A 57671-nucleotide genomic window follows, 5' to 3' on the forward strand; every position below is an offset into this window, starting at 1 on the left:
TGCTTTCGCCTTTGGCGTTGCGCCAGCTCAGCGGGGAGATGGTCACCGACGGATTGCCCTTAAGCAGGATCGGCAGCGCATTGAACAGGGTTTCGGTAAGCGCCTGCTGGTACAGCTCCGGGTTCTGCGCCAGCTCTGGCTTCGCCAGCAGCGCCTGAGACTGCGCGCTGTACTGCTGGCTGAACTGGTGCCACGCCTGACCGTCGACGTTATCCACTTTCAGCGTCAGTTTGCCGCTGCCCATATCCTGACCCTGCAGCTTAAGGCTGTTGACGGTGTAGTTCACCTGGCTGTTCACGCCTTTGCCGTCCTTGGTCAACGTCGAGCCGCCGTCCAGCGCCATGCCGTCAACCAGCGCCAGCTCTTTGCCTTCGACGCTGATGGCCAGCTTATCGAGGGTCATTTTTTGCTGGCCGATACGCTCGTTGAAGCTGGCCAGCTCGGTGGCGCCGTCGGTGGTCAGGTTGACGAAGCGCAGTTGCACCTTCTGGTTATATTCGTTGAGGGCATCGATCTGACCGCTGCCGGCCTGGCCCTTCAGGCTGATGTTTTTGCCGTCGCGGTCGGCGTCGAGCTGGAACTGGCCGCCGCTGAAGGTGACTTTCTCATCCCCTTTGGCGTAGTCGAGGGCATTGAGAACGATCGCCGACTGGCTGTCGCCGCTGTAGGCGATGCGCGTATCAACGGTGAAGGGGGTAGTGCCTTTGGCTATCTCGAACAATGCCTGGCTGGCGTCGTTTTTCACCAGCGTGGTGTGGACCGAAGCCATCGCCGGAGCCAGATTAAAGGTTTTTAACGAGGCCAGCGGGAAGGGGCCGTGATCGACCACCTCGTCAAGCACCACGCTCTGTCCGGCGGCCAGCCAGCCGTTAGCCTGACCGGCGATGGGCTTCACCACCAGCTGCAGATGGCTGCTGAACAGCCCGCGCTGGTAGTCCTGATAGCTCAGCTCCAGACCTGACTCCGGCGCGCTGCTGCGTAGCTGTGCGTTAGTCTGCTGCACCATATCGGCAATTCGGCCTTCCAGCTGTTTACCGGTGTACCAGGCGCCGCCTGTCCATACCACGCCCAGCGCCACGATGATTCCTGCTGCGACCAGCGATTTTTTCATAGCATTTGTCCATAAATGAAGCCAGGCGGAGAGACCGCCTGGCTGAGTTGTCATAATCAGTAAGCGAGACCTGAAAGGTCAGTCGTTTACTGGAGCTTATTGAACACGCGCGCCACGCGGCCATGGCCGCTGACCTGCACCGGCGATTCATTGGCGGCCACAAAGGCCGATTCGCCCGGCTTGAGGGTCAGGCTCTGGTCGCCTTTGCGCAGCACGGCTTCGCCGTCGACGCAGAAAACGATCGCCGCGCTCGCCTGGGCCAGATCGCTGGCCTCGGTGGAGAGATCGTGCAGCGAGAAGGCAAAATCTTCCACCGGGATCGGGAAGTCCAGTTCCGCGCCGTGGCGCTGCGGCTGGGTCAGCAGCTCACCCGCCGGTTTAGCCTCGAACTTAACGTTGGCCACCAGCTCAGGGATATCAATGTACTTCGGCGTCAGGCCGGCGCGGAGCACGTTATCCGAGTTGGCCATCACCTCCAGCGCTACCCCTTGCAGATAAGCGTGCGGCGTTTCGGCAAACAGGAACATCGCTTCGCCAGGATTCAACTTCACCACGTTCAGCAGCAGTGGGGAGAAGAGGCCGCTGTCGTCGGGATAGAATTCCGCGATCAGGCGGATGGTTTGCCACGGTTCGCCCTGCTCACGGTCCAGCACCTCGCGCAGCGCCTGCAGCGCCTGGGCTTTTTCCTCGCCCTGCATATTCAGCAGGCTGGCAAACAGCTGGCTCAGGCGAGTCGCGTCCGGCTGCTGCAGGAAGGCGCCGATCGCCGGGTGTGCGTTGGCCACCGGCTGCAGCAGGCTGACAATTTCGCTGAACTCGCGAAACGCGTTCATCGCCAGGAACGGGGTCAGGGCGAAAACCAGCTCCGGCTTGTGGTTCGGATCTTTGTAGTTACGTTCGGCGGCGGAGAGGGGGATGCCGGCGGCGTTCTCGCGGGCGAAACCCTCTTCGGAGGCCTGCTTGTTAGGATGGACCTGAATGGAGAGAGGCTGCGCGGCGCACAGCACTTTAAACAGGAACGGCAGCTCACCGAAGCGTTGCGCCACTTTTTCGCCGAGCAGGGCGGCTTTATCCGCGTCAATCACCTCGCGCAGCGAACGCGGCTGGCCATCGGCCGTCAGGACCTGCGAGCTGCTCTTCGGATGCGCCCCCATCCACAGCTCTGCCATCGGCTGGTTGTCCGGGTTGGCGATGCCATACAGTTCAGTTAAGGCGGTGTGGCTTCCCCAGGCATAGTTCTGTACGGCGTTGATCAGCTTTTGCATTCTCATTCCCTGTATCAATCAAATTAAAATTATCGCCCTATTAAACCAGCAAACGCTGGAGAAGCAACTGCTGAAAGAAAAAGTCGTCCCTGTCTCAGTTTTTGTTAAAAAATTGTGTAAGATTGATCGACTCGCTTTTCTACAGGCACATGGAGTCCCTGCCTGAAACATAATCAGCCAAAGCAGTAAGTGAGAGTACAATGTCGAATAAACCGTTTGTTTACCAGGATCCTTTTCCCCTCAAAAAGGATGACACCGAGTATTATCTCCTCAGCAGTGATTACGTCTCCGTCGCCGAATTTGCCGGCCAGGAAGTGCTAAAAGTTGACCCTCAGGCGCTGACCCTTCTGGCGCAACATGCCTTCCACGACGCCTCCTTTATGCTTCGCCCGGCGCATCAGCAGCAGGTGGCGGATATCCTGAACGACCCGGAAGCCAGCGAAAACGACAAATACGTCGCCCTGCAGTTCCTGCGCAACTCCGATATCGCCGCCAAAGGCATTCTGCCCACCTGTCAGGACACCGGCACCGCGATCATCATGGGTAAAAAAGGCCAGCGCGTCTGGACCGGCGGAGGCGATGAGGCCGCCCTGGCGCAGGGGGTGTACAACACCTATATCCAGGACAACCTGCGCTATTCGCAGAACGCCCCGCTGGATATGTATAAAGAGGTTAACACCGGCACCAACCTGCCGGCGCAGATTGACCTCTATGCTACCGATGGCGATGAGTATAAATTCCTCTGCATCGCCAAGGGCGGCGGCTCGGCTAACAAAACCTATCTGTACCAGGAAACCAAAGCGCTGATCACCCCGGCGAAGCTGAAAAACTATCTGGTCGAGAAGATGCGCACCCTGGGGACCGCCGCTTGTCCGCCGTACCATATCGCCTTTGTCATCGGCGGGACTTCGGCGGAAGCGACGCTGAAAACCGTCAAGCTGGCCTCCACCAAATACTACGATGGCCTGCCGACCGAAGGTAACGAACATGGGCAGGCTTTCCGCGACGTGCAACTGGAGCAAGAACTGCTGCTGGAAGCGCAGAACCTCGGCCTCGGCGCGCAGTTCGGCGGCAAATATTTCGCCCACGATATCCGCGTGATCCGTCTGCCGCGTCACGGCGCTTCCTGCCCGGTAGGGATGGGCGTCTCCTGTTCCGCCGACCGCAACATCAAAGCCAAAATCAACCGCGACGGCATCTGGATTGAGAAGCTGGAGAGCAATCCGGGGAAATATATCCCTGAGCATCTGCGCCAGGCTGGGGAAGGCGAAGCGGTGAAAGTGAATCTTAACCAGCCGATGAGCGAGATCCTGGCGCTGCTGTCGCAGTACCCGGTGTCCACGCGTCTGTCGCTGAGCGGCACTATTATCGTGGCCCGCGATATCGCCCACGCCAAGCTGAAAGAGCTTATTGATAATGGCGAAGCCCTGCCGCAGTACGTCAAAGATCACCCGATCTACTACGCCGGCCCGGCCAAGACGCCGGACGGTTACGCCTCCGGCTCCCTCGGCCCGACTACCGCAGGGCGCATGGACTCTTACGTCGATCTGCTGCAGTCGCACGGCGCGAGCAAGATCATGCTGGCGAAAGGCAACCGCAGCCAGCAGGTCACCGACGCCTGCCACAAGCACGGCGGCTTCTACCTCGGCAGCATCGGCGGCCCGGCGGCGGTACTGGCTCAGCAGAGCATCCGCAGCCTTGAGTGCGTGGCGTATCCGGAACTGGGGATGGAGGCTATCTGGAAAATCGACGTGGAAGACTTCCCGGCGTTTATTCTCGTCGATGATAAAGGCAACGACTTCTTCCAGCAGATCCAGACATCGCAGTGCGCCCGCTGCGTGAAGTAAACCTGGCCGCCCTTCGGGGCGGCTATGGCCGATGACAAACCGGTTTTCGTTATTGTGATCGCCTTTCTGCCGGGTGGCGGCTTCCGCCTTACCCGGCCTACGAAAAACAGCAATATTAAACAGTTAGGCAATTCTCTGTAGGCCCGTGCAAGCGCAGCGCCGCCGGGCAATCCCGACGATTACATTTTGTCAGCGGTCTGGGCCGCCCTTCGGGGCGGTTTTTTTATGCCGCTCCGCGGCACGAACCACCAAAACAACTTTTCAATCTGGCCAATACTTACTCTTTTAAGCAGGTGAGCTTTGTCGCTATGACGCACTTTTCATCCAAGGAGAAAGTAATGACAACGCATCGCAGTGAAAAAGACTCGATGGGCGCCATCGACGTCCCGGCCGATAAACTCTGGGGCGCCCAGACCCAGCGTTCTCTGGAGCATTTCCGCATCTCGACCGAAAAAATGCCCGGAGAACTGATATACGCCCTCGCGCTGACCAAGCGGGCGGCGGCGAAGGTCAATCAGGATCTTGGCCTGCTGACGCCGGAGAAAGCCGGGGCGATCGTCGCCGCCGCTGACGAAGTGCTGGCCGGAAAACACCCCCAGGAGTTCCCGCTGGCTATCTGGCAGACCGGTTCCGGCACCCAGAGCAATATGAATATGAACGAGGTGCTGGCCAACCGCGCCAGTGAACTGCTCGGCGGTGAGCGGGGGATGGCGCGAAAAATCCACCCCAATGACGATGTCAATAAAAGCCAAAGCTCGAATGATGTGTTCCCCACCGCCATGCACGTCGCGGCGCTGATTGCCCTGCGGGAAAAATTGCTCCCGCCGCTGCAGGCGCTGCGGGCCACGCTCAACGAAAAAGCGGTGGCCTTCAGGGATATCGTTAAGATCGGTCGCACCCATCTGCAGGACGCCACGCCGCTCACCTTAGGCCAGGAAATCTCCGGTTGGGTGGCGATGCTGGACCATAACCTGAAGCATCTTGACGCCAGCCAGCCGCATCTCGCCGAGCTGGCGCTGGGCGGGACGGCGGTGGGTACCGGGCTGAATACCCATCCGGAATATGCCGTGCGGGTGGCGGCCGAACTGGCCTCGCTCAGCGGACAGCCGTTTGTCACCGCGCCGAACAAATTCGAAGCGCTGGCCACCGTCGATGCCCTGGTCCATGCCCACGGCGCGCTGAAAGGTCTGGCGGCCTCGCTGATGAAAATCGCTAACGATGTCCGCTGGCTGGCCTCCGGGCCGCGCTGCGGGATTGGGGAAATCGCCATCCCGGAAAACGAGCCCGGGTCATCGATTATGCCCGGCAAGGTCAACCCGACGCAGTGCGAAGCCCTGACCATGGTCTGCTGCCAGGTGATGGGTAACGATGTGGCAGTGAATATCGGCGGCGCCTCGGGTAACTTCGAGCTCAACGTCTATCGGCCGATGGTCATTCACAACTTCCTGCAGTCGGTGCGTCTGCTGGCGGACGGCATGGCGAGCTTTAACGAGCACTGTGCGGTGGGGATTGAGCCGAATCGCGAGCGGATCAACCAGCTGCTCAACGAGTCGCTGATGCTGGTGACCGCGCTGAATACCCATATCGGCTATGATAAAGCGGCGGAGATCGCCAAAAAAGCGCACCATGAGGGGCTGACCCTGAAGGCCTCGGCGCTGGCGCTGGGCTACCTGACGGAAGCCGAATTCGACAGCTGGGTGCGCCCGGAGCTGATGGTCGGCAGCCTGGCTACTCGCTAGCCAGCCAGAGGTGCAGGCGAGGGATCAGTAATCTCAGCGACTGCGCCTCCGGTTTGTAGCGGTATTGCACGTTGTCGGCATCGTAGTTGAGCAATTCGCCAATATCCGGCACGCTGACCCCCTGGCTGCCGGATATCAGGGCGATCAGCGGGCTGGGGCAGGCGTACTGCACCTGTTTCTGCTCGCTGGCATACCAGACGCGGGCAATCGGCTGTACTTTCACCGGCCGTTTAATTTTCAGCCGCGCCCGCTGCGGCAGGGCGGCGATATCCTGATACTCCCTCTCCAGTTTGCTCTGCCACTGCTCGCGGGTCCAGGGCGGCACCGCCCGCGGCGATTGCAGGCTTTTCTCCAGCATCATCAACACCTGGTCGCGGGTCAGGTTTTTGATCACGTGCTTATTGGCCCAACCGAAGCGGATAGTGCTCGGGTCGAGAAGGGGCGTTAGCGTGCGATAGGCGCTGAGGGTAATTAATCCAGGCAAATGGCGATGCACCCACTCAAAGCGGGCGGTGGGGGGCAGGCCAGAGTCGACGGTGACGATTTTCTCGAAGGTGGCCTTAAGGGTGTTGATCTGCTGAATGCGCGCCAGCAGCGCCTGCTGTTCCGCGGCGGTGACCTGCAGGCAGATAGCACCCGGCAGGCGGACGGCGGCTTTGCTGCTGCGGGTTTCCGATTGCTGCTGGATAAACAGATGGCCATAGTGTCGCAGGGCGAGATCCAGCGCCGCCTCCCCGGTGTGCTGGACGACAGTAATGTTCGCCAGCGGGTCATGCTCGGCATCTTTACTGATTGCCGGCAGCTCAAACACCCGGCCCGCCAGCAGTCGACAGGTCGTTAACGCCTGGCGCAGCGCCTGCAGCTCCAGCTCGATCTGGCGAAAGGTATCATTCAGACGTTCAACGAGGTCGTAGCTGGCCATCGCATTCACCTTAGTTACAACATACTATTCGATTTTTACAGCATACCCAGCCCGCGGCCGCTGTGCAACTTTTATTCAGGCAGAGGTAAAATCGGGCAACTGATGATAGACCGGCCAGCTAAAGCAGAAGCGGGCGCCGCCGAGAGGACTGGCCTCGCAGCGAACCTCGCCCCCCATCGCCTGGGCGATACTGTGGACGATGGCCAGGCCGAGGCCGCAGCCTCCGGTCGCCCGATCGCGGCTGGGGTCAAGACGAACAAAAGGCTCGAACACCCGCTCGCGCTCCTCGGGGGCAATGCCCGGGCCGTCATCATCGACCTGCAACGACGCGCGGGCACCCTGCAGGGTCAGGCTGACCGCCACCCGCTGACTGCTGTAGCGCAGGGCGTTATTCACCAGATTATCCAGCACCCGCTCCATCAACCGCATATCCAGCGCGCCATAGTTGCCGCGGGTCAGCGTCGCCAGGCCGACCTCTCGCTGCGGGTTGACCATCTGGATATCCTCGACGTGGTCGCTGATCCAGGCGGGAAAATCGGGGGTGGTCAGGCTGAGCTCCGTCTGCGGGCGGTCGAGACGGGCGTAGGTCAGGAGCTCTTCAATGAGCGCCTCCAGTTGGCCGATATCACGGTTCAGCGCCTGCGATTCCGCCTCGGTGAGGTTTTCGCTCATCTCCAGACGGTAGCGCAGGCGCACCAGAGGCGTCCTGAGCTCATGGGCGATGCCGTCAATCAGCTGCTTTTTGCTGGCAATGAGGGCGTTAATGTTGTCGGCCATCTGGTTAAAGGCCACCCCGAGCCGCTCAAAGCTGGACATGCTGTCAAAATGAATACGCTCGCTGAGGTGGCCTTCGCCAAAGCGCTGGGCGGCGGTCTCAATGCGCAGCATGTCCTGCCAGTGCGGACGCATCCAGATAAACACCGGGAAGGCCAGCGAGATAGCGATAAACGCCATCAGCGCCACGTCCAGCAGGCGCATTTCATGCAGAAAATAGAGATAGGGTACCGGGCCCACGGATAACACATAGTGGCTGCGGGGGATGCGCTGGATAAAGGTGTACTGGTCGTCGAGCGCAACAATATCCCCAGCGCGCAGGTGCTGCATCGAGCTTTCCGACAATTTAAATTTGCTCATCGGCTCGATGTGCAGGTCGAACGACAGATTAAGGTCCAGCTCTTTAAGCGTCTTGCTCCAGTCGCGAGGCGGAATTTCCCGCAGCTCGCTGCGCATCAGATACAGTGAGCTTTTCATCAGATCGTCAAGCGACTGCCTTCCGGCGCGTTCAGCGGTAAATTTATAGACCAGGCCCACCAGCATGGTCATCACCAGAAAGCAGACGAAGAGCAGAAGATAGAACTGCACGAACAGCTTTTTCATTACATTACCGCATATTCAAAAAGAGAAACCTGCCGGCGCCCCGGACCATCTGCAGGGCAGGGCGAAAACGTCACGGATTTACCGGGGCGAGCCGAAGCCCGCGCGGGCATAACCGATACGCTATCAAAGCAGGGTTTATGCCCCCTGACAATAGCCAGCCGGGGGGAGCGACGTCGTTAAAAATGTGACAGTGTCACTCATTGCGGGCTTACGTCTGCATGAGGCCAGGATTGTGGCCAGCGTATTCTGCGCGCCGCTGGGCGCTACTCGCGATAGTAGGGTATATCCACCGGATAGAGGGTGGCCAGGCTCAGCAGCCGACAGCGCACCAGCTGTTCTGCTTCGGCATACCAGTAAGCAAATTCGCCGGTGGTCTGGTGGTAAATCATCTGATCAAGATTAGCAAACGGGATCACCAGCAGCGGCCCCTGGCGCACGTATCCGCCGCCGGTTTCGAAATGGTGATCTCCCCAGGATTGCTGGGTATGTTGATAGCGGTGAAGAAGCACCTTAATCTGCCCGCGCTGTGGACAGAGGAGCCGGATATCGGCGTTGTCGAGAGAAAAAGCCCAGCCAGAGAGTGACGTGAAGAGAGTAAGTGCCAAAAGTACAACGTATTTCATCATGCAAAAGTCCTGTGTTTTCAGGCTTTATGCCACTCTGACAACGCTAAGTCCTTGAGCACAATCATATTGAGGGGTTATGTGATGGGCTTCTGTACGGCGAAACATATTGATTTACTCAATATGACAAATGGGCGGCGGTCAGCCAGCGCGAAGGTGGCGAAAAAATGCGATGCGCTTGCCGCCGGGGAACAGGCGGTGAAACGGGCCCCTTTCAGGGCCGCAGACTGACCGCTCAGTTATCCCAGGCGTGGGGGGCGAAGAGGTAGCCTTTGTTGCGTACCGTCTTAATCCGGTAGGGTTCGGTGGCGTTGTCGAGCAGTTTTTTGCGCAGGCGCGAGATAGCGACGTCAACGCTGCGATCCATCCCGTCGTAGGTGACGCCGCGTAAATTTTTCAGCAAGGCGTCGCGGTCCATAATCTGCCCGGCGTGGGTGGCCAGTTCCCACAGCAGGTCGAAATCGGCGGTGGACAGGGCGATGCTTTCTCCGCCGAGCAGCACCTGGCGGTTGACCGGGTCAATGGTCAGTGAGCCAAAGGAGATGGTCTTGTGCGGGGTCAGCGTCGAAGGCGCGCCTGTACCCGCCGGGGCGATATGCTGGCGCAAATGCAGACGCAGTCGCGCCAGCAGCACCGCCGGCGGTGTGGTCTTCAGGATATAATCGCTGGCACCCATCTCCAGGGAGAGGATATGGTTCATATCGCTGTCGAGCGAGGTCAGCAGAACAATCGGCCCTTGCCATTGCCCACGCAGATCGCGACAGAGGGTCATTCCGTCCTTGCCGGGCAGCATAATGTCCAGCAGCACGAGGTCCGGTTTCTCCCGCGCGATCACTTCCTCTGCGCGGTCGCCGCGAGGCTCGACCACCACCTCCATATCATGCTTGCCGAGATAGGCGGCGATCAGCGCTCCTACCTCAGGATCATCCTCAACAAAAACGATTTTATTCATGTCTATTGCACATCAGTAAAAGAAGTAACATACACCGCGGCTATTTTACCCGCCATTCCTGTTTTATAAACAGCGCTAATTCCGCTATGCTGCGCTAACTTGTTGATTCATTGTTAAGGCATATGGACATGGGGCTGTTACTCAAAGGGCTGCTGGGCGCGCTGGTGGTGGTGCTGATTGGCGTGCTGGCGAAAACCAAAAACTACGCCATCGCCGGGCTTATTCCGCTGTTTCCCACCTTTGCGCTCATCGCCCACTATATTGTTGCCAGCGAGCGTGGTATTGAAGCCCTGCGCGCCACTATCGTGTTCGGCATGTGGTCGATCGTTCCCTATTTTATCTATCTGCTGTCGCTGTGGTACTTCACCGGCATCATGCGCCTGCCGTTAGCGCTGGCAGGCGCAGTGGGGTGCTGGGGGCTGTGCGCCTGGCTGTTGATTGTTGGCTGGAGCCGCTTCCACTAACGCAGAGGGCGACCGCCGTCGACGGCGTATGACCGGCCGGTCACGTAGCGGCTGGTAAACAGATAGTCGATAAGGTCGCTGATCTCTTTCTCGCCCGGGGCGATTTTCATCAGCGATTTATCCAGCGCCTGCTGACGATAGGCCTCGTCGTCACCTTCATTGAACATGATCAGCGACGGGGCTATAGCGTTGACTTTGATCTCCGGCGCCAGCTTGCGGGCGAAGGAGCGGGTCATGTTGTCCAGCGCGGCCTTGCTGGCGGCGTAGGCGATATGTTTATCGCTCCCGCGCTCCACCACGTAATCGGTGATATGGATAATGTCGCTGGCGGCATGGCCGTGGCCGCGCAGGAGTTCTTCCAGCGCGTGGTTGAGCAGATAGGGGGCATGGACGTGGATCTGCATCATGCGGTTGATCACCGTGCTGAGCGGTACTCCCGGCTTCTCCGCCATCCAGTCGCTGGCGTTGTGGATGATGGCCCGCAGGCCGCTGGTATGCGATTTAACCGCTTCGGCAAAGGTCAGAATGCCGTCATCGCTGCTGAAGTCGGCCTGCAGACAGAGAGCGCCTGCCTGGCGCAGGTCATCGATCGCCGGATAGGGCGTGCGATAGCTGACGATGACCGGCTGATGTTGCTGCAGAAAATGGTGCGCCAGCGCGAGGCCGATGCGGCGGCCTCCTCCTGTGATCAGAACCGGGCGGGGCTGTATTTCAGCCATGGGTATCTCCTTTGATTTAGGCGGCAGGGCGACCGCTTACCCCACCAGCATCCACGTTGCCGGCACAGCGGCAACCAGCAATAAACCAATTAGCGCCAATTCGCGGCGTTTGAGCGAACGATCGTGCTGGTGCGTACGCCGCGCGTACAAAAAGACCAGAAGACCCGGAGCGTAAAGTACCACTGACAACAGCAAATGCACAGGTCCCGACGCGTATAATAACCATAAGCCATAAATGCAGGCGCCGATACCCACCGCTTGATGCAGCGGACGGGTGGCGATTTTCAGCAAAAAGGCGCCGACCAGCAGATAGGGCACGAGGATCATCTCTGACGCAATAGTCAGCAGGGTGCCGTAGTCCGAACCGGTCAGCCAGATCAAAACCAGCGACGCCTGAACGCTGATATTGGTCAGCCACAGCGAGGCGGAGGGGGCGTTGTTGCGGTTCTGACGGGCGAACAGGCGCGGGAAGGCTTTGTGGGTGGCCGCGAGGTAAGGCACTTCGGCGGCCATGATGGTCCAGCTGAGATAGGCGCCGCACACCGACACGATAAGCCCGGCGGCAATCACAATTTCACCCCACGAGCCCATCAGTCTGACCATCAGTCCCGCCATCGACGGGTTGCGCATTTCGGCCAGTTCGCTACGCGGCACCACACCCAGCGACAGCAGGGTGACCAGCAGATACACCGCGAGGGCCGAAAGCACCGCGAGCAGCGTCGCGCGCCCAACGTCGCGCTTGTGACGCGCGCGGGCGGAGACCACCACCGCGCCTTCGACGCCGATGAACACCCACAGAGTGATCAGCATCGTGTTTTTAACCTGCTCCCACACCGGTACGCCCAGCGCCACGCCGCTGAAATCGAGGCGGAACGTATCCAGCTGAAAGGCCAGGGCGGCGAGGGCGACAAACGCCCCCAGCGGCAACAGCTTGGCGAGGGTCGCGACCAGGTTAATCCCCGCCGCCGTCTGCACCCCACGCAGGACCAGAAAGTGGACTACCCACAGCAGAACTGAAGCGCCGACGATCGACTGCCAGGTGTTGCCATCGCCAAACAGGCGCAGCTCAGGGGTATCGGTGAAGAAACTGAGCGCCGAAAAGACGATCACCAGATAGGAGACATTAGCGATCACCGCGCACAGCCAGTAGCCCCACGCGGAACAGAAGCCGATCAGCTCGCCGAACCCTTCACGGGCGTAGGTGAAGATCCCGCCGTCGAGGTCGGGGCGAATACGGGTCAACAGCAGCATCGCGAAGGCGAGGAACAGGATCCCGACGCCGGTGATCGCCCAGCCGATGAGCAGAGCGGAAGGGCTGGCCACGGCCGCCATATTTTGCGGCAAACTGAATACGCCAGCGCCGAGCATTGAGCTAAGGACCAGGGCGGTCAGGGCGCTCAGGCCCAGTTTCTTTTCCATTGCATTCCCGAGGTGAAAATGGCTGTTCCAGAATATTTATTTTGCGAAATCGCATAAAAATGGAAGATTGCGCTAAGGCGCGGGATTTTACGGAGTGTCCGGGGGCCATGCAATGGCGGGGGATGAAAAAAAATGAAAAGGCGGCGATGCGCCGCCTTTTTAGCCAGTCAGCAGCGATTATTTGTACAAATCGGCGCTGATGGTGATGTTGCCGCCGCGTTCCTGCCACTGGCGGGTAATGTGGTAGTACTTCGCCCCTTTCTTCGCCGCGCGTTTCGCCGTCTGATAAGAGATTTCCGTCATGTTGCCATAGTTGCCGGTGAACTTGATGTTATCGAACGGCACCATTTGCGCCGCGGTCACTTTGTTCACTTCTTCAACTTTGGTGCCGTCCGGCAGCGTGACAGTGTAACGTCCGCCTTTCGACGACTGGGTCTCGAAGAAACGACCTACGCCGGTGCCGGAGCCAACCGCCGCGGTGGTGGCGACGCCCGGGATTTCGACGTTTTTCGCCGCTTCGCCGCCTTTGGCCAACGCCGCGCGGCCGGCTTCAGAATCAGCCGGGATAGCGTCCGGGCTCTGCAGAACGCGTTTCTCCGCATCTTTTTTATAGATATACGCGGTAATGCGCTGGTTGCCGCCCTGGTTGGCGTCCACCTGGCGGACGATGAAGAACGCATAGGCGCCTTTCGCTTTCGCCGCTTTGGTGATGGCGTCGTTCACTTCCGGCTGACTGCGATAGAAGCCCTGGACGGTGACGGTGTCGTAAGGCATCAGCTCAACGGCCTGATCTTTCGGCAGCTCCATCACGCCATTGATGATGCGATTTTTCGGCGCATCCGCTTTCGGCGCGTCGTCTTTATAGAGGTCAGCCGTGACGCGCCAGTTGCCGCCATTGCCGTAATCCGACGTGTCGACAACATAGAATGAGGCCGCGCCGTCTTTGTCAGCTTTGCGCGATACCGCTTGCACCGCGTCGCCAATGGCATTAAACCGGCCGGTGACGACAACGCGATCGTAGGGCTTCAGCGCAGCCGCCTGCTCCGGGGTCAACTCGGTCGCTGCGTGGGCAGACAACGTGGCGGTTGTCAGGAGAGCAGACGCCAGGAGGGTGTTTTTAAGCTTCATAAAAATAATCCTTTGCCTTGCGCAAACCATATACTGGTGTTGTTGTTGACTGAAAACGTTTGATTATTGCATTTAATCGCTGTGACTGTCTGCGTCATTTTTTGCTTGCCGCCCGAATCGTATACCACGGAAAGATAACATTTTTCGATATGTTGAAAAAACAGCCGCTTGACCAGCAAAAACGATAATCGATACCACTTTTATTAGTTAATGTAATGTTAATACAATGATCTCAATGGCGATAAATGGCGTTTTATACCACTGGATAAGCGGATTATCAGGCCTGAAAGGCAAATTCAGGTAAATATTGCTGCCCGGAACCATCTGTGCTGACAATAAGCAATAAAATCAAAATTTCTGTTTTATCGCTGTAGATCACAATCGCTATTTTCAGTAGGTTATAAAAAGTTTGTTACTGTTTCATTTTGCAGACAGCGAAAGACGGCGAGGACGATTTTGCCGTCCTGTCGTTGTTGGTCAGAAAAGTAAACCATCATCAAAAACCGATGGAAGGGAAAACTATGCGTATTGGTGTACCACAAGAAAGGCTAGCCCAGGAGACCCGGGTCGCCGCCACGCCGAAGACCGTTGAGCAGTTGCTCAAACTCGGCTTTAGCGTCGCGGTAGAAAGCGGCGCCGGGAAGCTGGCCAGCTTTGACGATGAGGCCTTCGCCCAGGCGGGGGCTGAGATCGTGACCGGCGATGAGGTGTGGCAGTCTGATGTCATCCTCAAGGTCAATGCTCCGAATGACGATGAAATTGCCCTGTTGAATCCAGGAACCACGCTGATTAGTTTTATCTGGCCGGCGCAAAACCCGCAGCTGATGGAAAAACTGGCGGCCCGCAATATCAACGTGATGGCGATGGATTCGGTGCCGCGTATCTCCCGCGCCCAGTCGCTGGATGCGCTCAGCTCAATGGCCAATATCGCCGGGTACCGCGCTATCGTTGAAGCGGCCCATGAATTCGGCCGTTTCTTTACCGGGCAGATTACCGCGGCAGGCAAAGTTCCGCCCGCCAAGGTGATGGTTATCGGCGCCGGGGTGGCCGGTCTGGCGGCGATTGGCGCCGCCAACAGCCTGGGGGCGATTGTTCGCGCCTTCGATACCCGTCCGGAAGTGAAGGAGCAGGTGCAGAGTATGGGCGCCGAATTCCTCGAACTGGATTTTAAAGAGGAAGCGGGCAGCGGCGACGGCTATGCCAAGGTGATGTCCGAGGCCTTTATTCAGGCCGAAATGGCGCTGTTCGCCGCCCAGGCGAAAGAGGTCGATATTATCGTCACCACGGCGTTAATTCCGGGCAAGCCGGCGCCGAAGCTGATCACCCGGGAAATGGTTGACGCCATGAAGTCGGGCAGCGTGGTGGTCGATCTCGCCTCGCAAAACGGCGGCAACTGCGAGTACACCGTGCCGGGCGAAGTGGTGACCACCGCCAACGGCGTGAAAATTATCGGTTATACCGACCTGCCAGGCCGTCTGCCGACCCAGTCCTCCCAGCTCTACGGCACCAACCTGGTGAACCTGCTGAAGCTGCTGTGCAAAGAGAAAGACGGCAATATCGTCATCGATTTCGATGACGTGGTGGTGCGCGGTGTGACCGTGGTGCGTGAAGGCGAAATCACCTGGCCGGCGCCGCCGATTCAGGTCTCCGCTCAGCCGCAGGCCGCGGCGAAAAAAGTGGAAGCGCCGAAAGAAGAGGTGAAACCGGCGTCGCCGTGGCGCAAATATGCGCTGATAGCGCTGGCGATTATTCTCTTCGGCTGGCTGGCCAACGTGGCGCCTAAAGAGTTCCTCGGCCATTTCACCGTCTTCGCGCTGGCCTGCGTGGTGGGTTACTACGTGGTATGGAATGTCTCCCATGCGCTGCATACGCCGCTGATGTCGGTGACGAACGCCATTTCGGGCATTATCGTGGTTGGCGCGTTGCTGCAGATAGGCCATGGCGGCTGGGTCAGCTTCCTGAGCTTTATCGCGGTACTGATCGCCAGCATTAATATTTTCGGTGGTTTTACCGTGACTCAGCGCATGCTGAAAATGTTTCGCAAAGGATAAGGGGTAGCACATGTCTGGTGGATTAGTTACAGCTGCATACATTGTTGCTGCAATCCTGTTTATTTTCAGCCTGGCGGGTCTGTCGAAACACGAAACCTCGCAGCAGGGCAACTATTTCGGCATCGCCGGGATGGCCATCGCCCTGATCGCCACTATTCTGGGTCCGGACGCCGGCAACGTCGGCTGGATTATCCTCGCGATGGTGATCGGTGGGGCAATCGGTATTCGTCTGGCGAAGAAGGTCGAAATGACCGAGATGCCGGAGCTGGTGGCCATCCTGCACAGCTTCGTTGGCCTGGCGGCGGTGCTGGTAGGGTTTAACAGCTACCTGCAGCATGAAACCGGCATGGAGCAGATTCTGGTCAATATCCATTTGACCGAAGTGTTCCTCGGCATCTTCATCGGCGCGGTGACCTTCACCGGTTCGGTAGTGGCGTTTGGTAAACTGCGCGGCAAGATCTCCTCCAAACCGCTGATGCTGCCTAATCGCCATAAGCTTAACCTGGCGGCGCTGGTGGTTTCCTTCATCCTGATGGTGATTTTTGTGCGCTCCGACAGCACCGGCACCCAGGTCCTGTGCCTGCTGGCGATGACCGCGATCGCGCTGGCCTTCGGCTGGCACCTGGTGGCCTCCATCGGCGGCGCGGACATGCCGGTGGTGGTCTCGATGCTCAACTCCTACTCGGGCTGGGCGGCGGCGGCGGCGGGCTTTATGCTGAGCAATGACCTGCTGATCGTCACCGGCGCGCTGGTGGGCTCTTCCGGCGCCATCCTCTCTTACATTATGTGTAAGGCGATGAACCGCTCCTTTATCAGCGTGATCGCCGGCGGCTTCGGCACCGATGGCTCCTCCAGCGGCGGCGATGAAGAAGTGGGCGAGCACCGCGAAATTAGCGCCGAAGAGACGGCGGAGATGCTGAAAAATTCGCACTCGGTCATCATCACCCCGGGCTATGGTATGGCGGTGGCCCAAGCGCAGTATCCGGTGGCAGAAATTACCGAGAAGCTGCGGGCGCGCGGCATTAAGGTGCGCTTTGGCATTCACCCGGTCGCCGGCCGTCTACCGGGACATATGAACGTCCTGCTGGCGGAGGCTAAAGTGCCTTACGACATCGTGCTGGAGATGGATGAGATCAACGATGATTTCAGCGATACCGACACCGTGCTGGTCATCGGCGCTAACGATACCGTCAACCCGGCGGCGCAGGACGATCCGAAGAGCCCGATCGCCGGCATGCCGGTGCTTGAGGTGTGGAAAGCGCAGAACGTGGTGGTCTTTAAGCGTTCGATGAACACCGGTTACGCCGGCGTACAGAACCCGCTGTTCTTTAAAGAGAACACCCATATGCTGTTCGGTGATGCCAAAGCCAGCGTCGATGCGATCCTGAAAGCGCTGTAATGTAACATTATTGTTTTACAACGTTTGTTTATAAGCCGTCTCCTGTGAGACGGCTTTTTTATATGCACAAGGATGCCAGGGATTGTTCATAAAATAAGCGGTAAAAGGTGATATAATGTTCCGGTTCTTACATCAGACAGAGGATATTATGGATACCGAGTTAACCCCAACGCAGATGGCCATCGAATTCTTACGCCGCGACACCACCGTCATGACTCCAGCGCAGTATCTGAAAAAACTTAAACTGCTGGAACTGGAGTTTGCTGACCTGATGGCGCTCTCCTCGCTGGAGCTGAAAGAAGAGATCGATCTGGCCTGGCGTCTGGGTATCCACTGAATCGTTCAGGGTCGCCATGCCATGACGGGGCCGCAAGCGGCCCTTTTTTGTGCCTGAGGGAAAGCGGGCAAAAAAATCCCCCGCGAGGCGGGGGATGATGAACGTTCCGGAAGGGAAGATTAATCGTCGTCGTCGTCGTCCAGTTCCACCGGCGTCTGATAGGCCTCTGGTTTAAGCACCAGCAGATCGCAGCGCAGGTGGTCGACAACCTGCTCCGCGGTATTGCCAAGGAACGCCGCGGAGAGGCCGGTTCGTCCGACCGTACCCAGCACCACGATCCCCGCCTGCAGATGCTCGGCGAGATCCGGGATCACCTCCTCAGGCAACCCTTTTTCCACGTGGGTGAATTTCTCGTCAATGCCAAACTTCTGCCGCAGGGCTTTCATCGCCAGCAGATGCTGGCCGCGGATGGCGTCGTTGTAGACGCTGGGATCGAAATCCGGCAGCTCAATCGCGATATTGATCGGGGTGACCGGATAGGCGCCGATAAGGTGCACTTCAGTGTGGTTGACTTCTTCCGCCAGCGACAGGGTCTCGCGCACCAGCTTCTCGTTGAGGGTGTTGTGATAATTTTCTTCACTGGCCAGATTGACGGCGACCAGCGCTTTACCGCCTTCTGGCCATGGCTGGTCTTTCACCATCCAGACCGGGCAAGGGCACTTACGCAGCAGATGCCAGTCGGTCGGGGTGAAGATCACCGCTTCCAGCTTGTCGTGTTGGTGGGCCATCTTCAGCAGCAGGTCGTGTTTCTCACTGATCACTTCCTGAATAATGGCTTCGAAGGGGCGGTTGTGCCACACCACCTTCACGTCAATCGGCACACCGGATTCAAGATAGAATTTCGCCTGCTCGCGGATCCAGGCCGTTCGTTGGGCAATGACGCCCTGACGCATCGCCGTCCGTTCATCCGGCGACAACAGGGTGGTCATTTCATAAGAAAAATCATAGATCGGCAAAAAGGCTTTGATGCGTCCACCAATCCGTTGGTGCAGGTACACCGCTCGCCTTAGTGCCGGCTGGTCGTCCTGGTTAGGATCGATTACTACCAGCATGCTCTGATACTTCGCCATACAGGGTCTCCTTACAACTGCAGCTACCGTCAGTTATTAAAAAGATAACCTATATGGATGAATTGAAACAGGGGAGGAGCCTGGTCAGATCAACAAATCTGAAAAAATTGCCGATCCTGACCAGGTGTTGCGCGGAGATTAAGCGACGTTACGCGCCTGACCGGCCAGCTGGGCCAGCAGGTCGCCGTTTTCAATGGTGATGTATTTGCCTTTCACCGCCAGCATGCCGCTCTTCTGGAAACGCCCCAGCAGACGGCTGATGGTTTCGACGGTGAGGCCGAGATAGTTGCCAATGTCGCCGCGGGTCATGGTCAGACGGAACTCACGGGGAGAGAAACCGCGCTGCGCGAAACGGCGGGACAGGTTATAGATAAACGCGGCCAGGCGCTCTTCGGCGTTCTTTTTGGAAAGCAGCAGGATCATATCCTGGTCGCCTTTGATCTCACCGCTCATCAGGCGCATCATCTGCTGACGCAGATTCGGCATTTTTCCGGAAAGATCGTCGAGGGTTTCAAAGGGGATCTCGCATACCATCGACGTTTCCAGCGCCTGGGCGAAGCTCGGGTGCAGGCCGGTGCCGATGGCGTCAAAGCCCACCAGATCGCCCGCCAGGTGGAAGCCGGTAATCTGCTCATCGCCTTGCTCGGTGATGGTGTAGCTTTTGATGGTCCCGGAGCGAATGGCATACAACGATTTCAGCTCATCACCGGCTTTGAACAAGGTTTGACCTTTCTGGATGGGCTTTTTCCGCTCGATAATATTATCCAGCTGATCAAGCTCGTGCTCGTTCAGAGTAAAGGGGATGCAGAGCTGGCTGATACTGCAATCCTGACAATGGATAGCACAACCGCCAGACTGAATGCGTCGAATAATTCGCTTCTCAGGGATCATATGTCTGCTCAGGCCTTAATTGATATTGGTCAATTTTAACATCTTTTTGATGAGCAGGTAAGTCTTCAGGCTCTGAAACACGTAATATCAGCAGGGGAAATCAAAACAAGCTGATATCTGCTTGATTAAAAATAGATTATTCAGCCACATTTGATTGTAAAATTACCTGAAAATTCCAGAAAAGGCATTTTCAGTCAAAGCAACAGATAGCCCTCGTGGCGCAGAAGCCACTCTTTACGCTGCACGCCGCCGGCATAGCCGGTCATCGTACCGTTACGCCCGATGACCCGATGGCAAGGCACCACAATACTCACCGGGTTGGCGCCATTGGCGGCCCCCACCGCGCGTGCCGCGCCGGGACGACCGAGCGCTTCGGCCAGCTGACCGTAGTGCATCACCTGGCCGCAGGGGATATCGCGCAACGCCTGCCAGACCTGGCGCTGGAAAGGGGTGCCGGCGGTAGCGGTAGGCAGGGTCTCGATAACGGCCAGGTCGCCGGCAAAATAGTCGTTCAGCTTACTGCTGAGACCGCCCGGATTGCGGCAGTCAACGCGCTGATAGCCTTCCCGGCGATAGTGTACGTCGAGCAGGGTTTCCATCCGATCGCGGTGCTCGTCCCACTCGACGGCGCGTAAATTAAACTGTTCGTCGCAGAGTACCCACAGCGCCCCCAGCGGGGTATCCATTTTATCCTGCAGCAAGGTCAACATCGTTTCAGTCATCCACCATCGTACACGAGGGCCACACGATACCACGCGCCGGCGGCGGTCAACTATACTCCCAAAAGATAAACCCGTATCCCCGGCCGGCTTCCTGCGGCCTGTACGTTGATTTATTTTTGGATCGATCCTCGCGGGTTATCGGGCATGGTTTTTGCTACTTTTAAGCTGACGACGCCGGTCCTCCGCGCCGCTTTGCGCGCCCGGGAAGGTGCCACCGCGTCGTCGCGGCGCGGTTAATAACTCAGAGGTGGGGCTATGCAATATATACTGACTGGTGTAATCGTATTGATCTTCAGCGGCCTCGTTATCCACGGCCTCACGCTGTTGCTCGAACGCGGGTATCGCGCGCTTTTCGGCTTCTTCGCCGGAGCCGCAGATGTCCCCCGTAAGGTCAAAATGAAGGTGCCGCGTTAAGAGTAAGCAGCCGTCCCTGGCGCTTCAACGGCTTAAGGGAGCCGCGGATAAATGCCAGGGCCGATGGGCAGTCCTGCCAAATACCAGCCCACCAGCAACAGCAGCCAGACGGCGAGAAAAATCAGCGGGTAAGGGAGCACCAGCGAGTAGTAAGTCCCGAGGCGGGCGTCGGGTCGGTAGCGCTGTAAAAAACCGAGAAACAGCGGTACAAACGGTGAAACCGGCGCCAGCGGCAGCACCGATGAATCGGCGATGCGAAACAGGATCTGCGCAAACGCCGGGTGGAAGCCCAGCAGCATGAACATCGGCACGAAGATCGGCGCCAGAATCGACCAGATGGCCGAGCCGCTGGCGATAAACATGCACAGAAAAGCCGACAGCAGCGCCAGACCGACAAACGCCGGGACGCCGTTCATGCCGGCGCTCTCCAGCAGGTCCGTCAGGCCAACGGCCATAAACTTGCCCATATTGCTCCAGTTGAACATCGCCACGAACTGCGCCAGCGGGAAGACCATCACGATAAATCCGGCCATCTCTTTCATCGGCTCAATCATCAACTGCGGCAGATCGGCCTGACGGCGAATTTTGCCAGTGGCGATGCCGTAAGCCAGCGACACGACAAAGAAGAAAAAGATGATCAGCGGCACGATGCCTTTGATAAACGGCGAGGGCATCACCGTGTGCTGAACCGGATCGCGAAGAATGCCGTTTTCAGGAACCACCATCAGGGCGATGACCGCCACGAACGCCAGCGTTGCTACCCCGGCGATGCGCAGGCCGAAACGCTCCTCAGTGGTCAGGGTTTGCAGCTTTTCGTCGCGGCTGCCTTGCCACTGTCCCAGCCTCGGCTCCACCAGCTTGTCAGTGATTAAACCGCCGACGAGGGTCAGGAGGATCACCGAGGTCGCCATAAAGTACCAGTTGTCGATCACGCTGACGTGCAGAGAGGCATCGATGGATTTGGCCGCCTCGGTGCTGATCCCGGAGAGCAGCACGTCGGTGGTGACGATCAGTAAATTGGCGGTAAAGCCGCAGCCCACGCCGGCTATCGCCGCCAGCAGGCCGGCGACCGGATGCCGACCGACTGCGAGAAACATCAGCGCCCCCAGCGGCGGCATGATCACCAGCGCGGCGTCGGAAGAGATATGGCTGAAAAAGGCGATGAATAGCACCATATAGCTGGCATAACGGGCGCTAACGTGGGAGGCCATCTTGACCATCAGCGCGGGCAACAGGCCCACCCGCTCGGCAAAGCCGGCGCCCAACACCAGGGCGAGTATCGCCCCCAGCGGCGCGAAACCGCTGAAGTTTTTAATCACGTTCGGTAAAAACCAGTGCAGCCCTTCCACGCTGAGCAGGTTTTTGACCACCACCCGCGACCCGTCTGCAGGGTTTTGCACCCCGACGTTGAAGGCGGAGAGTATCGCCGTGGCGGCGATCAGCGCCACGATAAGATAGATAAACAGCAAAAACGGGTGCGGGACCTTATTACCGATCTTCTCTACCCAGCCATAGCGCTTTCCGGCGGGGGAAGGCGACGGTATGGATGACATACTCATGGGCGTTCCTCTGTTGTCGTTGTTGTGTTGGGCAGGCCTGCTCCCGTACTGCCGGCGGTTATTATGGTCGGTGCGTGCCGCTATGCCGGTCAGCGTCTGTCAGGAGCGGTCTGGTCTTATGGTTATCGTAAAACCGACGGTCTCACCTCCGCCGGAATCGGGCAGCGGTAAGGATGTTCGGCCAGCGCCTGCCTGAGCTCTCGCTGGCTGGCCTCCAGCAGCGCGCGGTCGCTGAATAAACGGATCGCCGTCGCCGCGAGGACTTTCCCCGCCAGCAGCATCCCTTTATGGGCGATGGCGGTGCGTCCCTGGCTCACCAGCTGCCAGCTGTGCAGCGGGGTACCCACCGCGAAGCAGGGGCTGAAGCATTGGGCCACCGGCGCTTTCCAGCTGACGTCGCCGACGTCGGTGGAGCCGGCGAGAATCGTATCCGTGGCCGCCCACGGCGCCACCTCATCAATCAGCAGCGTATCGCGGTGGCGACGAGCGAAGGTTTTCCCCGCCTCGCCGCCGGTGCCGGCGATATTGTTCAGGCTGTTGTTGATATCGTTGGCGCTGAGAGTGGCGCGGATCGCCGCGGCAAAGGCGCGATCGTCGTCGCTCCATGCCGGCGTGCCGTAATGCGCTACCGCCTGATACATCGCCGCTTCGAGCGTGCGGTTGGGCAGATAGCTGGAACAGGCTTTTTCAAAGCGGCAGCTGACGTGGGTCTCGGTCATTAGCGCGGCCCCCTGGGCAATCTTCTCAATGCGGGCGAAGATCTGTTCTACATCTGCCATCTCCGGGGCGCGGATCAGATACAGCACTTCCGCCTGGGCCTGGACGACGTTGGGCGAGACGCCGCCGGTATCGGTAATGGCGTAATGAACCCGCGCCTTTTCGATAATATGTTCATTCAGGAAGTTACTGCCGGTGGTCATCAGGGTGACCGCGTCCAGGGCGCTTCGCCCCAGGTGCGGCGAATTGGCGGCGTGGGCGGCGGTGCCGGTAAAGCGCCACGCCGCCTGAATGTTGGCGAGAGTGCGGGTGCTGAACATCCCGGCCCAGGCCTCCGGATGCCAGGTGAGGGCCGCATCGACGTCATCAAACAGCCCTTCGCGCACCATGAACGTTTTGCCCGAGCCGCCTTCTTCCCCCGGGCAACCGTAGAAGCGCAGGGTGCCCGCGCCGCCGTGCTGCTGCAGCCATTTTTTGGCGGCAACCGCCGCGGCGAAAGCCGCTGTCCCGAGCAGATTGTGCCCGCAGCCGTGACCGTTGCCCCCCGGCGTTGACGATGTCGGCTCCGCGCAATGGGCCTGTTGGCTGAGACCCGCCAGGGCGTCAAACTCGCCCAGCAGGGCAATAACCGGTTGGCCCTCGCCGACGCTGGCGATAAAAGCATTGGGGATCCCGCCAGCATCACGGGTCAGCTGGAAACCTTCCGCTTCCAGGGCGTCCGCCAGCCGCCGGGCGGACCAGAACTCCTCAAAGCGCGTCTCCGGGTGGTCCCAGATATCATCGGCGATGGCGCAATAGGTCTCGCGGCTTGCCTCAATTACCTCTTCAACAAACTGAAAAATCGGGTCCATCACACCCCCCGCTGCCAGGGAAAGTTAAGCGCGACGCGCGCCAGGGTGTCGACCGCGACCGTCATTACGCTCTCGTCGAAGTCAAACTTCTCGTTGTGATGACCGGCGCTCAGTTCGGTGCCGAATATCATGTATGACGCAAGGCCGCCGCGCGCCTGGACCCGGGCCATCATCAGGGTGGCGTCTTCCGATCCCGCCGGGGCGGCGATGCGATCCACCGCCTGCTGCACGCCGGGCACCCGCGCGGCCTGTTCGCGCAGGTACGCCACCCACGCCGGCGACGGGGCGCTGGCGGTGGCGGCCCCCATCATGCGTAACTCGTACCCGGCTTGATACATCGCCGCGGCCCCGGCGATGACGTGCTGCGCCCGGTCAAAAACATACTGGTTGATGGCTTCGCTTTCGCCGCGGGTTTCCACTTTTAACAGAGCCGAGGAGGGCACCACGTTGCGTCCGGTGCCGGCCTGCATCACCCCGACGTTGACCCGCGAAGCGCCGGCGCTGTGCGGTGGGATGGCGTGCAGGGCAAGGGCGGCCTGGGCGGCGGCGAGCAGCGCGTTGCGCCCATCTTCAGGCTTGCCGCCGGCATGAGCGGCCACGCCGCTGAACTGCACATCGAATTTGGTGGTGGCCATAAAGTTGTCGCCACCGCACACCACGGTGCCGACCGGGACGCCGGTGCCGATATGGATGGCGGTAAAATAGTCCACCTCGTCCACCACGCCGGCGGCCACCATCGCGCGGGCGCCGCGGGTACCCTCTTCAGCAGGCTGGAAAATCAGTTTAATGACGCCATTGAGCTGGGCGACATACTGCTTGAGCACATGCGCCAGCCCCAGCCCGATGGCGGTATGCCCATCGTGGCCGCAGGCGTGCATCATGCCGGCGTTGCAGGAGGCGAAATGGTCGCGATGGGGGCGATGGCTGTCATCGTGCTGCTCATTGAGGTCGAGGGCGTCCATGTCGACGCGAAAGGCCAGGGTTGGGCCGGGACGTCCGGTGTCGAGCGTCGCCACCACGCCGGCGAACCCGCCTTCAAACGCCGGCAACCAGCGTTCCGGCGCCCCTTGCTCGCGGGCGCGCTCGAAAGCCTTGGCCAGGGTCTCCTCATCCGGCAGCCCCATCCGGCTGTCGGCATCGATGACGTCGCGCCCCAGCGCCAGCTGGTAGCCAAGCCCGTCGAGGATCTCCGCCACCTTACTGGCGGTGCGAAACTCCAGCCAGCCGGATTCAGCGTGCAGGTGAAAATCGCGGCGCCATTGGGTCATGGCTGGCGCCAGCTGGCGCAGGTATTCATCAAGTTGCGGCATAGCTTATCCTGTCATAAGTAAAAAATGTGATGGCGTTCACGATGTGATAGCTTTTATTTATCACTGACACGCTACAGGCCTTAACGCTCTTAACCTGCCACAGCCTGATGGATTACAGTAGATGTCATTTTCTTGCGTCTGATAAACAAGGGTTATCACCAAAAGCATGGCCTTTCAGATCAAATTTCATCAAATTCGCGCCTTCGTCGAGGTGGCCCGGGAAGGGAGTATTCGCGGCGCCAGCCGCTCGCTGGCGATCTCGCAGCCGGCCTTGACCAAAGCGATTAAAGAGCTCGAGGAGGGGCTTTCCGCTCAGTTGTTCGTCCGCCGCCGCCAGGGGGTGGCGCTGACTGACAATGGCGAAAGTTTTTATCAACATGCGAGCCTGATCCTTGAGGAGCTGCGGGCGGCGCAGGATGAACTGCTGCAGCGTCAGGGAGAGCAGGCCGGGCAGATCAATATTGGCCTTGGCGCCAGCGTCGCCCGGTCGCTGATGCCGTCGGTGATCTGCCGCTTTCATCAGCAGCATCCTCAGGTGAAGGTGCGGATCATGGAGGGCCAGCTGCTGGCGATGATCAATGAGCTGCGCCAGGGAGAGCTGGATTTCACCATCAATACCTACTATCCCGGGCCGTACGACCATGAGTTCAGCTTTGAAAAACTGTTTGAGAAACCGTTCGCGGTGTTCGCTCGCGCGGGGCATCCGGCGGCGCAGGCCACCTCGCTGGTGGAGCTGATGGATCACCACTGGACCATGCCGACGCCGCGCGGCAGCTACTTTAAACAGCTGCAGGACAGGTTTAATCAGGCCGGGCTGGCGCCAAAGGTGAATATTGTGTGCGAGACCTTCTCGTCGTGCATCAGCCTGGTGGTGAAAAGCGATTTTCTCAGTATCCTGCCGGTGGAGCTCGGCAACGATCCGCTGATGGCGGACAAGCTGATGATGATCCCCGTCCGCGAAGCGTTGCCGACGGCGGCCTATTTTCTGATCCAGCGGCGGGACACCCGACAGACGCCGCTAACGGCGTCATTGATCACCCTGTTTCGCCGCCAGAGTCGACAATGGTTTCCTTAACCGCCCGTCGCGCTCACTTTGCCAGCAGACGGGGATAAACGCATTGAGGGGGGAGCACGAGGCGGCTATAGTAGCTGGCGACAGCCGCTGGAGGAGAGCCCATGAACCTTGATGACAAATCCCTGTTTCTTGACGCCATGGAAGATGTCCAGCCCCTGAAACGTAACAATGACGTGCACTGGCATCCCGGGCGCAACAGTCGCGCCCCGCAGCGCGTCGACACCCTGCAACTGGATAATTTTCTCACTACCGGCTATCTCGATATCGTACCGCTCGCCACGCCGCTGGAGTTTAAGCGCGAAGGGCTGCAGAGCGGCGTGCTGGATAAGCTGCGGCGGGGGAAATACGGCCAGCAGGCGAGCCTCTCCCTGCTGCGCCAGCCGGTGGAGCAGTGCCGGCAGATGCTCTTCGCCTTTATGGTGCAGGCGCAGAAAGAGGGGTTACGCAATGTGCTGATCGTTCACGGCAAAGGCCGCGACGATCAGTCCCACGCCAATATCATCCGCAGCTATCTGGCGCGCTGGCTGGAAGAGTTGCCGGAGGTGCAGGCCTTCTGCGCCGCGCTTCCGCACCACGGCGGCAGCGGCGCCTGCTATGTCGCGCTGCGTAAATCGGCCGAAGCGAAGCAGGAGACCTGGGAGCAGCACGCCAAGCGCAGCCGTTAGCGCATCAGCAGCGTCAGCTCGCGGGCGGCTTTTTGCAGCTCCGGCAGCACGCGGTCGATCATTTCGCGGGCCGACATCTGGCCCGCATGCACCCCGACGTTCAGCGCCGCCTGCACCTGACCCTGGGCGTTAAACAGCGGTACCGCGAGGGAGCGCAGGCCCATCTCCAGCTCCTGATCGTTGAGGGCATACCCCTGTTGATGCACCCGTTTCAGCTCGGCGCGCAGCTTCGCCACCGAGTCCACCGTCTGCGGGGTATAGCGGATCATGGTTACCCTCGCCAGCATATCGTTGAGCTTCTCCTCTGGCTGATGGCTGAGCAGCACCCGGCCCATCGAGGTCGCCCACGCCGGAAGGCGGCTGCCGATATCGAGGTCGATGGTCATGATCCGCGAGCTGGAGGCGCGGGCGATATACAGAATATCGTCGCCGTCGAGGGTGGCGATGGAGCAGGACTCGTTGAGCATTTCGCTCAGATGCCGCAGCACCGGCTGCGCCGAACGCGCCAGCGGCGTCGAGGCCAGCCAGGCGTGACCGAGGGCCAGGATCCGCGGCCGTAGCTGAAAGTTTTTACCGTCTTCGGCATAGACGAACCCCAGCTTGCTCAGGGTATACAGGCAGCGGCGCACCGCGGCGCGCGGAATACCGGTCTTCTGACTGATCTGTGAGATAGACAGCAGGGGCCGCTGCGGCGTGAATGCCTGAATGACCTCCAGGCCGCGCGCCAGCGAGGCCATAAAGTTAGGATCGCCCTTAAACGGATCGCCGTCTCCGGTCAGTAAATCGTCTGGATGCTTATCCATTTCTGTTCCCCATATTTGCCATCGATCACATTCTTTCGCTAAAGATAACCGATGTTCGATTATCGCACCATATTTCGATTATCGCCCTTGACCGACATCGTTAAGCGGGTCACATTTTGTGCGAACAACGAATAAAAGTGCGATTACCGCACATCAATGGAGCGACCTGATGATTGATAAAAGCGTATCGACGCTGAGCGAGGCCATCGCCGGGATCCACGACGGGGCGACTATTATGATCGGCGGCTTTGGTCCCGCCGGCCAGCCGACCTTTCTGATTGACGCCCTGATTGACCAGGGCGCCCGCGACCTGACCATCATTAATAACAACGCCGGCAACGGGGAAGTGGGTCTCGCGGCGCTGCTCAAGGCCGGGCGAGTACGCAAGATGATTTGTTCCTTCCCGCGCCAGGTCGATTCCCAGATTTTCGATGACCTCTATCGCCGCGGCAAAGTGGAGCTGGAGCTGGTGCCGCAGGGCAACCTCGCGGCGCGGATCCAGGCCGCCGGCGCCGGGCTGGGCGCGGTCTTTACCCCCACCGGCTACGGCACGCCGCTGGCGGAAGGGAAGGAGACACGGGAAATCGACGGCCGCCACTATGTGCTGGAGTATCCGATCAAAGCCGATTTCGCGCTGATTAAAGCTCACCAGGGCGACCGTTGGGGCAACCTGGTGTATCGCAAGGCGGCACGCAACTTTGGCCCGATTATGGCGACGGCGGCGAAAACCACCATCGTTGAAGTCTCGCAGCTGGTGTCGCTGGGCGACCTCGACCCTGAACACATTATCACCCCCGGCATTTTCGTCCAGCGCCTCTTCTCGCTGGAAAACCTGACTGCCGCACAACGCGCCTGAGGAGCCCGAGATGCAAAAACTGACCCGTGACGAAATGGCCCAGCGCGTGGCCCGCGATATCCCCGAAGGCGCTTACGTTAACCTCGGTATTGGCCTGCCGACCCGGATTGCCAATTACCTGCCCGCCGACAAAGAGGTGTTCCTGCATAGCGAGAACGGCCTGCTGGGCATGGGGCCGAAACCGCTGCCTGGCGAAGAAGATCCGGAGCTGATCAATGCCGGAAAAGAGTACGTCACCCTCCTGCAGGGCGGCTGCTATTTCCACCATGGCGACTCCTTTGCCATGATGCGCGGCGGCCATCTCGATATCTGCGTGTTGGGGGCCTATCAGGTCTCCGCCAGCGGCGATCTCGCCAACTGGAGCACCGGCGCGCCGGACGCTATCCCGGCGGTCGGCGGGGCGATGGATCTGGCCATCGGCGCTCGCCAGGTGTTTGTGATGATGGACCATCTGACCCGCGACGGCGAGTGCAAGCTGGTGGAACAGTGCAGCTATCCGCTGACCGGGGTCGGCTGCGTTAGCCGGATCTATACCGACCTGGCGGTGATCGACATTACCGACCGCGGCCCGGTGGTGCGGGAAATCTTTAACGGTCTCTCTTTTGAAGAGCTGCAGCGCATCACTCCGGTGACGCTGACCTTTGAACAACTGGCGGAAAGCGCGTAAGGAACCTATGATGAATCAGGCATTTATCTGTGATGCGGTGCGTACACCCTTTGGCCGTTTTGGTGGTACTCTGGCGACGATGCGCGCCGATGACCTCGCGGCGCTGCCGCTGAAAGCGCTGCTGGAGCGTAACCCGGGGCTGGATCCCTCGCGCATTGACGATGTGATTCTGGGCTGCGCCAACCAGGCCGGGGAAGACAACCGCAACGTGGCGCGCATGGCGCTGCTGCTGGCCGGGCTACCGGAGAGCGTGCCCGGTAGCACCATCAACCGCCTGTGCGGCTCCAGCCTCGACGCGATCGGCGTCGCGGCGCGGGCGATTAAAAGCGGTGAAACGCAGCTGATGATCGCCGGCGGGGTGGAGAGCATGTCCCGGGCGCCGTTTGTGATGGGTAAAGCGGAGAGCGCCTTTAGCCGCAACATGCAGATGGAAGATACCACCATCGGCTGGCGCTTTATTAACCCGCAGATGAAAGCCTTGTACGGTGTCCATTCCATGCCGGAGACGGCGGAAAACGTCGCCGATGAGTTTGCCATTTCCCGCGCCGATCAGGACGCGTTCGCTCTACGCAGTCAACTGCGCGCCGCCGCGGCCCAGGAGGCGGGACGCTTCGCCGATGAGCTGATCGCCGTCCAGGTGCCGCAGCGCAAAGGCGAGCCGCTGCGGTTTAGCCGCGATGAACACCCGCGCAGCACCTCGCTGGAGGCGCTGGCTAAACTGCGCGGCGTGGTGCGCGCCGACGGCAGCGTCACCGCCGGGAATGCCTCCGGCGTTAACGATGGTGCCTGCGCGCTGCTGCTGGCCAGCGAAACCGCGCTGGCGGCCAATGATCTTCAACCGCTGGCCCGGGTGGTCGGCGTGGCGACGGCGGGGGTGGCGCCGCGCATTATGGGCTTTGGCCCGGCGCCGGCGGTGCGGAAGGTGCTGGCGCAGACCGGCCTGACGTTAGCCCAGATGGATGTCATCGAGCTGAATGAAGCCTTCGCCGCCCAGGCGCTGGCGGTGACCCGCGATTTGGGCTTACCGGACGATGCCGCCCATGTGAACCCCAACGGCGGGGCGATCGCCCTGGGGCATCCGCTCGGCGCCTCCGGCGGCCGCCTGGCGATGACCGCGGCTTACCAGCTGAAACGGACCGGCGGCCGCTACGCGCTGTGCACCATGTGCATCGGCGTCGGGCAGGGGATCGCCCTGATTATTGAACGTGTTTAAGGAGCCAGAATGAGTTTGTTGACCCCGATGCTGCGCAGCAGTCCGCTGACCGACTGGTTCAGCGACGCGCAGCGGGTGCAGGGCATGCTGGATTTTGAAGCGGCGCTGGCCCAGGCGCAGGCCGCCTGCGGCATGGTGCCGACGGCGGCGGTCGGGCCGATTGTCGCCGCCTGCCGCCACGAGGCGATCGATTTTACCGCCCTCGGCGAGGCGGCGGTGGGGGCGGGTAACCTGGCGATCCCGCTGGTGAAACAGCTGACGGCCCAGGTAAAAGCGCGCGATCCGGACGCCGCGCGCTACGTTCACTGGGGCGCCACCAGTCAGGACGCCATCGACACAGGTCTGGTGCTCCAGCTGCGCGGGGCGCTGGAGGCCGCTGAGACCCTGCTTGAGCAGCTGTTGGCGGCCCTGGCTCTCCAGGCGGATCGTTATCGCGATACCGTGATGCCGGGCCGGACCTGGATGCAGCACGCGCTGCCGGTGACCTTTGGCCTGAAGCTGGCGGGTACCCTCGACGCGCTCCTGCGCTGGCAGCAGCGGCTGCGCGAGATGCGTCCGCGTCTGCTGGTGCTGCAGTTCGGCGGCGCCGCGGGGACCCTGGACGCGCTAAAAGAGAAAGGGCCGGCGGTTGGCCAGGCGCTGGCGCAGAATCTTGGTCTGACGCTGCCGGATACCCCGTGGCACAGCCAGCGCGATCGGCTGCTGGAGGCGGGCGCCTGGTTCGCCGGCGTCTGCGGCACCCTGGGGAAATTCGCTAACGACTTCTCCCTGCTGATGCAGACCGAAGTGGCGGAGGTGGGCGAGCCGGTAGCGGAAGGGCGCGGTGGCTCGTCGACGATGCCGCATAAGCGCAATCCGGTGGCCTGCGCGGCGATCCTGACCGCCGCCCAGCGCACGCCGGGTCTGATGGCGACCCTCTACGCCTGCCAGATTCAGCAGCACGAGCGGGCGCTGGGCGGCTGGCAGGCGGAGTGGGAGACCCTGCCGGAGCTGATTACCCTGGTGGGCGGGGCGCTGGCGCAAAGCGAGGCGCTGGTGCGCGACATGCAGGTCTTTCCGCAGAAGATGCGCGCCGATCTCGATATCACCCACGGGCTGATCATGGCTGAGGCGGTGACCCTGGCGCTGGCGGAATTCATCGGCAAAGCCGAGGCGCATCATCATATTGAGGCGCTGTGCCGTCAGGCGCTGGACCGCCTCTGTCCGCTGGTCGATCTGCTCGCGGCGGATCCGCAGGTCAGCCAGTATCTCTCCCGCGAACGTTTAACCACGCTGCTGGAACCGGCAACGGCGACCGGCAGCGCCGAATGCTTTGTGCGCCAGGTGCTGGCGCGTTATCAGGAGCAACATGATGAATCTTGATTATCAACTCGACGGACCGGAAGGTGCGCCGGTTATCGTTCTCTCCAACTCGCTGGGCACCACCCGGGCGATGTGGCAGCCGCAGATTGAGGCGCTAACCGCCCATTTCCGGGTGCTGCGCTACGACACCCACGGCCACGGTAAAACGACGAAAAATGGCAAAGTGACCCTCGCCCAGCTGGGGGAAGATGTAATTGCGCTGCTCGATCATCTGAATATCGACCGGGCCTGGTTCTGCGGGATTTCGATGGGCGGTCTGACCGGTCTGTGGCTGGGCCGCTTTGCGCCAGAGCGTTTTTATGGTCTGGCCGTCGCCAACACCGCGGCGCGCATCGGCGATCAGGCCAGCTGGCTGTCGCGGGCGCGGGCGGTACGCCAGGAAGGAATGGCGGTGGTGGCCGCCGGGGCGGCGGACCGCTGGTTCACCCACGCGTTTCGCCAGAAGGCGCCGGAGGTGGTGGAGGCCCTGTGTCACCAGCTGACCCATACCGATGCCGAAGGCTATGCCGCCTGCTGTGAGGCGCTGGCCGCCGCCGACCTGCGGGGCGAAGTGGGGCAGATCCCGCTGCCGACGTTAATCATCGCCGGTGAAAGTGACCCTGTCACCACGGTCGCTGACGCCAATTTTCTGCAGCAGCAGATCCCCGCTTCCCAGGTGGTGGTTCTGCCGGCATCGCATCTGTCAAACATTGAGGCGGCGAAGAGCTTTACTTCAGCGCTGCTGAGCTTTTTCCAGGGAGAACGCCATGGAGGATAAACAGCGCTACCAGGACGGAATGGCGGTGCGGCGCAAAGTGTTGGGCGACGCCCACGTCGACCGCACCCTGCAGCATCTGACGCCGTTGAATGACGAGTTTCAGGACTTTATCACCCGCTACGCCTGGGGTGAGACCTGGACGCGTCCGGGGCTCGACCACCACACCCGCAGCATGATCACCATTGCCATGCTGATCGCTCTCAATCGCGAGGCGGAGCTGAAGATGCATCTACGCGCGTCGTTTAACAACGGGGTGACCCGCGATGAGCTGAAAGAGCTGATCATGCACTCTGCGCTGTATTGCGGACTGCCGGCGGCCAATGCCACGATGCATCTGGCGCAGCAGGTGTTTGACGACATCGACGCCGGGCGGGGTTAAGTCGTCGTCCGAGTCGGATTGCCCGGCAGTTGTTGTAGGCCGGGTAAGGCGTAGCCGCCACCCGGCGAAATAACGGCACAACCGGAAATGTCCCTGTTCGCACTATGTTTGGTAGGGCCATAACGTTTGGCAGGGCTACAACCTCTATGTTAATTCCGGGCAGATTGCGCTCCCGGTTGATCTTCTGCGTTATGTCTCTTATGGCGCAGGGAGCGCACAGGGGGCGGCCAGTCGCCGCCGCCCCCTGTACCCCCGGGCTCCGGCCAGCAAAATCGCCACTGCGTGGTGCCTTCGACTTATCCCTGCAGGCATCGGGTCGGGCCGAGGCAGCGTCCCTGCAAAACACGGCCCTCAGCCCGCATCCATGCGGGCTGCCCCGGCCTTCCGGGAACGTCTCAGCGATGTTGAGGCCGCCAGCATCGGCAGTTTCAGCAACAATGGTGAATAAATTAACGGCAGGTCGTACGTACATAGGCCGGGTAAGGCGTAGCCGCCACCCGGCATAATGGCGGGTACGGCGCCGATAGATTGCGCAGCGGCGCAGCGCTTGCCGGGCCTGCGAGGTGTAAGCCTGTGAGAGGATCCTGTAGGCCGGGTAAGGCGTAGCCGCCACCCGGCGACATTGCCGATACGTTAACCCTTATTTCTCAGGCTCCTGCGGCGCGACAGCCGGGGCGGCGTACCAGGCTTCCTGCGGCACCACCACTGCGGCTCGGGGCTGCATCACATAGTTCGGCGACATAATCTGCACCCCGAATTCGTTAAACACATCAATAATGCTGCTGTGTAACGCGTTACGGCCATCTGGCAGCTTCGTCGCGGGTAATAGGCGCACCTGCAGCTCATACGAGGTGTACCAGTCGAGCAACCCCAGCTTACGCACCACCGGCGCAATTTGCTGATCGACCCCGGGGGTGCGTCTCGCCGCCAGCTCCAGCAGCGCATGAACCTGGCGCCAGGGCGTATCGTAGCCGATGGTGACGCTGGTAGTGAGATTGAACCCGCCGTCGCTGCTCTCGGCGCTGAGATTGACAATCTTGCCGCTCACCACCACCGCGTTCGGTACCGTCACGATGTAATTCTCACGGGTGAGGATCTTGGTCGCCAGCACGCCAATCTCGCTGACCTGTCCCTCATTGTCAGCGAGGCGGATCCAGTCGCCTTTCCGCAGCGCCCGGGAGTAGATTAGCACCAGGCCGCTCATCGCATGGTTCATCACCCCGGTCGAGCCGAGGGTCAGCATCAGGCCGAAGAACACGCTGATGCCCTTGAAGGCAAGGGAGTTGGCGCCGGGAAGAAACGGGTAGGCGGCGGAGAGGGCGAACAGCCAGATGACCACCGAGATAAGCCGACGGGTAGCGCTCACAGTCTCCGGATGAATGCCGGGAACCTGAATGCGGCCGGCGGCGACCTGGTCGAGAACCACCTTCACCAGGCGAATGATGAGCCAGGTAATGAGAAAAATAAGCACCACGATCATCAGCCCCGGCAGGGAAGCGACAATCGACAGCGAGATATCGCGGATCACCCCCAGCGACCAGTCACCCAGCGATTCACTCCATACGCGCGTCCAGGGAAACAGACTGAAGGCCCAGCTCAGCCAGATGTAACAGGCCAGGACACCGACGAGGATCGCCAGCGCGGCATATAATCGGACCTCGATATTGCCGAGAAAGCGCCGCCAGTGCTGGGGAATAGCGCTGCGCTTTTCGAGGATCCGCAGCTGGAAAAAGCGCCGTACCCGCCGCCAGGCACGGAAAGCGCCGTAGTAAAACAGCGCCAGCAGCAGCGCCCCGGCGAGGGCCTTACCGGCGGAGATCAGCAGATAGCGTTGATTGAACTGTTCCTGCAGGCCGGTGCGCTGGGCTTCCATCCGCGCCAGCACCCGCTGGGCCGCCTGGTCGAGGGTTAAGTCATCGCCCTCGTCGAGATCCGCCTGGCTCAACAGCAGCACCGGTTTGCCGTTCATCAGAAACAGCCGTCCCGGCTGACCATAGCGAATAACCGGCACGATCCGCAGCGGCTGGCGAATATCATCCTCGGTAAATGCGCGCAGGGCGCTGCGGGTGCGCAGCACGCGCTCTTCTGGCGTCGTCTGGCCAAAGGTCGCCTGCAACATCACTACCGGCTGGTGGAAAATATATACCGTGCGCGCCTTTTCGCGAGCGGTTGGCTGCTGCCGAGGCTCTGCGGCCAGCGCCGGCTGTAACGTCAGCAGCGCCAGTACCCAGAGGATAACCACGCTTATCCTGTTCATAGAAGCACCTGAGAAAGAGAATTATTGTTATTTTTCAGCAAGCAAGGGAGGACTTGTAGTTGAGCATAGCCTGGCAGGAAGTGAATTCAAGCTGGCGCGGCGCGGGCATAAAAAAAGCCGTCACCTGAACGGCGACGGCCTGCTGTTAGCGCCAGAAGGGGGTGTTAGCCGTGCTGTTTACAGCCAGCGCACTGCTTGTTCTGGATCTGCTGGAAGAAATCGTTGCCTTTATCGTCGACGAGAATAAACGCCGGGAAATCTTCCACTTCGATTTTCCAGATAGCCTCCATCCCCAGTTCCGGGTAGGCCACGCACTCGAGGCTCTTGATGCTCTGTTGCGCCAGCACCGCCGCCGGGCCGCCGATGCTGCCGAGGTAGAAGCCGCCGTGTTGGTGGCAGGCGTCGGTGACCTGCTGGCTGCGGTTGCCTTTCGCCAGCATCACCATGCTCGCGCCGTGGGACTGCAGCAGATCGACGTAAGAGTCCATGCGGCCAGCGGTGGTCGGGCCGAGGGAGCCGGAGGCGTAACCGGCAGGCGTTTTGGCCGGGCCGGCGTAGTAGATCGGATGATCTTTCACGTACTGCGGCAGTTCCTCGCCGTTGTCGAGCAGCTCTTTCAGCTTAGCGTGCGCGATATCGCGGGCGACGATAATGGTGCCGTTGAGGCTCAGGCGGGTGGAAACCGGATGGGCAGATAGTTGCGCCAGGATCTCGCTCATCGGCTGATTCAGGTTGATGCTGACCACCTTGCCTTCGCCCTGCTGACGCAGATGCTCAGGGATATATTTCCCCGGATTGCTCTCCAGCTTCTCAATCCAGATGCCGTCGCGGTTGATTTTGGCTTTGATGTTGCGGTCGGCGGAGCAGGAGACGCCCATGCCGATCGGACAGGAGGCGCCGTGGCGCGGCAGGCGGATCACCCGGATATCGTGGGCGAAGTATTTGCCGCCAAACTGCGCGCCGAGGCCGAGGTTTTGCGCTTCCTGCAGCAGTTCCTGTTCAAGCTGCACATCGCGGAACGCCTGACCGTGCTCGTTGCCTTCGGTCGGCAGGCCATCGTAGTAGCGGGTAGAGGCCAGCTTGACGGTCTTCAGCGTTGCTTCCGCCGAAGTCCCGCCGATGACAAAGGCGATGTGGTACGGCGGGCAGGCGGCGGTACCGAGGGTGCGCATCTTCTCGACCAGATAGTTTTTCAGCTTCGTCGGGGTGATCAGCGCTTTGGTTTCCTGATAGAGATAGGTTTTATTGGCGGAACCGCCGCCTTTCGCCATGCACAGGAATTTATATTCGTCGCCGTCTACGCTGTAGAGATCGATCTGCGCCGGCAGGTTGGTGCCGGTGTTGACCTCTTTATACATATCCAGCGGGGCGTTCTGGGAGTAGCGCAGGTTATCTTCGGTATAGGTGTTGTACACGCCCTGCGCCAGGGCGGCTTCGTCGCCGCCGCCGGTCCAGACGCGCTGGCCTTTTTTACCCATGATGATGGCGGTGCCGGTGTCCTGACAGGTGGGCAGGACGCCTTTGGCGGCGATTTCCGAGTTGCGCAGGAACTGCAGGGCGACATACTTATCGTTATCGCTGGCCTCCGGGTCGAGCAGAATCGAGGCCACCTGCTGCTGATGGGAGACGCGCAGCATAAAGGCGGCATCGTGGAAGGCCTGCTGCGCCAGCAGGGTCAGCGCCTGCGGTTCCACTTTCAGCACTTCCTGGCCGTCAAACTCGGCGACGGAGACGTGCTCTTTGCTGAGCAGATAGTATTCGGTATCGTCGTGCGCCAGCGGGAATGGATCCTGATAAACAAACGGTTTAGTCGACATAATCACTTACTCCATAAAGATAAAAACCGCCGGGGTGCTCCCGGCGGTTATGAATCAGAACATCATGGACATCCACGGATAGCCAATCAGCAGCAGAGCGGCCAGGAAGATGGCGCCAAAGATGGTGCCGAGGCGCCAATAATCTTTGGTCGGCAGATAGCCGCTGCCGTAGTAGATCGGGCTCGGGCCGGTACCGTACGGGGTGATGATCCCCATTACGCCCAGCGAGGTCACCATCAGCAGAACGAACACTTCCATATTCATTCCCGGAATGGTGGCGGCGATGGTCAGCATGGCCGGCAGCAGCGCGGTAGTGTGCGCGGTGGTGCTGGCAAACAGATAGTGCAGCAGGTAGAACGCCAGCAGCAGGACGATGGTCGCCATCCCCGGGGAGATACCGCTCATCAGCGCGCCGCCCTCTTTACCCAGCCAGGCGATAAAGCCGGTGGAGGAGAGGCCGTCGGCCAGCGCCACCAGGGTGGCGAACCAGACAAAGGTGTTCCACGCCGCTTTATTGTTGGTGATATCGCTCCAGGAGAGCACGCCGGTCCACAGCATCAGCACGATAACCAGCAGGGCGGCCAGGGCCGGTTCAATCCAGTCGGCGGCGAAGATCCACATCATCAGCGCGAAGCAGACGAACACCAGCAGCAGGATCTCATTGCGCGACAGTTTGCCCAGTTTTTCCAGTTCACGAGCGGCCCACAGCGGCACTTCGTTATTGACTTTCACTTCCGGCGGGTAGAACCAGTAGGCCAGCAGCGGCATGGTCAGGATCAGCAGTACGCCAAGCGGCAGGAAGGCGATGAACCAGGTGCCCCATGAGATATTGATACCGACGATGCTTTTTACCAACGCCAGCGCCAGCAGGTTCGGTGCCAGTGCCGACAGGAACATCGAACTGGTGATACAGGCGGCGGTGATCGCTACCCACATCAGATAGGAACCGATTTTACGCGCGCTCGGATCGTTCGGTTTTGAACCGTACAGCGGCGGCAGGTTGGCGATAATTGGGTAAATGGTGCCCCCGCTGCGCGCCGTATTCGACGGCGTAAACGGCGCCAGCAGCAGATCCGCGAAGGTGATGGCGTAGCCCAGCGTCAGGCTGCGACGGCCGAGATATTTCACCAGAATCAGCGCCAGGCGGCGGCCGAACTGGGTTTTATCGTAGCCGGCGGCGAACATAAAGGCGCCGAAGATAAGCCACACGGTGGAGTTGCCGAAGCCGCTCACCGCCCACTTAAAGGAGGCGCCAGCCATTTTGAAGCCGGGTGCGGCCATCTGTTCCGGGCTGAACAGCAGCCACTGACTGCACAGGGCGATGACCACCACGCCGGTGATGCCGATAACGGCGCCAGGCAGTGGTTCAAAAATCAACCCGACGATCACCCCGACGAAGATAGCGAAGTAGTGCCAGGCGTACGGCGGCAGGCCGTCCGGGACCGGGACGAAAAGTAACAGCACAGCAACGATAATCGGCAGCGCCATCATCAGGAGACGTTTTTTATTCGCAGTCGTTGGATTGACTGCACCGGCAGGCGGTATGGTTGTCTTTTTCTCTTTCATAATGAGTATCTGCAAGTTGTTGAAAATAACGTTTCCGCCAGCGATGAACTCAGTGATTTCTTTAATTACAAAAGTTACTTTAGTTTTTATTTTGTGTTTCTGAGTATCGTCTTGGCGATTATTTAACGCGGTTTGATGGGCGTTAAATTAAATTTGTTGGTTATTTATATATTGCGCTTTCAATGGTCGTTGCAATTGATCGAGATCAAGAAAAGCAGGCGATTTCACTATTTTTTTATTTTCGATATAACCCTATCTGATGAGGTGTTATTTTGGCGAAAATATCGATGAATGTTAAAATAAAAATGTACAATTAATGCTGTTTTTACTCGATATATGTGTATGTCTATGAAATAAAAGCAAATAATTTTGATTACTGGTCGCTTTGAATGTTAACGGAAGTATCTAAAATGTTATCCTTTATTTGTATTATGTAAATGCCATTTATTATTTTAATAATACAATAGGGGTAGCGATGTTATTGCTGGGGTTAAATAGTTTTATAACTAACGTAATTGATTTAGTAACTAAAAAAGTCGCTATATTATTGGCATGACAACAGGAATTAAAAAACCACAACCATTAATGATTCCGTCACCCCATTCTGAATTTTTAATATTTCAAAATCTGGAGCGTAACTTATGACCAGTAACGAACGTATTTTGCAGCCATTTACTTTACCAAATGGTACGGAGCTGAAAAACCGTTTGCTGATGGCGCCGATGACCACCTGCACCGGTTATTTCGACGGGACTGTCACCAGCGAGCTGGTGGAGTACTACCGCGCCCGCGCCGGCAGTATCGGCACCATTATTGTTGAGTGCTGCTTTATTGATGACTACGGTCTGGCCTTCCCGGGCGCTATCGGTATCGATAACGATGAAAAAATCGCCGGTCTGGCGAAAATCGCCGAAGCAATTAAAGCGGAAGGTTCGAAAGCGATTCTGCAGATCTATCACGGCGGCCGCATGGTCGACCCGCAGCTGATTGGCGGACGTCAGCCCGTGGCGCCGAGCGCCATCGCCGCCCCGCGTGAGGGCGCCGCGATGCCGCGGGCGCTGAGCGGAGAAGAAGTGGAGGGGATGATCGCCAAGTTTGGCGAGGGCGTCCGCCGCGCTATCCTTGCCGGCTTCGATGGGGTCGAAATTCACGGCGCCAACACCTACCTTATTCAGCAGTTCTATTCGCCAAACTCCAACCAGCGCGACGACGAATGGGGCGGTAGCCGCGACAATCGCGCCCGCTTCCCGCTGGCGGTTCTCGACATCACCCATAAAATGGCCCGCCAGTACGCTGACGATGCCTTTATCATCGGCTACCGCTTCTCGCCAGAAGAGATGGAGGTCCCGGGGATCCGCTTCGATGACACCATGTATCTGCTGGAAAAACTGGCCGCTCGCGGCGTCGATTATCTGCACTTCTCGGTGGGCGCGACCCTGCGTCCCTCTATCGTCGATACCAGCGACCCGACGCCGCTGATCGAGAAATACTGCGCCATGCGCTCTGACACTCTGGCTCAGGTGCCGGTGATGGGCGTCGGCGGGGTGGTTAACGTTGCCGATGCCGAGCTGGGCCTCGATCACGGCTATGACCTGATCGCTGTGGGCCGCGCCTGCATCGCCTATCCTGACTGGGCGGCTCGTATCGCCGCGGGTGAAGAGCTGGAGCTATTTATCGACAGCACCCAGCGCGAAGCGCTGCACATTCCGGAACCGCTGTGGCGCTTCTCGCTGGTGGAAGCGATGATCCGCGACATGAGCATGGGCGACGCTAAATTTAAGCCGGGGATGTTTGTTGAAACCGTTCAGGATGACGCCAATGAACTGGTGATCAACGTCAGCCTCGAAAATGACCATATCGCCGATATCGAACTGGCGGCGAGCCCGGTGCAGACCGTGGAGTTCACCACCAGCTTCGAAGAGATCCGCGAACGTATTCTCACCGCCAATACCCCGCACGTCGACGCCATTTCCGGGGCCACCAGCCAGAGCGAGGCGGTGAAAAAAGCGGTCGCCAAAGCGATGCTGAAATCGAGCAAAGCGCTGGCGGCGGAAGAGGGCGGCAATGACGCCGCGCCGAAAAGCTATGATGTGGTGGTCGTCGGCAGCGGCGGCGCCGGCCTGGCGGCCGCCATTCAGGCTCACGACGAAGGCGCCAGCGTGCTGATCGTCGAGAAAATGCCGACCATTGGCGGGAACACCATCAAGGCTTCCGCCGGGATGAACGCCGCGGAGACCCGCTTCCAGCGCGTGAAAGGCATTCAGGACAGCAAAGAGCTGTTCTATCAGGAAACCCTGAGGGGCGGGCACAATAAAAACAATCCGCAGCTGCTGCGCCGCTTTGTGGAGAATGCCCCGCAAGCCATTGAATGGCTGGCGGACCGCGGCATTATGCTCAACGATATCACCACCACCGGCGGGATGAGCATTGACCGCACCCACCGTCCGCGCGACGGATCAGCGGTCGGCGGCTATCTGATTAGCGGCCTGGTGCGCAACATCACCAAACGCGGCATCGACGTCCTGCTGGATACCTCGGTGGAAGAGATCCTGATGAGCGGCGATGAAGTCAGCGGTGTGCGTCTGATCAACGACGAAAACGAGATCGTAGAGATCCAGACTAAAAGCATTGTGGTGGCCACCGGCGGCTTCAGCGCCAACAGCGCGATGGTGGTGAAGTATCGTCCTGACCTCGAAGGCTTCGTCACCACCAACCACAAAGGGGCCACCGGGAGCGGTATCGCGCTGCTGGAGCGCATTGGCGCCGGTACCGTGGATATGGGCGAAATTCAAATCCACCCGACCGTTGAACAGCAGACCTCCTATCTGATTTCCGAGTCGATTCGTGGCGGCGGGGCGATCCTCGTCAACCAGCAGGGTAACCGCTTCTTCAACGAAATGGAGACCCGCGATAAAGTCTCCGCGGCGATTATCGCCCTACCGGAACACTATGCGTACATCGTCTTTGACGAACATGTGCGGGCGAAAAACAAAGCCGCCGATGAGTACATCGCCAAAGGCTTCGTCACCAGCGCCAGCTCGCCGCGTGAACTGGCGGATAAACTGGGGATGGATTACCATGCCTTCCTCGCCACCCTCGAGTGCTACAACGGGGCGGTGGAAAAACAGCATGATGAACAGTTTGGCCGTACCACCGCGCTGCGCGCGCCGATTAACGAAGGTCCGTTCCATGCCATCCGTATCGCCCCGGGGGTGCACCACACCATGGGCGGCGTGACCATTAACACCGATGGCGAAGTGCTGGACGTTGCCCGGCAGCCGATCCGCGGAGCCTACGCCGCCGGTGAGGTGGTTGGCGGGATCCACGGCGGCAACCGTATCGGTGGTAACGCGGTGGCGGATATCATCATTTTCGGCACCCTCGCGGGTCGCCAGGCGGCGAAACGCGCCAGAGGATAAGACGTAATTGCTGATGCCGGGCTGGCGCTCTCGCCGCCCGGCTTATCCCTTCTAAGGAGAGCCCGATGTCTGATAACCGCGTCTATAGCTACTCCACCGTTCTGATGGGTTCTCCCATCCTGCTCAAACTCTGCAACCATGATGAGGCGCTGGCCTCCCGCGTATTTCAGTTAATCAAACGCTACGAAGATCTGCTTACCGTTAACCGCGCCGAGTCGCAGGTAATGGATATCAACCACGCCGCCGGACGTCACCCGGTGACGGTCAGCCGCCCGGTCTTTCAGCTCATTCAGTGCGCCAAAGCCGCCAGCATGGTGCGCGACAGCGCCTTTAACCTCGCGATTGGGCCGCTGGTGAAGCTGTGGCGAATTGGCTTTCAGGGACACAGCGTGCCTGACGCCGGCGAAATCAGGGCCCGGCTGGCGCTGATCCGCCCGCAAGAGGTGATCCTGGATGAGGCAACCTGCAGCGTGTTTCTTCAGCAGCCGGGGATGGAGCTGGATCTTGGGGCGATCGCCAAAGGCTATATCGCTGACCGGGTGCGTGATTATCTCCGTCAGCAGCAGGTGGAAAAGGCGCTGATCAACCTCGGCGGCAACGTGCATACCCTTGGCGAATGGGCAATTGGCCTGAAAAAACCGTTTGCCGATGCGCAGGCGCTGATCGGCTCTCTGACGGTTAACGGACAGTCGGTAGTCACATCGGGCACCTACGAACGTTATTTCGAGCAAGATGGCAAGCGCTGGCACCATATTCTCGACCCGCGCAGCGGTTACCCGCTGGATAACGAACTCGACAGCGTCACGGTGATTTCCACTGATTCTTTAGACGGCGATATCTGGACCACGCTGCTGTTCGGCCTCGGCGTCGAGAAAGGCTGCGCAGCGCTGCGTCAACGGCAGGATATCGACGCGATTTTCGTCACCAAAAATCGCGACATTATACTTTCATCGCCGCAGCGATTGCGCTTTGCGCCGCTGGACAGCGGCTACCGCGTTATTGACTGTACTGCTTAAGCAAACTGTACTGTTCGGCCACCAGCCGGTAGCGATAGACCGGCCGCCCGGTGGCGCCGTAGTGGATAGTGGTATAGAGAATATTGATCTGCGCCAGCCAGATCAGATACTTACGGCAGGAAACGCGGGAGATATTCACCGCCGCCGCCAGCTCATCGGTAGAGAATTCAACGTCCGGGTGGCCGTCAATCCACTGGCACAGCGTGCGCAGGGTTTGCGCGGTAAGCCCCTTGGGCAGCTTGCGCGCGTCGCTGGCCTCCGGCGTGCCGCCGTGCAGCAGGCGGTCAACGTCGGCCTGCTCGTAATAGGGTTGGCCGGTTATCAGCTTGCGCTTCTCCCGCCAGGTAGTGAGCGCCTCTTCAAAACGGGGAAACTGGAAGGGTTTGATCAGGTAATCGACTACCCCGTAATGCATGGCGGTCTGCACCGTGGCGGCATCCGCCGCTGAGGTGATCATGATGACGTCGATGGCGCGCCCCGATTGACGGATAGTCGGCAGCAGATCGAGCCCGCTGTCCTGCTGCATATAGACATCCAGCAGCACCAGATCGATCTCCTGTTGCGGATCGTTAATCATCTCCTGGGCTTGACTGAGCGTCGAAGCGCTCCCGCTGCAACGAAAGCCGGGAACCCTTGCCACGTACAGGCGATTCAGTTCGGCCACCATGGCATCATCGTCAACAATCAACACATTTATCACGCACGTTTCCTTTTACTATCCCAGGGGAGATGAACAAAAAATTGAGTAAATACGCCGGGTTCCGACTCGACGGCGAGGGTGCCGCCCAGCTCGCGTAATTGCTGGTTGGCGAGAAACAGCCCGACGCCGCGATTCTCGCCTTTGGTGGAGAAACCTTTGTTAAAGATAGCGTCGATGTTGTTTTCCGGGATCCCCGGCCCGTCGTCGCTCACTTCACCGCTTAGCCAGCCGTCCTGATAGTGCAGCAGCAGGCCGATCTCGCCCTCCGCCTGACCGTTCATGGCATCCAGCGCGTTCTCAATAAGGTTGCCCAGCACCGTCACCAGCACGGTGACCTGCTTCTCATTCGGGCAATCCGGCACTAGGCTCTCTTCCGCCAGCTTAAGGGTAAAGCCGCACTCGGTGGCGCGCTGCATTTTACTTATCAGAAAGCCGGCGACCACCGGGGATTTTATGCGGTGCTGAATATCGCCGATGTCCGCCTGGTAGCGATGGGCGGTCTGCAGCACGTACTCCTCGAGTTTGCCATAGCTTTTCATATTCAGCAGGCCGAGGATCACGTGCAGTTTATTCATAAATTCATGGGAGGTGGTGCGCAGGGCATCGACATAGCTCATCATACCGTCCAGCCGCTGCAGCAGCTGGCTGACTTCGGTCTTATCGCGGAAGGTACAGATGGCGCCGACCACGGCCTCCTGGCTGCGGATAGGCACCGTGTTGCTGATTAGCAACAGGCCATTGCATCCCAGCTCGCGGTCGTACATCGGCTCGCCGCTGTGCAAAACCGTCTGCAGGTCAGCGAGCAGCGGGGTATGAGCGAGCGTCTTGTCCGGCCCGGAAAAGAGGATCTCGCGCGCCGCCGGGTTGATCAGGTTAACCTCACCATGGGCATCGACGGCCACCACCCCCTCCTTGAGGGCGTGCAGCATGGCCTGACGCTGCTGAAACTGAGTGGAGATTTCGTGCGGCTCCAGCCCCAGCAGGACGCGCTTCAGGCCGCGCACCAGGCTCCAGGTGCCGAGGGCGCAAACCAGCGCGCTGAACAGGATGGTCAGCAGCACGTCCCAGCGGCTGTTGGCGATCTGCTCGTCCACTTTACTCAGCGAAATGCCGACCACCACCACGCCAATCTGCTGATGCTGATCGTTGAACACCGGGGTAAACACCCGCAGCGCCGGGGCCAGCACGCCGTGGTTAATGGCCACGTTCTCTTTTCCCTGCAGCGTCGGCTGGATATCGTGGCCGATGAAGGGTTTGCCAATAATTGAGCTGTCCGGATGCGAATAGCGAATACCCTGCATATCGGTGACGATAGCGTACAGCAGGTCGTTGCGCCGGGTGATGGCCTGCGCCAGCGGCTGAATAATTTGCTGCTGCGGCGGCACCTCCAGTCCGCGCTTCACCTGCGGCATATCGGCCATGGTGCGCGCCACCGCCAGCGCGGTCTCTTTCAGACCATCGCGAGTGGCATTGCTGATCTGCATATACCACAGGGCATAGACCAGCAGCAGCACGGCGCCGATCACGCTGCCAATCATCAAGGAGACGGCGGTGCTCAGCTTTAGCGGTAAGGCGCGTTGACGAACGCGAGGCGGGTGCTCTGATGCCTTCATGACGATCCCGGATAGAGTCAGTAAACGATTATTATCGCTGATAGCGTGGCATTCATAAAGCCGTGTAATCAAAGCAAAAGGCCGCTTTTGCTACGGTAGCCCTGTCCCGTCCACGATAAACTGTCGCTTTTCGCCACAGGCTTAAGGCAGACATGATGGAATTGGCATCTCTGGTCCGGGATATTCTCCGGCAACAGCACGTTGAACAACTGGCGCAGCATCGTGAACAGGACCATGAAGCGGAAGCAGAGTGGGAGATCGCGCGCTGGCGACATCGCAGCGGGGTGGTGATCGAGCACCGCTACGAACTCGAACTTCCGCAACAGGATGCCGCCTCCTGCCCGGAGTGCTGGATCGAGTGGCAGGTTATCGATAGCGCCGGCCTGGTGGTGCAGCCAATGCGCAAACAATTTTATAACCTCTGTCAGCAATCCTTCTGGCTGGCCATGCAGGCGGACGGCGAAGATGAGAGCTGAGACAGGATTGTACAGATAATCGGCAATTGCCCGTGAACGGGCGATCGGGACGGTAAACTGTGACCCCGACGGCGGTAAAGCGCGGAAGATTCCCCTTATAGTGGCGACAGAGGTTAAATAGTCCTGATGAATATAAGGATATGCATCAGGCCGCTGATTTCGCCGAGATGCGCTTTTTCTGTCGTAAATGGAGGTTGTTATGAGCAGTTCGCTAACCGCGTCAATGCAGGCACGTCGTCACCCGGATACCACCCACATCGATCGCCTCGCCACCGCCGACATGCTGGCGATGCTGCATCAGGATGATAAGCAGATATCGGAGGCGGTTGGCGCCTGTTTGCCGGATATCGCCCGGTTGATTGATATCGCCACCGCGACAATGAGCCGGGGAGGGCGTCTGGTTATTATCGGCGCCGGGGAATCAGGCCGCACGGCTGTCCAGGCGGTCAGCGACTATTCTCCGGAAGGCAAACACGCGCTGGTGGGGCTGATTGCCGGTGGGCAGACGGCGGCGATGGCCGAGCGGGAGACCGCGGCGAATAATTACGATCTAGGCGCCTTCGAGCTGCAGTCGCTGGACTTTTCCAGCCACGATATGCTGCTGGCGCTTACCGTTAGCGGCAAGACCCCATGGGTCTGGGGGGCGATGCGCCACGCCTGGTCGCTGGGGGCTCCGATCGCGGTGGTGACTCAGCAGGCGGCCAGCGAGGCGGCGCAGCTGGCGGATATTATTATTGCTCCGCAAACCGGGCCGGAAGCGGTGGCGGGCTTGACCAATCCGAAGGCCCGGCTGGCCCAGCGGCAGATCCTTAACATGGTGTCGACGGGCCTCGCTATCCGTGACGGCCGGGTGTACAGCAACCTGCGAGTGGATCTGCAGGCTGACAGTCCACACTGGGCGGAGCGGCAGGTGGCGATTGTCATGGCGGCCACCGACTGCACGCGCAGCGAAGCGAAAGCCGCGCTGACCAGCTGCCACCACCATTGCCGCACCGCGATCCTGATGCTGCTCAGCGGGCTGGACGCCTGGCACGCGCGGGAGCTGCTGACCAAACATCACGATCATCTGCGTCTCGCCCTGCGCGAAGCCCAGCGCAGCGCTGTCACTCCCGCCCATTAAGCCTTTAGCCAGGCGCGCACAAACGCTGTGCGCGCCTGCACTTTATTAACTAAAGAAATTCCTCTCTTCTATTTATTCCGGTAATTGCGCTGAATTTTCAGTGAGATTTTACGCCGACGCTTATTTTTTAGTGTCGTTCTGATTTTTTAAGTTAAATAATTATTTGATTAAAAATGCGAGAGTGTAAATGATATTTTAAAATAAAGTAAAAGTGCGTTAATATGCTGCCTCTTATTACCGTGTGCTACGTGATAATTCTATTATGCCTGCAATGAAAAAAACGATTATTTCCTTTACCGCATTAGCGATGTTCGTCAGCGCGGCGACGCATGCTGAAGCGGATACCTCTAAAAAAACCGACTTCCTGCTGATTGGCGGCGGGATCATGAGCGCCTCGCTTGGCACCTGGCTGCAGGCGCTGCAGCCGGACTGGAACCTGACGATGGTGGAGAAACTGGACGGCGTGGCCCTGGAATCCTCCAACGGCTGGAATAATGCCGGTACCGGTCACTCGGCGAATATGGAGCTGAACTATACGCCGGAGCGGGCGGACGGATCGATTGACGTCAGCAAAGCGCTGGATATTAACGAACAGTTCATGATTTCCCGTCAGTTCTGGTCGGCACAGGTGAAGCGCGGTATTTTGCACGACCCGCACTCCTTTATTAATTCCACGCCGCATATGAGTTTCGTCTGGGGCGATAATGTCGACTATCTGCAGAAGCGTTATACCGCGCTGCAGCAGACCACCTTATTCCAGGGGATGAAATTCTCCACCGACCACGCGCAAATTAAACAGTGGGCGCCGCTGGTGATGGAAGGCCGCGATCCGCAGCAGAAAGTGGCTGCCACCTGGACGCCGGTGGGTACCGACGTTAACTATGGCGAAATCACCCGGCAGCTGATCGGCAGCCTGAAGAAAAACAGCCATTTCACCCTGCAAACCTCCTCTGAGGTCACCGATTTCAAACGCAATGCCGATAACTCCTGGCACGTGACCATTAAGAACGTGCAGAGCGGCGAGGCGCAGACCATCGATGCGAAATACGTCTTTATTGGCGCCGGCGGCGGTGCGCTGAAGCTGCTGCAAAAAACCGGTATTCCGGAAGCGGACAACTATGCTGGCTTCCCGGTGGGTGGTTCGTTCCTGATGACCGAGAACCCGGCGGTCACCGCGCAGCACCTCGAGAAAGTGTATGGCCAGGCTTCGGTCGGCGCACCACCGATGTCGGTACCGCACCTTGACGCCCGCTACCTCGATGGCAAGCGCGTGGTGCTGTTTGGGCCTTTCGCCACCTTCTCGACCAAGTTCCTGAAGAACGGTTCCTTCTTCGACCTGTTGAGCACCACTACCACTGACAACGTGCTGCCGATGACCCACGTCGGTCTCGACAACTTCGATCTGGTGAAATATCTCGTCAGCCAGGTGATGCTCAGCGATGATGACCGCTTCGCCGCGCTGAAAGAGTACTACCCTGACGCGCGTAAAGAGGACTGGAAGCTGATCCAGGCCGGCCAGCGCGTGCAGATCATTAAGAAAGACGCAGAGAAGGGCGGCGTGTTGAAACTGGGCACCGAAGTGGTGGTCGATCAGCAGAAAACCATTTCCGCGCTGCTTGGCGCGTCGCCGGGGGCTTCCACCGCTGCGCCGATCACCCTCAATGTGCTCAAGCAGATGTTCCCGACGCAGTTTAACTCGCCGGAGTGGCAGACCCGTATCCACCAGATCGTGCCGAGCTACGGCCAGAAGCTGAACGGCAACGTGGCGCTGACCCAGCAGGTTTGGGATGATACCGCCGCGACCCTGCAGCTGACGAAACCGCCGGTGATCCAGATGCCAGCGGCTGCGCCCACCGCGACCGCGAAGCCGGTTGAGCCTCAGCGCGACGCCTCGCCGCAGCATGATATGGCGCTGTAAAAGCAAACTTGAAAGTGAACAAAAGGGAAGACCACGGTCTTCCCTTTTTTGCGTCCATTCCCCGCCTGCGCCGCGCTCTGCCTGCAACTTTGCCGTCATAAACGATATACTGATTTGAATTGAAAAAGAAAAGCAAATCAGGAGTGTGGAAGGGCTATGCAAGACGATATCAACCAGGAGATCACCTTCCGCAAGTTGTCGGTCTTTATGATGTTTATGGCGAAAGGCAATATCGCCAGAACCGCCGAAGCGATGAAGCTCAGCAGCGTCAGCGTCCACCGCGCGCTGCATACGCTGGAAGAGGGGGTGGGCTGCCCGCTGTTTGTTCACAAAGGGCGCAATTTACTGCCGCTGCAGGCGGCATGGACGCTGCTGGAATATTGTCAGGATGTGATGAGTCTGATGAGCCGGGGGCTTGAGGCGACGCGCAAAGTCGCCGGCGTCGGCCAGGGGCGGCTGCGCATCGGCACTCTTTATTCCCTGACCCTGGAAACCGTCCCGCGCATTATCATGGGCATGAAGCTGCGGCGCCCTGAGCTGGAGCTGGATCTGACCATGGGCTCTAACCAGATGCTGCTGGATATGCTGGAAGACGACGCTCTCGACGCTATCCTGATCGCCACCAATGAAGGGGAATTCAATAATACCGCTTTCGACGTGGTGCCGCTGTTTGAGGACGATATTTTTCTCGCCGCCCCGGCGACGGAGCAGCTGGATGCCTCACAACTCGCCGACCTGCGCGATTACGCCGATCGCAAGTTTGTGTCGCTGGCGGAGGGGTTCGCCACCTATGCCGGATTTCGGGAAGCATTCCATATCGCTGGTTTCGAGCCGGAGATCGTCACCCGGGTGAATGACATCTTTTCGATGATTAGCCTGGTGCAGGCGGGCGTCGGGTTTGCGCTGCTGCCGGGGCGAATGAAGAAAGTCTATGAAAAAGATGTACAGCTGTTAAAGCTGGCGGAACCGTACCAGATGCGCCAGCTGATCTCGATTGTCTATTCACACCATCGCGAGCGCGATGCCGACCTGCTGGCGCTGGCGGCGGAAGGAAGGATGTACGCCCGGAGCCTTATTCGTTAAGCCGCTGCGCCAGATGGCGGGCAACGTCCACGCCGCTGCGTTCCAGCGAAAGGGTCTCCCCGCGCCAGCCCGCCTGGCGGGTCAGGCAGGTGAGCACGCCGCCGGGCGGCATCTCGATTGCCAGTCTCGCGTCGCGTTCATCGGCGGCGATCATCGCCTCCTGCCAATGCACGGTGCGCGCCATGTTCATCGCCAGATCGTCGGCGATCCGCTGCGGATCCCACAGCACGCGCGCTGTCGAGCCGCTTAAATAGGCGCACTGCGGGCGCGTTAAGGTCAGGTTGGCAAAGGCTTTTGCCAGCGCTGCGGCGGGTTTATCCAGCAGCGCACAGTGCGATGGCACGCTGACCGCCAGCCGCTGCGCCTTGCTGGCGCCCGCCTGCAGCGCCAGCTGTGCCACTTCGGCCATGGCTTCATCGCGTCCGGCGATCACAATCTGCGTTTCGGCGTTGAGGTTGGCGAGATAGACCTCGTGGCCCTGCATCAGCGCCTCAACCCGCGGGCGGGTCAGGCCCATAATCGCCGTCAGCCCGTAACCTTCAGGATAGGCCTGTTCCATGAGATCGCCGCGCAGGGCTACCAGCCGCAGCGCGCTGGCGAAATCGAGCGCGCCGGCAATGACCGCTGCGGGAAAGGCCCCGATGGAGAGGCCGCTGACCATCTGCGGATTAACGCCCTGACGCTGTAGCTCGCGCGCCCAGGCTACCCCGACGATCAGCAGACAGAGCTGGACCGCACGGGTGTGTTTTAGCGCATCAGCGCTATCGAGAGTCTCGACTTCATCCCCCAGCACGGCGCGCGCCTGGCTGAGGATCGCTTCGCGGTCGGGGATAGCCGCCAGCATGTTGGGACGCTGGGCGCCCTGTCCGGGAAAAGTGAACAAAATCTTCATCATTCCTCCCTGCGCCACGGCGCAGTAGTTAAGCGCGCACCGTGTGACGTTTTCAGCAGCGCCCGCCCATCGCGTAGCCACTCATTGAGGGCGAAGGCGCCGTACGGCGTTTCGACCTGGGTATCGGCGCGGCACGGGAGCTTGGCCACCCGGGACTGCCATTCCAGCAGCGCCTCGCGGGCCAGCGGCTGCGGCGCGCGGATCAGCAGATCCAGATCGCTTGCTGCATGGAGTACCGGGATTTCGGTCGCCAGCGCGTAGCCAGTGCTGCCGGTGACGCCCCAGCGCCAGGGCCATTCGTCCAGCGTCAGGGCGATAGCCGCCTGCACCGGCGGCTGCGAAACAAAAGGAGAGCCCAGCAGGCGCTCGCGCTCCACCAGCATCTCCGGGGTGACGCTGCGCACGATATTCTGCGCCTGTACCCAGCCGGCGGCGCGCTGCTCGCGCTTCATGCCCCGCACCCCAACCGGGATGCGGGCCAGGCCGTCAACGTCGCGCCTCACCACCACCGGCAGCGCGGTTCGCCATTGCTGAACCACCCACGGCTCGGCAATATCTTCCAGGGCGCTGGCGTGGTTTAACCAAACTAAATCGTGGGGACGCGGCGTTGATGACATGGTTTACAGTCCTGAAGTCAAAGAGATAAACAGCGGTAACGACAGGATACACAGAACCGAGCTTAACAACAGCACGGCTTCAGCATCCGGGGACTGCACGCCGAAGCGGTTGCCGAACACCACGCCGAAGAAGCCGGCGGCCAGGGCAATCATCAGGATCGCGGTAATCGCGATGGAGCCATGCAGACCCAGCAGCATCACCAGACCCCAGGCGATAAACGGCTGTACCAGCAGTTTTACGAGGGTGGAGGTGGCGATCAGCGCATTGATCTGCAGTTTACGCGCCGAGAGGATCACCCCGGTGAGGAACAGCGCTGCTGCGGTAGCGGCCAGGCCCAGCGGTTTGATGGAGGCCAGCAGCAGGTCCGGCATGTTAATGCCGATAGCGGAAAGCACCACCCCGAGCAGCGGGCCCCAGACGATCGGCTTTTTCACCGAACGCCACATCAGCACCGGCAGCATCGCCAGCGTAGAACCGGTGTTTTCCCCCGCGGCGCGGGCTTTTTCACGTTCCAGAATCAGCAGGCAGAAGGGGGTCATCAGGACCGAACCGCAGGCGATAGAGACCGCCACCGACAGCGAGGTCGATGCGCCTTCGCCGAGCACGCTGCCAAGGATCGGCAGGCCCAGCGCGGCGTAGTTCGGCAGCGCGACGGTGAGGGTCAGCACCGCGGCATCCTGCGGGGTGCGTTTGAACATGCTGGTGGCGAGGAAGTAGATCCCGGCGTAGGTGATCCACATCGCGCCGGTGAGCACCAGCACCAGCGGCGACTGGGCGACGATACCGGCCCATGGGGTTTGCACCGTGGCGCTGAACAGCGTAGCGGGTAAGGCGAAATCCATTACAAAGATATTGAGCAGGGAGACATTTTTGTTATCTACCATCCCGGCCTTACCGGCCCAGAAGCCCAGCAGCATAATGACGAAAATCGGGGCAAGAGCATGAATAATCACATAAGTCATAAATCACCTGTAAATAAAATAGAGTACTGGCGCGATTGTTATTTTTTCTAAAAGCCGTCCCTGCCCGGCGCGGTTATTACGCGCTTCGGGGGACGGCTTCCGGCAGGTTTTCTTCTACTACTTACGTACGAACGAACGTCTTACCAGCTGGCGCGCATAAGGTCGCGGACCTGCTGCGAACTGCGGCGGTTTTCCGCACCCAGGCGGCACTTCAGCGAGGGATCCTGGCGCGCGTCAGCGATGGCGTCGCGCAGGGTACGGCTGACCAGTGACAGATCGCCTTCGTCTGGCGCATCCGGATGGTTGATATCAAGCAGGGCGGAGAGCAGGCCGAGCGTAGCGTAGTTGCTGACGTCGTAGGCCATCGGCGGGATGGTCGCCGCCAGTTTCTCCAGCGCCTCTACGGTACGCAGCGTAATGCGCGCGGCCGATTCTTTACCCATCGCGTGAACCAGCACGCCGCTATCGTTAAAGGCTATCAGGCGGTTGGCCTGATAGCCGTGGGCCAGAAACGCCCCGGACATCGCTTTGCCGACAATCAGGCCAATCACCGGGTGGCCGGCCAGACGGGCTTTGGCGTAGGCGCCTGCCGCTCCGGCCAGCGCCTGGTGAATACCAAAAGCTTCCTCGCGACGGCCATAGGCCTGGCTCGGCACATCGATCACGGCGACGATCGGCCGTTTACCAGGCTGGTCGGCGTCAGCGGCGATGGTTTCGTTGACCACTTTCGCCAGCGTCCAGCCTTCCAGCAGGCCGACTTCGCCGCCGGCGGCGCGCGGGTAGTGGTTGTTAGCGTCAGGTACCACGGCGATAAAGCGGACGTTTTCGCCATCAATCTGGCCATCCGCGACCTGTACAGAGGCGCATAACCCGTTCATCAGCGGCGCGTTGGGCGCCAGTTTATTCAGCCATAGCGCGGCGCGGTTTGGGAACTGACTCATTATTTATCCTCCCGGGCAAAAAGCTGTTTAATCTGCGCGGTATCCGCCTGCTGGCGGGTATCGAACTGGCTCAAGCGACGCAGATAATCGTCATAGTTGTCGCTGCGGTGCTGTGCCGGTACGCCTTTGGCGATCGCCTCATTCATTGCGGTTTTAACGGCGTTGACGCCATCGTTAACCAGCGCGTCGACCAGGCCGCTGGCGGCGCGAATTTCGCCGCCGGTCATGCTCCAGATAAATGGCCGGTTGCGGGAGTCGTACTCTTCAATGCCGGCTTCCTGCTCGATAACCTGCGGGCCGTTGAGGCCGAGACGGGCTTCACGGGTGACGATAAGATAGCTGCACAGCGCCGCGGCGATGGACATACCGCCGAAGCAGCCGACGGTACCGGTAATAATGCCGACCACCGGGGTGTAGCGGCGCAGGTCGACAATCGCGGCATGAATATCGGCGATGGCGGCCAGACCGAGGTTGGCCTCCTGCAGACGTACGCCGCCGGTTTCGAGGCACAGCACCGCCTGGGTCGGGATACCGTTGCGGTTATCTTCCGCCGCCAGCTCCAGCGCGGCGGCCATTTTGGCGCCGGAGACTTCGCCCATACTGCCGCCCTGGAAGGTGCCTTCGATGGCAATCACCACCGCCGGCTGGCCGTTGATCGTGCCTTTGGCGACCACCATACCGTCGTCGGACTGCGGGACGATGCCCTGCGCGCCGAGCCACGGCGACATAATGCCGTCAAACGGATCCAGCAGTTCGCGGTAACTGCCGTCGTCCAGCAGGGCGTGGGCGCGTTCGCGAGCGCGCAGTTCGATAAAGCTGCGATCGTTACGCATGAGCGGCCTCCTCAAAGACTTGTTCAATACGAATACGGGCGACGCCCGGCGTGGCGCCGAAGTCGTGAATAACCAACTGCCCGGCGGGCAGGCCGTTGATCAGGTTCAGCCTGTCGAACAGCGCCTGCCAGCGCGCCTGGCTGTTATCCACCGAGGTGGTAATTTGCACGCGGAGCGTATCGCTCCCGGCGGCGGTATAGAGCACCTCCATATCGCCTGAACCTACAACCCCTGCCAACGCTCTGCCGCTGAGGGCGCGGCTGGCAGGAAATGACAATGTAATCTGTTCCATAACATCCTCTGAATGCGTTAGCCGGCAACCTGGTCGAGAAACAGGGTGGCGGCAAGGAGATCGGCGGCGCCGCCCGGCGAGGCGTTGTGCGCCAGCATCTGCGCGTCAAGCCGCGCCAGGGCGGCGCGTCCGGCGACGCTGGCGCAACCGCCGGCCGCCAGCACCTCGCGGGCGCCCTGCTGCATGGTCTGCAGGCCGCTCATGCCGGCGCGCGACAGCACGCAGGTATCGCTCAGCGAGGTCATGATGGCCATCAGCGCGTCAAGTCGCGCCTGCGGCTCGCTGGCGCCCCGGGCGCGGCTTTGCTGTAACTGCGGCAGCGCCAGGGCGGTGATATGCGGGAAACCGCGCTGCGCCTCTTCGCGCGCGCCAGGCACCTGCCAGCGGCGGCTGGCGCGCAGCCCTTTACTGAAGCTTTTCGGCGCCAGGCTGTCGGGCAGGCGGGCGAGGGCGGCGGCGGTGTCGGCGATCGTCTGTGATTGCCCCTCTCCACCCAACATCGCCACCGCGCTGACCAGCAGCCCCAGCGCCCAGATGGCGCCGCGGTGGGTATTGACCCCGCCGGTGGCCTGCATCATCTGCGCTTCGCCTTCGCGACCGAGGCGGCCGACGGTTTCGCGCAGCGCGATATCCGCCGGGCGGCGCCAGCTTTGCTGGGCCAGCGCATGGAAGGTCGGCTGCAGGCTGCGGGCGGAGCGTTCCATCAGCGCCAGCGTGAGGTCCTGATGCGCGCCGCTGCCGCGGCTGTCGACCAGACCCGGTTTCGGGCTCAGACGGGCTTCGTCAATCAGGCAGGCGCTGGCGGTGTCCGCCAGCCAGCTGACGCGACTTTCGGCGTGCAGGGGAGAGAGAATTTTCATTACCAGCTCCGGAATTTTGCCGGTGGGTTGTACAATCCGTCGGACCATTCCACCAGGTCGGCGACGCTGCCGGCGGCCAGCAGTGAACGGGTTGCCTTGCTGCGGCGAATACCCAGATCTTCCGGGTAGACCACTTTGCCGCTCTGACGCAGGGCAGCCACGCGTTTTGCGTCCACCCCGAGGCCAATATCGGTGATCCCGGCCACTGCGGCGACCATCGCCCGGCGCTCTTCCAGGCTTTCCGCACGATACAGATAGGCGATACCCTCTTCGGTCAGCACGTGGGTGACGTCATCGCCGTAAATCATCACCGGCGCCAGCGGCATGCCGGAGGTTTTGGCCACGTCGACCGCGTCGAGGGTCTCAACGAAGGTCGGTTTCACGCCGGCCTGGAAGGTTTCGACCATCTGCACCACCAGTTTTTTACCGCGCTGCATTGGGTCCGGCTCGGTGATCATATTGAGCCAGGCAGGGGTAGCGTGGCGGCGGCCGTGCGGATCGTGGCCCATGTTCGGCGCGCCGCCGAAGCCGGAAAGGCGGCCGCGTGTGACGGTCGAGGAGTTAGCCAGTCCATCCACCTGCAGGGTCGAACCGATAAACATATCCACCGCGTACTGACCCGCCAGCTGGCAGAAGGCGCGGTTGGAACGCATGGAGCCGTCCGGGCCGGTAAAGAAGATATCCGGGCGGGCGCGGATGTACTCTTCCATCCCCAGCTCGCCGCCGAAGCAGTGCACGCTCTCCACCCAGCCGCTCTCGATCGCCGGGATCAGGGTCGGATGCGGGTTCAGGGTCCAGTGTTTACAGATTTTGCCTTTCAGGCCGAGCTGTTCGCCGTAGGTCGGTAGCAGCAGTTCGATGGCGGCGGTGTTGAAGCCGATCCCGTGGTTGAGGGACTGCACCTGATGCTCTGCGTAGATGCCCTTGATCGCCATCATCGCCATCAGAATGTGTTCTTGCTTAATCAGGCGCGGGTCGCGGGTGAACAGTGGTTCAATAAAGAACGGCTTGTCGGCGACCACCACGTAATCAATCCACGAGCCGGGAATATCGACGCGGGGCAGATCGCACTCGTCGTCCACCAGTTCGTTGACCTGAGCGATAACAATGCCGTCGTGGAAGGCGGCGGCCTCCACCAGCGCCGGGGTATCTTCGGTACTCGGCCCGGTATAGAGGTTACCTTTGCGGTCGGCTTTGTAGCCGGCGATCAGCGCGACGTTAGGCGACAGATCGACGTACAGGCGGGAGTAGAGTTCGATATAGGTATGAATGGCGCCGATTTCCAGCAGCCCATCTTCCAGCAGCTGCGAAATGCGCAGGCTTTGGGTACCGGAGAAGGAGAAATCGAGCTTACGGGCGATGCCTTTTTCAAACAGGTCAAGGTGTTCGCTGCGCCCGACGCTGGGCATGATCATATGCAGATCGTGGATTTTCTGCGGATTGACTTCCGCCAGCATGCGGGAGAGAAAATCGGCCTGCTTCTGGTTGTTGCCTTCCAGCACCACCCGGTCGCCGGGGGCGAGCAGGTTTTCCAGTACGCTGACCAGCTGGTCAGTAGGGATGACTTTGCCCGGGATGTTGGCCTCGGCCAGCCGCCGTTGCTTTTCCGTCCGGCGACGGTTCCAGACCCGCCCCGTCGTTTGTTCGGCATTCATTATTAACCTCCTGATTCGACAAATCGTTTTGTTTGTCCTGGTGGAGGGTAGTGTGCGACGCGGGGCGCGGAGCATCAATTAAGCACGGCGGCCAATCGTTAGCCTGAGAGTAACAATGGTGAGTGGCACTTTGTGATGAGGATCAATAATACAAAAGGCGTAGTGGTCTACTGCAGCTGACAAGGAGAGGAGGGCCGGTCAGCCACCGGCCCGGGAAAGGTTTACTGTTTGCTCACATCACTTAGTAAGAAGGCGATGCTCTGCCCGCCGCTGGTCTGCTCAAGGGCAATTTTGACGATAATCGTTAACGGCACCGACAGGAGCATACCGACCGGCCCCAGCAGCCAGCCCCAGAAGATCAATGACAGGAACACCACCAGAGTGGAGAGCCCCAGGCCGCGCCCCATGATCCGCGGTTCGAGAATATTGCCGAACACCAGGTTAACGATCAGATAGCCGGCCAGCACCACCAGCGCCTCGTACAGGCCGCCGAACACCAGCACTTGCAGGATCGGCGGGATGGCCGCCAGTACGGAACCGATATTGGGAATATAGTTCAGCGCGAAGGCCAGTAGCCCCCACATAAAGGCGAAGCGCACGTCCAGCAGAACCAGCATTCCCCAGACCACCAGCCCGGTGACCAGGCTAATCGCGGTCTTCAGCACCAGATAATGCGACACGCTGTCGATAGCGCGCTGGATAGCCCCCATGCCTTCTACCGGGCGGGACATCAGCTGCTGGAGTTTAGCGGGGAGCTGCGGCACCTCCAGCAGCATAAACACCACCGTCAGCAGCAGCAGAAAAATCGAGGACATGGCGTTCGACAGCTGAGTGAGCAGACTGGTGACCAGGGTCATCACGGCGTTGGGGTCGATGTATTTGTTAAGCTCCACCACCGAGACGGTAAAACCCAGGCGCTGCAGCCAGGGGGCGATGGTTTGCATCGGTTCGTAGAGATAGTTGCGGTAC

51 protein-coding genes (2 of these 51 running past the window's edge) are annotated in these 57671 nt (G+C 59.9%); 21 read left to right on the forward strand and 30 right to left on the reverse strand.

The genetic code is table 11. The features are described 5' to 3' along the window. Nucleotides 1-1111, reverse strand: the 5' portion of a protein-coding gene (locus tag KHQ24_RS08220) for a YdgA family protein (RefSeq protein ID WP_211777219.1). Its footprint begins 449 nt before the window's first position; the window shows 1111 of its 1560 coding nt (coding positions 1-1111); its start codon is at nt 1109-1111; its stop codon lies off the left edge, out of view. 86 nt (nt 1112-1197) lie between these two features. Beyond that, a complete protein-coding gene (manA, locus tag KHQ24_RS08225) occupies nt 1198-2376 on the reverse strand; it encodes a mannose-6-phosphate isomerase (protein WP_004204108.1) in 1179 nt (392 codons plus the stop codon). Between the two features lie 200 nt (nt 2377-2576). On the opposite strand from manA, the gene fumA (KHQ24_RS08230) reads away from it, so the two are divergent. Together fumA (KHQ24_RS08230) and fumC are read left to right on the forward strand one after the other, a co-directional pair. Continuing rightward, nucleotides 2577-4223 carry a class I fumarate hydratase FumA gene (gene fumA / locus KHQ24_RS08230; protein WP_023318141.1) on the forward strand — a complete coding sequence of 549 codons (1647 nt, stop codon included), beginning with the start codon at nt 2577-2579 and terminating at the stop codon, nt 4221-4223. Nucleotides 4224-4561: 338 nt separating this feature from the next. Next, nucleotides 4562-5962, forward strand: coding sequence for a class II fumarate hydratase (gene fumC, locus KHQ24_RS08235; protein ID WP_004887066.1), 1401 nt, complete (start codon nt 4562-4564; stop codon nt 5960-5962). On the opposite strand, the gene tus is transcribed toward fumC, so the two are convergent. The 4 genes from tus to rstA all read right to left on the reverse strand — a co-directional run bounded on the left by tus (nt 5952) and on the right by rstA (nt 9836). Further along, complete coding sequence (gene tus / locus KHQ24_RS08240) at nt 5952-6884, reverse strand: DNA replication terminus site-binding protein (RefSeq protein WP_017898702.1); 933 nt, start codon at nt 6882-6884, stop codon at nt 5952-5954. The genes fumC and tus overlap by 11 nt on opposite strands. Before the next feature lie 75 nt (nt 6885-6959). After that, nucleotides 6960-8261 carry a two-component system sensor histidine kinase RstB gene (gene rstB / locus KHQ24_RS08245; protein WP_043523136.1) on the reverse strand — a complete coding sequence of 434 codons (1302 nt, stop codon included), beginning with the start codon at nt 8259-8261 and terminating at the stop codon, nt 6960-6962. A gap of 263 nt (nt 8262-8524) precedes the next feature. After that, complete coding sequence (locus KHQ24_RS08250; protein WP_004887058.1) at nt 8525-8887, reverse strand: hypothetical protein; 363 nt, start codon at nt 8885-8887, stop codon at nt 8525-8527. 232 nt (nt 8888-9119) lie between these two features. Then, a complete protein-coding gene (gene rstA / locus KHQ24_RS08255; RefSeq protein WP_004887056.1) occupies nt 9120-9836 on the reverse strand; it encodes a two-component system response regulator RstA in 717 nt (238 codons plus the stop codon). A gap of 128 nt (nt 9837-9964) precedes the next feature. Here rstA and KHQ24_RS08260 point away from each other — a divergent pair, with 128 nt between their 5' ends. Then, complete coding sequence (locus KHQ24_RS08260; RefSeq protein ID WP_043523134.1) at nt 9965-10300, forward strand: GlpM family protein; 336 nt, start codon at nt 9965-9967, stop codon at nt 10298-10300. On the opposite strand, the gene folM is transcribed toward KHQ24_RS08260, so the two are convergent. The 3 genes from folM to ydgH form a co-directional block, all read right to left on the reverse strand. Continuing rightward, the gene (gene folM / locus KHQ24_RS08265) at nt 10297-11019 is read right to left on the reverse strand and encodes a dihydromonapterin reductase (protein ID WP_043523132.1); all 723 of its coding nucleotides are present in this window, start codon (nt 11017-11019) and stop codon (nt 10297-10299) included. The genes KHQ24_RS08260 and folM overlap by 4 nt on opposite strands. 36 nt (nt 11020-11055) lie before the next feature. After that, nucleotides 11056-12438 carry an amino acid permease gene (locus tag KHQ24_RS08270; protein WP_023318146.1) on the reverse strand — a complete coding sequence of 461 codons (1383 nt, stop codon included), beginning with the start codon at nt 12436-12438 and terminating at the stop codon, nt 11056-11058. A gap of 177 nt (nt 12439-12615) precedes the next feature. Continuing rightward, a complete protein-coding gene (gene ydgH / locus KHQ24_RS08275) occupies nt 12616-13566 on the reverse strand; it encodes a DUF1471 family protein YdgH (protein WP_004887044.1) in 951 nt (316 codons plus the stop codon). 521 nt (nt 13567-14087) lie between these two features. Between ydgH and pntA the strand changes: the two genes are divergently transcribed. The 3 genes from pntA (at nt 14088) to KHQ24_RS08295 (ending at nt 17353) form a co-directional block, all read left to right on the forward strand. Beyond that, nucleotides 14088-15617, forward strand: coding sequence for a Re/Si-specific NAD(P)(+) transhydrogenase subunit alpha (gene pntA, locus KHQ24_RS08285; RefSeq protein WP_017898698.1), 1530 nt, complete (start codon nt 14088-14090; stop codon nt 15615-15617). Nucleotides 15618-15627: 10 nt separating this feature from the next. After that, the gene (pntB, locus tag KHQ24_RS08290; RefSeq protein WP_109938446.1) at nt 15628-17016 is read left to right on the forward strand and encodes a Re/Si-specific NAD(P)(+) transhydrogenase subunit beta; all 1389 of its coding nucleotides are present in this window, start codon (nt 15628-15630) and stop codon (nt 17014-17016) included. Between the two features lie 148 nt (nt 17017-17164). Beyond that, nucleotides 17165-17353, forward strand: coding sequence for a YdiH family protein (locus KHQ24_RS08295; protein ID WP_004887037.1), 189 nt, complete (start codon nt 17165-17167; stop codon nt 17351-17353). 119 nt (nt 17354-17472) lie between these two features. Here KHQ24_RS08295 and uspE read toward each other — a convergent pair whose 3' ends face one another. The 3 genes from uspE to ogt all read right to left on the reverse strand — a co-directional run bounded on the left by uspE (nt 17473) and on the right by ogt (nt 20024). Beyond that, the gene (gene uspE / locus KHQ24_RS08300) at nt 17473-18423 is read right to left on the reverse strand and encodes a universal stress protein UspE (RefSeq protein WP_004887033.1); all 951 of its coding nucleotides are present in this window, start codon (nt 18421-18423) and stop codon (nt 17473-17475) included. Nucleotides 18424-18561: 138 nt separating this feature from the next. Next, nucleotides 18562-19314 carry a fumarate/nitrate reduction transcriptional regulator Fnr gene (fnr, locus tag KHQ24_RS08305; RefSeq protein ID WP_004887031.1) on the reverse strand — a complete coding sequence of 251 codons (753 nt, stop codon included), beginning with the start codon at nt 19312-19314 and terminating at the stop codon, nt 18562-18564. A gap of 194 nt (nt 19315-19508) precedes the next feature. Continuing rightward, a complete protein-coding gene (gene ogt, locus KHQ24_RS08310) occupies nt 19509-20024 on the reverse strand; it encodes a methylated-DNA--[protein]-cysteine S-methyltransferase (RefSeq protein WP_004887029.1) in 516 nt (171 codons plus the stop codon). Between the two features lie 267 nt (nt 20025-20291). On the opposite strand from ogt, the gene KHQ24_RS08315 reads away from it, so the two are divergent. Beyond that, nucleotides 20292-20450, forward strand: coding sequence for a hypothetical protein (locus KHQ24_RS08315; RefSeq protein ID WP_004887027.1), 159 nt, complete (start codon nt 20292-20294; stop codon nt 20448-20450). 32 nt (nt 20451-20482) lie between these two features. On the opposite strand, the gene abgT is transcribed toward KHQ24_RS08315, so the two are convergent. From abgT to KHQ24_RS08330, 3 genes are all read right to left on the reverse strand, one after another. After that, nucleotides 20483-22009: a p-aminobenzoyl-glutamate transporter gene (gene abgT / locus KHQ24_RS08320; RefSeq protein WP_023318148.1), complete on the reverse strand. Its 1527-nt coding sequence runs from the start codon at nt 22007-22009 to the stop codon at nt 20483-20485. Between the two features lie 122 nt (nt 22010-22131). Further along, nucleotides 22132-23577 carry a M20 family metallopeptidase gene (locus tag KHQ24_RS08325; protein ID WP_048294800.1) on the reverse strand — a complete coding sequence of 482 codons (1446 nt, stop codon included), beginning with the start codon at nt 23575-23577 and terminating at the stop codon, nt 22132-22134. Further along, nucleotides 23577-24887, reverse strand: a complete 1311-nt coding sequence (locus KHQ24_RS08330) for a M20 family metallo-hydrolase (RefSeq protein ID WP_117130065.1) — start codon at nt 24885-24887, stop codon at nt 23577-23579. Before KHQ24_RS08330 ends, KHQ24_RS08325 begins: the two co-directional genes overlap by 1 nt. A 166-nt stretch (nt 24888-25053) precedes the next feature. On the opposite strand from KHQ24_RS08330, the gene KHQ24_RS08335 reads away from it, so the two are divergent. Continuing rightward, nucleotides 25054-25962 carry a LysR family transcriptional regulator gene (locus KHQ24_RS08335; protein WP_004887019.1) on the forward strand — a complete coding sequence of 303 codons (909 nt, stop codon included), beginning with the start codon at nt 25054-25056 and terminating at the stop codon, nt 25960-25962. Nucleotides 25963-26063: 101 nt separating this feature from the next. Further along, a complete protein-coding gene (gene smrA, locus KHQ24_RS08340; protein WP_004887017.1) occupies nt 26064-26627 on the forward strand; it encodes a DNA endonuclease SmrA in 564 nt (187 codons plus the stop codon). On the opposite strand, the gene KHQ24_RS08345 is transcribed toward smrA, so the two are convergent. After that, nucleotides 26624-27430, reverse strand: coding sequence for an IclR family transcriptional regulator domain-containing protein (locus tag KHQ24_RS08345; RefSeq protein WP_004887014.1), 807 nt, complete (start codon nt 27428-27430; stop codon nt 26624-26626). The genes smrA and KHQ24_RS08345 overlap by 4 nt on opposite strands. Before the next feature lie 169 nt (nt 27431-27599). Here KHQ24_RS08345 and KHQ24_RS08350 point away from each other — a divergent pair, with 169 nt between their 5' ends. The 6 genes from KHQ24_RS08350 to pcaC are packed head-to-tail and all read left to right on the forward strand — an operon-like array spanning nt 27600 to nt 32664. Then, nucleotides 27600-28286, forward strand: coding sequence for a 3-oxoacid CoA-transferase subunit A (locus KHQ24_RS08350; RefSeq protein WP_004887011.1), 687 nt, complete (start codon nt 27600-27602; stop codon nt 28284-28286). A gap of 10 nt (nt 28287-28296) precedes the next feature. Further along, on the forward strand, nt 28297-28953 hold the full coding sequence (locus tag KHQ24_RS08355) for a 3-oxoacid CoA-transferase subunit B (RefSeq protein ID WP_004887008.1): 657 nt from the start codon (nt 28297-28299) through the stop codon (nt 28951-28953). Between the two features lie 10 nt (nt 28954-28963). Beyond that, nucleotides 28964-30166: a 3-oxoadipyl-CoA thiolase gene (pcaF, locus tag KHQ24_RS08360; protein WP_004887005.1), complete on the forward strand. Its 1203-nt coding sequence runs from the start codon at nt 28964-28966 to the stop codon at nt 30164-30166. Between the two features lie 9 nt (nt 30167-30175). Next, the gene (locus tag KHQ24_RS08365) at nt 30176-31528 is read left to right on the forward strand and encodes a 3-carboxy-cis,cis-muconate cycloisomerase (protein ID WP_049004357.1); all 1353 of its coding nucleotides are present in this window, start codon (nt 30176-30178) and stop codon (nt 31526-31528) included. Next, nucleotides 31518-32285 (forward strand): 3-oxoadipate enol-lactonase, encoded by a 768-nt coding sequence (pcaD, locus tag KHQ24_RS08370; RefSeq protein ID WP_004887001.1) that lies wholly within the window; start codon nt 31518-31520, stop codon nt 32283-32285. The genes KHQ24_RS08365 and pcaD overlap by 11 nt, the downstream gene beginning before the upstream one ends. After that, the gene (gene pcaC, locus KHQ24_RS08375) at nt 32275-32664 is read left to right on the forward strand and encodes a 4-carboxymuconolactone decarboxylase (protein ID WP_004886998.1); all 390 of its coding nucleotides are present in this window, start codon (nt 32275-32277) and stop codon (nt 32662-32664) included. Before pcaD ends, pcaC begins: the two co-directional genes overlap by 11 nt. Before the next feature lie 640 nt (nt 32665-33304). Here the strand turns inward: pcaC and KHQ24_RS08380 are convergent. From KHQ24_RS08380 to KHQ24_RS08390, 3 genes are all read right to left on the reverse strand, one after another. Then, the gene (locus KHQ24_RS08380; RefSeq protein WP_064183641.1) at nt 33305-34921 is read right to left on the reverse strand and encodes a mechanosensitive ion channel family protein; all 1617 of its coding nucleotides are present in this window, start codon (nt 34919-34921) and stop codon (nt 33305-33307) included. A 164-nt stretch (nt 34922-35085) separates the two neighbouring features. Then, entirely contained in the window at nt 35086-36738 is a 1653-nt protein-coding gene (gene fumA / locus KHQ24_RS08385; RefSeq protein WP_048294808.1) for a class I fumarate hydratase FumA, read from the reverse strand. Nucleotides 36739-36792: 54 nt separating this feature from the next. Continuing rightward, entirely contained in the window at nt 36793-38304 is a 1512-nt protein-coding gene (locus KHQ24_RS08390; RefSeq protein WP_049092623.1) for an anion permease, read from the reverse strand. 641 nt (nt 38305-38945) lie between these two features. Here KHQ24_RS08390 and KHQ24_RS08395 point away from each other — a divergent pair. Beyond that, nucleotides 38946-41723: a flavocytochrome c gene (locus KHQ24_RS08395; RefSeq protein ID WP_032455986.1), complete on the forward strand. Its 2778-nt coding sequence runs from the start codon at nt 38946-38948 to the stop codon at nt 41721-41723. A 65-nt stretch (nt 41724-41788) separates the two neighbouring features. Then, a complete protein-coding gene (locus KHQ24_RS08400; protein ID WP_211777220.1) occupies nt 41789-42739 on the forward strand; it encodes an FAD:protein FMN transferase in 951 nt (316 codons plus the stop codon). Here the strand turns inward: KHQ24_RS08400 and dcuR are convergent. Next, nucleotides 42720-43439, reverse strand: coding sequence for a two-component system response regulator DcuR (gene dcuR, locus KHQ24_RS08405; protein ID WP_043519512.1), 720 nt, complete (start codon nt 43437-43439; stop codon nt 42720-42722). The two genes, KHQ24_RS08400 and dcuR, sit on opposite strands and share 20 nt — an antisense overlap. Beyond that, nucleotides 43436-45052, reverse strand: a complete 1617-nt coding sequence (locus KHQ24_RS08410) for a sensor histidine kinase (RefSeq protein WP_135712278.1) — start codon at nt 45050-45052, stop codon at nt 43436-43438. The genes dcuR and KHQ24_RS08410 overlap by 4 nt, the downstream gene beginning before the upstream one ends. Nucleotides 45053-45204: 152 nt before the next feature. On the opposite strand from KHQ24_RS08410, the gene KHQ24_RS08415 reads away from it, so the two are divergent. The 4 genes from KHQ24_RS08415 (at nt 45205) to KHQ24_RS08430 (ending at nt 49649) form a co-directional block, all read left to right on the forward strand. After that, nucleotides 45205-45528, forward strand: coding sequence for a hypothetical protein (locus KHQ24_RS08415; RefSeq protein ID WP_177952069.1), 324 nt, complete (start codon nt 45205-45207; stop codon nt 45526-45528). A 199-nt stretch (nt 45529-45727) separates the two neighbouring features. Further along, entirely contained in the window at nt 45728-46648 is a 921-nt protein-coding gene (locus tag KHQ24_RS08420) for an N-acetylmuramic acid 6-phosphate etherase (protein ID WP_004206073.1), read from the forward strand. 307 nt (nt 46649-46955) lie between these two features. Continuing rightward, entirely contained in the window at nt 46956-48566 is a 1611-nt protein-coding gene (gene mqo / locus KHQ24_RS08425) for a malate dehydrogenase (quinone) (protein ID WP_228958665.1), read from the forward strand. Nucleotides 48567-48722: 156 nt separating this feature from the next. Beyond that, entirely contained in the window at nt 48723-49649 is a 927-nt protein-coding gene (locus KHQ24_RS08430) for a LysR substrate-binding domain-containing protein (protein WP_004206070.1), read from the forward strand. On the opposite strand, the gene mdcH is transcribed toward KHQ24_RS08430, so the two are convergent. From mdcH to KHQ24_RS08475, 9 genes are all read right to left on the reverse strand, one after another. Beyond that, nucleotides 49639-50541, reverse strand: coding sequence for a malonate decarboxylase subunit epsilon (mdcH, locus tag KHQ24_RS08435; RefSeq protein ID WP_064187270.1), 903 nt, complete (start codon nt 50539-50541; stop codon nt 49639-49641). The two genes, KHQ24_RS08430 and mdcH, sit on opposite strands and share 11 nt — an antisense overlap. After that, entirely contained in the window at nt 50541-51158 is a 618-nt protein-coding gene (locus KHQ24_RS08440; RefSeq protein WP_049092627.1) for a malonate decarboxylase holo-ACP synthase, read from the reverse strand. The genes mdcH and KHQ24_RS08440 overlap by 1 nt, the downstream gene beginning before the upstream one ends. Before the next feature lie 3 nt (nt 51159-51161). Then, nucleotides 51162-52121 (reverse strand): AEC family transporter, encoded by a 960-nt coding sequence (locus KHQ24_RS08445; protein WP_211777221.1) that lies wholly within the window; start codon nt 52119-52121, stop codon nt 51162-51164. A gap of 140 nt (nt 52122-52261) precedes the next feature. Then, nucleotides 52262-53062, reverse strand: a complete 801-nt coding sequence (mdcE, locus tag KHQ24_RS08450; protein ID WP_080840991.1) for a biotin-independent malonate decarboxylase subunit gamma — start codon at nt 53060-53062, stop codon at nt 52262-52264. Continuing rightward, entirely contained in the window at nt 53062-53895 is an 834-nt protein-coding gene (locus KHQ24_RS08455; protein WP_099441821.1) for a biotin-independent malonate decarboxylase subunit beta, read from the reverse strand. The genes mdcE and KHQ24_RS08455 overlap by 1 nt, the downstream gene beginning before the upstream one ends. After that, a complete protein-coding gene (mdcC, locus tag KHQ24_RS08460) occupies nt 53888-54187 on the reverse strand; it encodes a malonate decarboxylase acyl carrier protein (protein WP_017900317.1) in 300 nt (99 codons plus the stop codon). The genes KHQ24_RS08455 and mdcC overlap by 8 nt, the downstream gene beginning before the upstream one ends. Before the next feature lie 17 nt (nt 54188-54204). Next, nucleotides 54205-55047, reverse strand: a complete 843-nt coding sequence (locus KHQ24_RS08465) for a triphosphoribosyl-dephospho-CoA synthase (protein WP_211777222.1) — start codon at nt 55045-55047, stop codon at nt 54205-54207. Beyond that, nucleotides 55047-56702 carry a malonate decarboxylase subunit alpha gene (mdcA, locus tag KHQ24_RS08470; protein WP_080840989.1) on the reverse strand — a complete coding sequence of 552 codons (1656 nt, stop codon included), beginning with the start codon at nt 56700-56702 and terminating at the stop codon, nt 55047-55049. The genes KHQ24_RS08465 and mdcA overlap by 1 nt, the downstream gene beginning before the upstream one ends. A gap of 221 nt (nt 56703-56923) precedes the next feature. Further along, nucleotides 56924-57671: the 3' portion of an AI-2E family transporter gene (locus KHQ24_RS08475; protein WP_004206059.1), read on the reverse strand. 287 nt of this gene lie beyond the right edge of the window; 748 of the gene's 1035 nt are visible here — the last part of the coding sequence; the start codon falls outside the window, past its right edge; it ends in the stop codon at nt 56924-56926.

The sequence above is a fragment of the Klebsiella sp. 54 genome, from assembly GCF_018223875.1.
Lineage (GTDB): Bacteria > Pseudomonadota > Gammaproteobacteria > Enterobacterales > Enterobacteriaceae > Klebsiella > Klebsiella quasipneumoniae.

Coding starts and splice junctions, on each gene's coding strand:
- manA (WP_004204108.1), bottom strand. CDS start 2,376: ATGCAAAAGCTGATCAACGCCGTACAGAACTATGCCTGGGGAAGCCAC.
- fumA (WP_023318141.1), top strand. CDS start 2,577: ATGTCGAATAAACCGTTTGTTTACCAGGATCCTTTTCCCCTCAAAAAG.
- fumC (WP_004887066.1), top strand. CDS start 4,562: ATGACAACGCATCGCAGTGAAAAAGACTCGATGGGCGCCATCGACGTC.
- tus (WP_017898702.1), bottom strand. CDS start 6,884: ATGGCCAGCTACGACCTCGTTGAACGTCTGAATGATACCTTTCGCCAG.
- rstB (WP_043523136.1), bottom strand. CDS start 8,261: ATGAAAAAGCTGTTCGTGCAGTTCTATCTTCTGCTCTTCGTCTGCTTT.
- KHQ24_RS08250 (WP_004887058.1), bottom strand. CDS start 8,887: ATGATGAAATACGTTGTACTTTTGGCACTTACTCTCTTCACGTCACTC.
- rstA (WP_004887056.1), bottom strand. CDS start 9,836: ATGAATAAAATCGTTTTTGTTGAGGATGATCCTGAGGTAGGAGCGCTG.
- KHQ24_RS08260 (WP_043523134.1), top strand. CDS start 9,965: ATGGGGCTGTTACTCAAAGGGCTGCTGGGCGCGCTGGTGGTGGTGCTG.
- folM (WP_043523132.1), bottom strand. CDS start 11,019: ATGGCTGAAATACAGCCCCGCCCGGTTCTGATCACAGGAGGAGGCCGC.
- KHQ24_RS08270 (WP_023318146.1), bottom strand. CDS start 12,438: ATGGAAAAGAAACTGGGCCTGAGCGCCCTGACCGCCCTGGTCCTTAGC.
- ydgH (WP_004887044.1), bottom strand. CDS start 13,566: ATGAAGCTTAAAAACACCCTCCTGGCGTCTGCTCTCCTGACAACCGCC.
- pntA (WP_017898698.1), top strand. CDS start 14,088: ATGCGTATTGGTGTACCACAAGAAAGGCTAGCCCAGGAGACCCGGGTC.
- pntB (WP_109938446.1), top strand. CDS start 15,628: ATGTCTGGTGGATTAGTTACAGCTGCATACATTGTTGCTGCAATCCTG.
- KHQ24_RS08295 (WP_004887037.1), top strand. CDS start 17,165: ATGGATACCGAGTTAACCCCAACGCAGATGGCCATCGAATTCTTACGC.
- uspE (WP_004887033.1), bottom strand. CDS start 18,423: ATGGCGAAGTATCAGAGCATGCTGGTAGTAATCGATCCTAACCAGGAC.
- fnr (WP_004887031.1), bottom strand. CDS start 19,314: ATGATCCCTGAGAAGCGAATTATTCGACGCATTCAGTCTGGCGGTTGT.
- ogt (WP_004887029.1), bottom strand. CDS start 20,024: ATGTTGACCTTGCTGCAGGATAAAATGGATACCCCGCTGGGGGCGCTG.
- KHQ24_RS08315 (WP_004887027.1), top strand. CDS start 20,292: ATGCAATATATACTGACTGGTGTAATCGTATTGATCTTCAGCGGCCTC.
- abgT (WP_023318148.1), bottom strand. CDS start 22,009: ATGAGTATGTCATCCATACCGTCGCCTTCCCCCGCCGGAAAGCGCTAT.
- KHQ24_RS08325 (WP_048294800.1), bottom strand. CDS start 23,577: ATGGACCCGATTTTTCAGTTTGTTGAAGAGGTAATTGAGGCAAGCCGC.
- KHQ24_RS08330 (WP_117130065.1), bottom strand. CDS start 24,887: ATGCCGCAACTTGATGAATACCTGCGCCAGCTGGCGCCAGCCATGACC.
- KHQ24_RS08335 (WP_004887019.1), top strand. CDS start 25,054: ATGGCCTTTCAGATCAAATTTCATCAAATTCGCGCCTTCGTCGAGGTG.
- smrA (WP_004887017.1), top strand. CDS start 26,064: ATGAACCTTGATGACAAATCCCTGTTTCTTGACGCCATGGAAGATGTC.
- KHQ24_RS08345 (WP_004887014.1), bottom strand. CDS start 27,430: ATGGATAAGCATCCAGACGATTTACTGACCGGAGACGGCGATCCGTTT.
- KHQ24_RS08350 (WP_004887011.1), top strand. CDS start 27,600: ATGATTGATAAAAGCGTATCGACGCTGAGCGAGGCCATCGCCGGGATC.
- KHQ24_RS08355 (WP_004887008.1), top strand. CDS start 28,297: ATGCAAAAACTGACCCGTGACGAAATGGCCCAGCGCGTGGCCCGCGAT.
- pcaF (WP_004887005.1), top strand. CDS start 28,964: ATGAATCAGGCATTTATCTGTGATGCGGTGCGTACACCCTTTGGCCGT.
- KHQ24_RS08365 (WP_049004357.1), top strand. CDS start 30,176: ATGAGTTTGTTGACCCCGATGCTGCGCAGCAGTCCGCTGACCGACTGG.
- pcaD (WP_004887001.1), top strand. CDS start 31,518: ATGAATCTTGATTATCAACTCGACGGACCGGAAGGTGCGCCGGTTATC.
- pcaC (WP_004886998.1), top strand. CDS start 32,275: ATGGAGGATAAACAGCGCTACCAGGACGGAATGGCGGTGCGGCGCAAA.
- KHQ24_RS08380 (WP_064183641.1), bottom strand. CDS start 34,921: ATGAACAGGATAAGCGTGGTTATCCTCTGGGTACTGGCGCTGCTGACG.
- fumA (WP_048294808.1), bottom strand. CDS start 36,738: ATGTCGACTAAACCGTTTGTTTATCAGGATCCATTCCCGCTGGCGCAC.
- KHQ24_RS08390 (WP_049092623.1), bottom strand. CDS start 38,304: ATGAAAGAGAAAAAGACAACCATACCGCCTGCCGGTGCAGTCAATCCA.
- KHQ24_RS08395 (WP_032455986.1), top strand. CDS start 38,946: ATGACCAGTAACGAACGTATTTTGCAGCCATTTACTTTACCAAATGGT.
- KHQ24_RS08400 (WP_211777220.1), top strand. CDS start 41,789: ATGTCTGATAACCGCGTCTATAGCTACTCCACCGTTCTGATGGGTTCT.
- KHQ24_RS08410 (WP_135712278.1), bottom strand. CDS start 45,052: ATGAAGGCATCAGAGCACCCGCCTCGCGTTCGTCAACGCGCCTTACCG.
- KHQ24_RS08415 (WP_177952069.1), top strand. CDS start 45,205: ATGATGGAATTGGCATCTCTGGTCCGGGATATTCTCCGGCAACAGCAC.
- KHQ24_RS08420 (WP_004206073.1), top strand. CDS start 45,728: ATGAGCAGTTCGCTAACCGCGTCAATGCAGGCACGTCGTCACCCGGAT.
- mqo (WP_228958665.1), top strand. CDS start 46,956: ATGTTCGTCAGCGCGGCGACGCATGCTGAAGCGGATACCTCTAAAAAA.
- KHQ24_RS08430 (WP_004206070.1), top strand. CDS start 48,723: ATGCAAGACGATATCAACCAGGAGATCACCTTCCGCAAGTTGTCGGTC.
- mdcH (WP_064187270.1), bottom strand. CDS start 50,541: ATGAAGATTTTGTTCACTTTTCCCGGACAGGGCGCCCAGCGTCCCAAC.
- KHQ24_RS08440 (WP_049092627.1), bottom strand. CDS start 51,158: ATGTCATCAACGCCGCGTCCCCACGATTTAGTTTGGTTAAACCACGCC.
- KHQ24_RS08445 (WP_211777221.1), bottom strand. CDS start 52,121: ATGACTTATGTGATTATTCATGCTCTTGCCCCGATTTTCGTCATTATG.
- mdcE (WP_080840991.1), bottom strand. CDS start 53,062: ATGAGTCAGTTCCCAAACCGCGCCGCGCTATGGCTGAATAAACTGGCG.
- KHQ24_RS08455 (WP_099441821.1), bottom strand. CDS start 53,895: ATGCGTAACGATCGCAGCTTTATCGAACTGCGCGCTCGCGAACGCGCC.
- mdcC (WP_017900317.1), bottom strand. CDS start 54,187: ATGGAACAGATTACATTGTCATTTCCTGCCAGCCGCGCCCTCAGCGGC.
- KHQ24_RS08465 (WP_211777222.1), bottom strand. CDS start 55,047: ATGAAAATTCTCTCTCCCCTGCACGCCGAAAGTCGCGTCAGCTGGCTG.
- mdcA (WP_080840989.1), bottom strand. CDS start 56,702: ATGAATGCCGAACAAACGACGGGGCGGGTCTGGAACCGTCGCCGGACG.